Source organism: Mesorhizobium sp. WSM4821, from assembly GCF_055901555.1.
Genome location: NZ_CM148371.1, coordinates 860,975 through 917,977 on the forward strand (window position 1 = coordinate 860,975; position 57,003 = coordinate 917,977).

Annotated in this window: 54 protein-coding genes and 1 riboswitch (1 of these 55 running past the window's edge); of the genes, 36 read left to right on the forward strand and 18 right to left on the reverse strand. The window is 63.9% G+C overall.

The annotated features are described in order from the left end of the window. Positions 1–349, forward strand: partial view of an LLM class flavin-dependent oxidoreductase gene (locus AC0NID_RS03865; protein WP_473450975.1) — the final stretch only. Its footprint begins 917 nt before the window's first position; only the last 349 of its 1,266 coding nucleotides appear in the window; its start codon lies off the left edge, out of view; the stop codon is at positions 347–349. 344 nt (positions 350–693) lie between these two features. Here AC0NID_RS03865 and xdhC read toward each other — a convergent pair whose 3' ends face one another. From xdhC to uraH, 4 genes are all read right to left on the reverse strand, one after another. Continuing rightward, the gene (gene xdhC, locus AC0NID_RS03870; RefSeq protein WP_473451501.1) at positions 694–1,677 is read right to left on the reverse strand and encodes a xanthine dehydrogenase accessory protein XdhC; all 984 of its coding nucleotides are present in this window, start codon (positions 1,675–1,677) and stop codon (positions 694–696) included. A 62-nt stretch (positions 1,678–1,739) separates the two neighbouring features. Then, on the reverse strand, positions 1,740–4,100 hold the full coding sequence (gene xdhB / locus AC0NID_RS03875; RefSeq protein WP_473450977.1) for a xanthine dehydrogenase molybdopterin binding subunit: 2,361 nt from the start codon (positions 4,098–4,100) through the stop codon (positions 1,740–1,742). Next, entirely contained in the window at positions 4,100–5,581 is a 1,482-nt protein-coding gene (gene xdhA / locus AC0NID_RS03880) for a xanthine dehydrogenase small subunit (RefSeq protein ID WP_473450979.1), read from the reverse strand. The genes xdhB and xdhA overlap by 1 nt, the downstream gene beginning before the upstream one ends. A gap of 3 nt (positions 5,582–5,584) precedes the next feature. Then, a complete protein-coding gene (gene uraH, locus AC0NID_RS03885) occupies positions 5,585–5,959 on the reverse strand; it encodes a hydroxyisourate hydrolase (RefSeq protein WP_473450981.1) in 375 nt (124 codons plus the stop codon). 194 nt (positions 5,960–6,153) lie between these two features. Between uraH and puuE the strand changes: the two genes are divergently transcribed. The 16 genes from puuE to AC0NID_RS03965 all read left to right on the forward strand — a co-directional run bounded on the left by puuE (position 6,154) and on the right by AC0NID_RS03965 (position 21,451). Further along, a complete protein-coding gene (puuE, locus tag AC0NID_RS03890) occupies positions 6,154–7,578 on the forward strand; it encodes an allantoinase PuuE (protein ID WP_473450983.1) in 1,425 nt (474 codons plus the stop codon). A 30-nt stretch (positions 7,579–7,608) separates the two neighbouring features. Beyond that, positions 7,609–8,472, forward strand: a complete 864-nt coding sequence (locus AC0NID_RS03895) for a bifunctional allantoicase/(S)-ureidoglycine aminohydrolase (protein ID WP_473450985.1) — start codon at positions 7,609–7,611, stop codon at positions 8,470–8,472. Then, positions 8,469–8,972: an ureidoglycolate lyase gene (locus tag AC0NID_RS03900; protein WP_473450987.1), complete on the forward strand. Its 504-nt coding sequence runs from the start codon at positions 8,469–8,471 to the stop codon at positions 8,970–8,972. The genes AC0NID_RS03895 and AC0NID_RS03900 overlap by 4 nt, the downstream gene beginning before the upstream one ends. Next, positions 8,972–9,565, forward strand: a complete 594-nt coding sequence (locus tag AC0NID_RS03905; RefSeq protein WP_473450989.1) for a nucleoside deaminase — start codon at positions 8,972–8,974, stop codon at positions 9,563–9,565. The genes AC0NID_RS03900 and AC0NID_RS03905 overlap by 1 nt, the downstream gene beginning before the upstream one ends. Positions 9,566–9,719: 154 nt before the next feature. Further along, positions 9,720–9,866 (forward strand): type II toxin-antitoxin system MqsR family toxin, encoded by a 147-nt coding sequence (locus AC0NID_RS03910; RefSeq protein ID WP_473451503.1) that lies wholly within the window; start codon positions 9,720–9,722, stop codon positions 9,864–9,866. 4 nt (positions 9,867–9,870) lie between these two features. After that, positions 9,871–9,948, forward strand: coding sequence for a hypothetical protein (locus AC0NID_RS03915; protein WP_474033462.1), 78 nt, complete (start codon positions 9,871–9,873; stop codon positions 9,946–9,948). Next, complete coding sequence (locus AC0NID_RS03920; protein WP_473450991.1) at positions 9,942–10,358, forward strand: type II toxin-antitoxin system MqsA family antitoxin; 417 nt, start codon at positions 9,942–9,944, stop codon at positions 10,356–10,358. The genes AC0NID_RS03915 and AC0NID_RS03920 overlap by 7 nt, the downstream gene beginning before the upstream one ends. A gap of 89 nt (positions 10,359–10,447) precedes the next feature. Then, positions 10,448–12,433, forward strand: a complete 1,986-nt coding sequence (locus AC0NID_RS03925) for a CocE/NonD family hydrolase (RefSeq protein ID WP_473451507.1) — start codon at positions 10,448–10,450, stop codon at positions 12,431–12,433. Between the two features lie 155 nt (positions 12,434–12,588). Beyond that, positions 12,589–14,178 carry an ABC transporter substrate-binding protein gene (locus AC0NID_RS03930; RefSeq protein ID WP_473450993.1) on the forward strand — a complete coding sequence of 530 codons (1,590 nt, stop codon included), beginning with the start codon at positions 12,589–12,591 and terminating at the stop codon, positions 14,176–14,178. A gap of 16 nt (positions 14,179–14,194) precedes the next feature. Beyond that, the gene (locus AC0NID_RS03935) at positions 14,195–15,154 is read left to right on the forward strand and encodes an ABC transporter permease (RefSeq protein ID WP_473450995.1); all 960 of its coding nucleotides are present in this window, start codon (positions 14,195–14,197) and stop codon (positions 15,152–15,154) included. Between the two features lie 9 nt (positions 15,155–15,163). Next, a complete protein-coding gene (locus tag AC0NID_RS03940; protein WP_473450997.1) occupies positions 15,164–15,988 on the forward strand; it encodes an ABC transporter permease in 825 nt (274 codons plus the stop codon). Continuing rightward, positions 15,988–17,640 (forward strand): ABC transporter ATP-binding protein, encoded by a 1,653-nt coding sequence (locus AC0NID_RS03945; RefSeq protein ID WP_473450999.1) that lies wholly within the window; start codon positions 15,988–15,990, stop codon positions 17,638–17,640. The genes AC0NID_RS03940 and AC0NID_RS03945 overlap by 1 nt, the downstream gene beginning before the upstream one ends. A gap of 8 nt (positions 17,641–17,648) precedes the next feature. After that, complete coding sequence (locus AC0NID_RS03950; RefSeq protein ID WP_473451001.1) at positions 17,649–18,488, forward strand: alkaline phosphatase family protein; 840 nt, start codon at positions 17,649–17,651, stop codon at positions 18,486–18,488. A gap of 164 nt (positions 18,489–18,652) precedes the next feature. Next, entirely contained in the window at positions 18,653–19,219 is a 567-nt protein-coding gene (locus AC0NID_RS03955; protein WP_473451003.1) for a sigma-70 family RNA polymerase sigma factor, read from the forward strand. After that, positions 19,216–19,884, forward strand: a complete 669-nt coding sequence (locus AC0NID_RS03960; protein WP_473451005.1) for an anti-sigma factor — start codon at positions 19,216–19,218, stop codon at positions 19,882–19,884. The genes AC0NID_RS03955 and AC0NID_RS03960 overlap by 4 nt, the downstream gene beginning before the upstream one ends. Positions 19,885–20,023: 139 nt before the next feature. Continuing rightward, positions 20,024–21,451 carry a S8 family serine peptidase gene (locus AC0NID_RS03965; RefSeq protein WP_473451007.1) on the forward strand — a complete coding sequence of 476 codons (1,428 nt, stop codon included), beginning with the start codon at positions 20,024–20,026 and terminating at the stop codon, positions 21,449–21,451. Positions 21,452–21,470: 19 nt separating this feature from the next. Here AC0NID_RS03965 and AC0NID_RS03970 read toward each other — a convergent pair whose 3' ends face one another. Beyond that, positions 21,471–22,493, reverse strand: coding sequence for a substrate-binding domain-containing protein (locus tag AC0NID_RS03970; RefSeq protein ID WP_473451009.1), 1,023 nt, complete (start codon positions 22,491–22,493; stop codon positions 21,471–21,473). 360 nt (positions 22,494–22,853) lie between these two features. Here AC0NID_RS03970 and AC0NID_RS03975 point away from each other — a divergent pair, with 360 nt between their 5' ends. The 5 genes from AC0NID_RS03975 to AC0NID_RS03995 all read left to right on the forward strand — a co-directional run bounded on the left by AC0NID_RS03975 (position 22,854) and on the right by AC0NID_RS03995 (position 29,428). Then, a complete protein-coding gene (locus AC0NID_RS03975) occupies positions 22,854–24,209 on the forward strand; it encodes an ABC transporter substrate-binding protein (protein ID WP_473451011.1) in 1,356 nt (451 codons plus the stop codon). Between the two features lie 243 nt (positions 24,210–24,452). Then, positions 24,453–25,466: a carbohydrate ABC transporter permease gene (locus AC0NID_RS03980; RefSeq protein ID WP_473451013.1), complete on the forward strand. Its 1,014-nt coding sequence runs from the start codon at positions 24,453–24,455 to the stop codon at positions 25,464–25,466. A 1-nt stretch (position 25,467) separates the two neighbouring features. Next, positions 25,468–26,622 carry a carbohydrate ABC transporter permease gene (locus AC0NID_RS03985; protein ID WP_473451015.1) on the forward strand — a complete coding sequence of 385 codons (1,155 nt, stop codon included), beginning with the start codon at positions 25,468–25,470 and terminating at the stop codon, positions 26,620–26,622. A 4-nt stretch (positions 26,623–26,626) separates the two neighbouring features. Continuing rightward, positions 26,627–28,291 carry a beta-galactosidase BglA gene (bglA, locus tag AC0NID_RS03990; RefSeq protein WP_473451017.1) on the forward strand — a complete coding sequence of 555 codons (1,665 nt, stop codon included), beginning with the start codon at positions 26,627–26,629 and terminating at the stop codon, positions 28,289–28,291. A 24-nt stretch (positions 28,292–28,315) separates the two neighbouring features. Then, on the forward strand, positions 28,316–29,428 hold the full coding sequence (locus AC0NID_RS03995; protein WP_473451019.1) for an ABC transporter ATP-binding protein: 1,113 nt from the start codon (positions 28,316–28,318) through the stop codon (positions 29,426–29,428). A gap of 151 nt (positions 29,429–29,579) precedes the next feature. On the opposite strand, the gene AC0NID_RS04000 is transcribed toward AC0NID_RS03995, so the two are convergent. Both AC0NID_RS04000 and AC0NID_RS04005 read right to left on the reverse strand, forming a co-directional pair. Next, positions 29,580–29,816: a DUF680 domain-containing protein gene (locus AC0NID_RS04000; RefSeq protein WP_473451021.1), complete on the reverse strand. Its 237-nt coding sequence runs from the start codon at positions 29,814–29,816 to the stop codon at positions 29,580–29,582. Between the two features lie 126 nt (positions 29,817–29,942). Beyond that, positions 29,943–30,167: a DUF680 domain-containing protein gene (locus tag AC0NID_RS04005; protein ID WP_473451023.1), complete on the reverse strand. Its 225-nt coding sequence runs from the start codon at positions 30,165–30,167 to the stop codon at positions 29,943–29,945. A 519-nt stretch (positions 30,168–30,686) separates the two neighbouring features. Beyond that, positions 30,687–30,888: riboswitch (cobalamin riboswitch) on the forward strand. A 114-nt stretch (positions 30,889–31,002) separates the two neighbouring features. Between AC0NID_RS04005 and AC0NID_RS04010 the strand changes: the two genes are divergently transcribed. After that, positions 31,003–32,250, forward strand: a complete 1,248-nt coding sequence (locus tag AC0NID_RS04010) for an aromatic ring-hydroxylating oxygenase subunit alpha (RefSeq protein WP_473451025.1) — start codon at positions 31,003–31,005, stop codon at positions 32,248–32,250. Positions 32,251–32,269: 19 nt separating this feature from the next. Beyond that, positions 32,270–33,385, forward strand: coding sequence for an FAD-binding oxidoreductase (locus tag AC0NID_RS04015; protein ID WP_473451027.1), 1,116 nt, complete (start codon positions 32,270–32,272; stop codon positions 33,383–33,385). A 12-nt stretch (positions 33,386–33,397) separates the two neighbouring features. Here the strand turns inward: AC0NID_RS04015 and AC0NID_RS04020 are convergent, their stop codons facing one another. The 5 genes from AC0NID_RS04020 to AC0NID_RS04040 form a co-directional block, all read right to left on the reverse strand. Further along, entirely contained in the window at positions 33,398–34,144 is a 747-nt protein-coding gene (locus AC0NID_RS04020) for an FAD-binding oxidoreductase (protein WP_473451029.1), read from the reverse strand. Then, the gene (locus AC0NID_RS04025; RefSeq protein WP_473451031.1) at positions 34,141–34,752 is read right to left on the reverse strand and encodes a molybdopterin-dependent oxidoreductase; all 612 of its coding nucleotides are present in this window, start codon (positions 34,750–34,752) and stop codon (positions 34,141–34,143) included. The genes AC0NID_RS04020 and AC0NID_RS04025 overlap by 4 nt, the downstream gene beginning before the upstream one ends. A gap of 330 nt (positions 34,753–35,082) precedes the next feature. Beyond that, entirely contained in the window at positions 35,083–35,808 is a 726-nt protein-coding gene (locus AC0NID_RS04030) for an MBL fold metallo-hydrolase (protein WP_473451033.1), read from the reverse strand. A gap of 33 nt (positions 35,809–35,841) precedes the next feature. Further along, a complete protein-coding gene (locus tag AC0NID_RS04035; RefSeq protein WP_473451035.1) occupies positions 35,842–37,008 on the reverse strand; it encodes a diphosphate--fructose-6-phosphate 1-phosphotransferase in 1,167 nt (388 codons plus the stop codon). Between the two features lie 99 nt (positions 37,009–37,107). After that, positions 37,108–37,881 (reverse strand): L,D-transpeptidase, encoded by a 774-nt coding sequence (locus AC0NID_RS04040; protein ID WP_473451037.1) that lies wholly within the window; start codon positions 37,879–37,881, stop codon positions 37,108–37,110. A gap of 206 nt (positions 37,882–38,087) precedes the next feature. Between AC0NID_RS04040 and AC0NID_RS04045 the strand changes: the two genes are divergently transcribed. From AC0NID_RS04045 to xylB, 3 genes are all read left to right on the forward strand, one after another. Next, positions 38,088–38,711 carry a LysE family translocator gene (locus AC0NID_RS04045; protein ID WP_473451039.1) on the forward strand — a complete coding sequence of 208 codons (624 nt, stop codon included), beginning with the start codon at positions 38,088–38,090 and terminating at the stop codon, positions 38,709–38,711. A 5-nt stretch (positions 38,712–38,716) separates the two neighbouring features. After that, positions 38,717–40,039 (forward strand): tetratricopeptide repeat protein, encoded by a 1,323-nt coding sequence (locus tag AC0NID_RS04050; protein ID WP_473451041.1) that lies wholly within the window; start codon positions 38,717–38,719, stop codon positions 40,037–40,039. An 81-nt stretch (positions 40,040–40,120) separates the two neighbouring features. Continuing rightward, entirely contained in the window at positions 40,121–41,575 is a 1,455-nt protein-coding gene (gene xylB, locus AC0NID_RS04055) for a xylulokinase (protein WP_473451043.1), read from the forward strand. 38 nt (positions 41,576–41,613) lie between these two features. On the opposite strand, the gene AC0NID_RS04060 is transcribed toward xylB, so the two are convergent. Beyond that, positions 41,614–41,976 (reverse strand): nuclear transport factor 2 family protein, encoded by a 363-nt coding sequence (locus tag AC0NID_RS04060; protein WP_473451045.1) that lies wholly within the window; start codon positions 41,974–41,976, stop codon positions 41,614–41,616. A gap of 111 nt (positions 41,977–42,087) precedes the next feature. On the opposite strand from AC0NID_RS04060, the gene xylA reads away from it, so the two are divergent. After that, positions 42,088–43,413: a xylose isomerase gene (gene xylA / locus AC0NID_RS04065; protein WP_473451047.1), complete on the forward strand. Its 1,326-nt coding sequence runs from the start codon at positions 42,088–42,090 to the stop codon at positions 43,411–43,413. A gap of 291 nt (positions 43,414–43,704) precedes the next feature. Further along, the gene (locus tag AC0NID_RS04070) at positions 43,705–43,914 is read left to right on the forward strand and encodes a hypothetical protein (RefSeq protein WP_473451049.1); all 210 of its coding nucleotides are present in this window, start codon (positions 43,705–43,707) and stop codon (positions 43,912–43,914) included. Between the two features lie 6 nt (positions 43,915–43,920). Here AC0NID_RS04070 and AC0NID_RS04075 read toward each other — a convergent pair whose 3' ends face one another. Continuing rightward, a complete protein-coding gene (locus tag AC0NID_RS04075; RefSeq protein ID WP_473522209.1) occupies positions 43,921–44,901 on the reverse strand; it encodes a GlxA family transcriptional regulator in 981 nt (326 codons plus the stop codon). A 125-nt stretch (positions 44,902–45,026) separates the two neighbouring features. Here AC0NID_RS04075 and bcoG point away from each other — a divergent pair, with 125 nt between their 5' ends. From bcoG to AC0NID_RS04110, 7 genes are read left to right on the forward strand one after another with little or no spacing between them, the layout of a single operon-like run. Then, entirely contained in the window at positions 45,027–45,938 is a 912-nt protein-coding gene (bcoG, locus tag AC0NID_RS04080) for a 3-dehydrocarnitine:acetyl-CoA trimethylamine transferase BcoG (RefSeq protein ID WP_473451055.1), read from the forward strand. 28 nt (positions 45,939–45,966) lie between these two features. Continuing rightward, complete coding sequence (locus AC0NID_RS04085; RefSeq protein WP_473451057.1) at positions 45,967–46,596, forward strand: HD domain-containing protein; 630 nt, start codon at positions 45,967–45,969, stop codon at positions 46,594–46,596. Beyond that, positions 46,593–47,702 (forward strand): carnitine 3-dehydrogenase, encoded by a 1,110-nt coding sequence (locus AC0NID_RS04090; protein WP_473451059.1) that lies wholly within the window; start codon positions 46,593–46,595, stop codon positions 47,700–47,702. The genes AC0NID_RS04085 and AC0NID_RS04090 overlap by 4 nt, the downstream gene beginning before the upstream one ends. Positions 47,703–47,706: 4 nt before the next feature. Beyond that, positions 47,707–48,870 carry an acyl-CoA dehydrogenase family protein gene (locus AC0NID_RS04095; protein ID WP_473451061.1) on the forward strand — a complete coding sequence of 388 codons (1,164 nt, stop codon included), beginning with the start codon at positions 47,707–47,709 and terminating at the stop codon, positions 48,868–48,870. 3 nt (positions 48,871–48,873) lie between these two features. Beyond that, on the forward strand, positions 48,874–50,952 hold the full coding sequence (locus tag AC0NID_RS04100) for an acetate--CoA ligase family protein (RefSeq protein ID WP_473451062.1): 2,079 nt from the start codon (positions 48,874–48,876) through the stop codon (positions 50,950–50,952). Continuing rightward, complete coding sequence (locus AC0NID_RS04105) at positions 50,945–51,727, forward strand: carnitinyl-CoA dehydratase (RefSeq protein WP_473451064.1); 783 nt, start codon at positions 50,945–50,947, stop codon at positions 51,725–51,727. The genes AC0NID_RS04100 and AC0NID_RS04105 overlap by 8 nt, the downstream gene beginning before the upstream one ends. Positions 51,728–51,772: 45 nt before the next feature. Beyond that, the gene (locus AC0NID_RS04110; RefSeq protein ID WP_473451066.1) at positions 51,773–52,714 is read left to right on the forward strand and encodes an alpha/beta hydrolase; all 942 of its coding nucleotides are present in this window, start codon (positions 51,773–51,775) and stop codon (positions 52,712–52,714) included. Between the two features lie 4 nt (positions 52,715–52,718). Here the strand turns inward: AC0NID_RS04110 and AC0NID_RS04115 are convergent, their stop codons facing one another. From AC0NID_RS04115 to AC0NID_RS04130, 4 genes are all read right to left on the reverse strand, one after another. Beyond that, positions 52,719–54,377 carry an FAD-binding dehydrogenase gene (locus AC0NID_RS04115; protein ID WP_473451068.1) on the reverse strand — a complete coding sequence of 553 codons (1,659 nt, stop codon included), beginning with the start codon at positions 54,375–54,377 and terminating at the stop codon, positions 52,719–52,721. A gap of 140 nt (positions 54,378–54,517) precedes the next feature. After that, complete coding sequence (locus AC0NID_RS04120; protein WP_473451070.1) at positions 54,518–55,504, reverse strand: Gfo/Idh/MocA family protein; 987 nt, start codon at positions 55,502–55,504, stop codon at positions 54,518–54,520. Positions 55,505–55,751: 247 nt separating this feature from the next. Continuing rightward, complete coding sequence (locus AC0NID_RS04125; protein ID WP_473451072.1) at positions 55,752–56,327, reverse strand: YceI family protein; 576 nt, start codon at positions 56,325–56,327, stop codon at positions 55,752–55,754. A 73-nt stretch (positions 56,328–56,400) separates the two neighbouring features. Then, on the reverse strand, positions 56,401–56,979 hold the full coding sequence (locus tag AC0NID_RS04130) for a cytochrome b (protein WP_473451074.1): 579 nt from the start codon (positions 56,977–56,979) through the stop codon (positions 56,401–56,403). Positions 56,980–57,003 lie beyond the last annotated feature (24 nt).

A 57,003-nucleotide genomic window follows, 5' to 3' on the forward strand; every position in this document is an offset into this window, starting at 1 on the left:
GCCATTGCCTGACCTGCCGGCCAGCGAAGGCATGCAGAGCCGGCAAGCGCTCGTCATCGAGCAGTCACGCAGGGACAACCTCTCGATCCGGCAGCTTGCGCGCCACTTCGCCGGCGCGCGCGGCCACTGGCGGATCGTCGGTACGCCGGCGCAGATCGCCGACGAACTCCAGGCACGGTTCGAGGGCGGCGCGGCCGACGGCTTCAACGTGATGCCATCCTATTTTCCTGGCGAGCTCGATACCTTCGCCGCGCTTGTCGTGCCGGAACTGCAGCGGCGCGGCCTGTTCCGCACAGAGTACGAAGGCCGCACCTTGCGCGAGCATCTCGGCTTGAAACAGCCGAGATAAAGGCGAGAGCACACGCAATGTGCTATCTCGCCGTCAGTGGGATGGTGCCTTGTCCACCTTCTCCCGTAGTTCCCGCCAGAGCAGACAGTAGAGCAAACCTCCGCCTTGCTTATCCAGCCACGATTTTGGGCTTGCCGCGAGCAGGGGCCAGGCTGGCAGGGAATAGAGAATTATGAAGCTGGTCCAGAGCGTTACAATCATCGGGGTAACGAGAAGAATTGTGACCAGCCGATCCGGATTTGAGATATGCCCCGGCGCATGCCAGACGAGGAGCTGAGTAATCGCGGACAACGCGACGAAACACAGGATCGATCCAGCCCACAATATCAAGGTTGTTCTGCGGGTCATCGCACCTGCCCAGTGGCGAAGTCCGGTCGTGTGACGCGCTGCTGGCTGGACTTCACCAGCGCCGTCATGATCTCGGCGGCGGCAAGCGCCGCGATCACTTGCGGACGCTTGTCCTTGACCGTGTCGCCGCCGATCGGCGAGACGAGGCGGGCAAATTCCGCCTCGCTGCCGCCCGCCGACTTCAGGAACCAGTTCCTGAACGTCGCCTTCTTGGTCTTCGAGCCGATCATGCCGACATAGGCGGCATCCTGGCGTTTCAGTGCCTCGGCGAGGATCAGGAAATCCAGCGCGTGATCGTGGGTAAGAATGACGAAGGCGGTTCCGGCAGGGGCCTGGCGCACCATCGCCTCGGGCATCGGCGTCAGGATGGTTTCGACCGTGCCGGGCATGCTCTCCAACGCCTCGGCCCGCGTCTCGAAGACGACGAGGTGCACCGGCAGCAAGGCCACCGCCGACGCCAGTGCCTGGCCGACATGGCCGCCGCCGAATACGTAGACATGCGGCAGCTGCGCTTCCTCGGCTGCCGCCTTGCGAATGAGCTCAGCCTCGACGGCCGCGTCGACCAGCCGTATCGATACCTCGACCCTGCCGCCGCAGCACTGGCCGATCTCAGGTCCGAGCGGAACGTCGAGCGTGGCGTAGGTATCCCTCCCCCTCGAGGGGAGGGTGGCGGCGAAGCCGTCGGGTGGGGTCGCCGCGGCAGCGCTCGACGCTCTGGCGGCGCCTTCTGAGACAACCCCCTCTGGCCGCTCCGCGGCCATCTCTCCCTCAAGGAGAGAGAAAAGCAGCTGCCGCGCCTTGTCGATCGCCATGTATTCGAGCTGGCCGCCGCCGATCGTGCCAAAAATCGCCGCGCCCGAGACGAGCATGAAGGCGCCCTTCTCGCGCGGGGTCGAACCTTTTGTCCCGGCCACCTCGACCAGGGCGACCTGGCCGGCACCGGCGAGAAAGGCTTTCAGGCTTTGCACTTTCGCGTTCATCATTCGCATTCCCTACCGGGAAATATAGAGTTTTTCGGCGCAATTGCACGCTTTCCGGGATTTCAGACCCCTGGTTTAGATGCCGTCTTGGCCTCTTCCTTCAGCCGTTCGATCGCCATCAGCACCCGCTCCGGCGTCGCAGGAGCGTCGAGGCGCGGGCAGATCCGGTGGTCGGCAACGCTCGCCACCGCATCCGACAGCGCATGCAGCACCGACATGCCAAGGGGAAACGGCGGCTCGCCGACCGCCTTGGAGCGATGCACCGTCGGCTCATGGGCTTCCGGCCAGTCGGCCAGTGTCACGTTGAATATCTTCGGCCGGTCGGACGCCAAGGGGATCTTGTAGGTCGACGGCGCATGGGTGCGCAGCCGGCCCTTGTCGTCCCACCACAATTCCTCGGTCGTCAGCCAGCCCATGCCCTGGATAAAGCCACCCTCGACCTGGCCGAGATCGATGGCGCGGTTCAGCGAGCGGCCGGTCTCGTGCAGGATGTCGGTGCGCTCGACCATGTATTCGCCGGTCAGCGTATCGACCGAGACCTCCGAGCATGAGGCGCCATAGGCGAAATAGTAGAAGGGACGGCCCTCGCCCTTGTCCCTGTTCCAGTGGATTTTCGGCGTCTTATAGAAGCCCGCCGCCGAAAGCTGAACGCGCGCCATATAGGCTTGCCTGACGAGGTCGGCGAAGGCGATCTCCTGGTTGCCGATACGCACCCGGTTCGGCAGGAACAGCACCTGATCGCGCGGCACCTGGTATTTTTCGACGGCGAAATTTGTCAGGCGCTCCTTGATCTGCCGGGCTGCGTTTTGCGCCGCCATGCCGTTGAGGTCGGAGCCGGAAGACGCGGCGGTCGCCGAGGTGTTCGGCACCTTGCCGGTTGTCGTGGCGGTGATCTTCACTTGGTCGAGATCGATCTGGAATTCTTCCGCCACGACCTGCGCCACCTTGACATAGAGGCCCTGCCCCATCTCGGTGCCGCCATGGTTCAGATGCACCGAACCGTCGGTATAGACATGCACCAGCGCGCCGGCCTGATTGTAGTGCGTGGCAGTGAAGGAGATGCCGAACTTGACCGGCGTCAGCGCCAATCCACGCTTGATGAAGCGGCTGTTGGCGTTGAAGGCCTCGATGACGCGGCGGCGTCTCGCATAGTCCGAGCTCGCCTCCAGCTCGGCGACGATGCGGTGGATGATGTTGTCCTCGACCGTCTGGTGATATGGCGTGATGTTGCGGTCCGAGGTGCCGTAAAAGTTCTTCTTGCGAATTTCGAGCGGATCCTTGCCGACGGCAAAGGCGACCTCGTCGATGACGCGTTCGGCGCCGACCATGCCTTGCGGCCCGCCGAAGCCACGGAAGGCGGTGTTTGACACCGTATTGGTGTAGAGCGGCGCCGATTGCGCGTGCACCGCCGGCCAGAAATAGGTGTTGTCGCAGTGGAACAGCGCGCGGTCGGTGACCGGGCCGGACAGGTCCGCCGAGAAGCCGCAGCGCGCCGCGAACATGAAATCGACGCCGAGAATATTGCCGTCGTCGTCGAAGCCGACCTCGTAGTCGACGAGAAAGTCGTGGCGCTTGCCGGTGGCGATCATGTCGTCGTCGCGGTCCGGCCGAATTTTGACGGCGCGATGGTGCTTCTTGGCAGCTATCGCCGCGAGCGCGGCAAACTGATTGCCCTGTGTTTCCTTGCCGCCAAAGCCGCCGCCCATACGGCGGATTTCGACCGTGACGGCATGGCTCGGCACGCCGAGCGCATGGCTGACCATGTGCTGGACTTCGCTCGGATGCTGGGTCGAGGAATAGATCGTGACGTCCTGATCCTCGCCAGGAATGGCCATGGTGATCTGGCCTTCGAGATAGAAATGGTCCTGGCCACCGACCCGCATCTGCCCTTTGAGCCGGCGCGGCGCCTTTTCGATCGCGGCGGCGGCATCGCCGCGCCTCAGGGTCAGCGGCGGCGTGACCAGCTTGTCCTTGCGGGGATCGAGCGCGCCGATGTCGGTGACGAAAGGCAATTCCCTGTATTCGACCTTGGCCAGCCTCGTGGCGCGGCGCGCCTGCTCGCGCGTTTCGGCGATGACGCAGAAGATCGGCTGGCCGAAGAACTGCACCTTGCCGTCGGCCAGCACCGGCTCGTCGTGGCGGCCGGTCGGCGAGATATCGTTTTCGCCCGGCACATCGCTGGCCGTCAGCACGTCGACGATACCGGGTGCAGCGCGCACCGCCGACAGATCCATGCTGGCGATGGTGGCGTGGGTGGCGGTGGAAAGTCCGAGGCAGCCATGCAGCGTGCCTGATGGTTCAGGCATATCGTCGATATAGACGGCCGTTCCGCTGACATGCTTGTGCGCGGAATCATGGCGCTGGTCGGTGGCAACGCCACCGGCTATTTTCTGCGCCTTGAGGTTGGGAGCGTGCGTGGTCATCACGCCGCCTCGTATCTTGAAACCTGGATCGGCGCCTTGGTGCCGCTGGTCTCGGCAAAGAAGCGCAGCAGCAGGTTACGCGCCGCCAGCGCCCGGTATTCAGCGCTAGCCCTCATGTCGGTCAGCGGGGTGAAATCCCTGGCGTATCCGGCCATTGCCGCCTCGACCGTCTCTTCCGCCCAAGGTTTGCCAAGCAACGCCTTTTCCACGCCGAAAGCCCGCTTCGGCGTTGCCGCCATGCCGCCATAAGCGATGCGAACATCCGCCACGGTATCGTCGCTGGCTAGCGTCAGGAAAAACGCTCCGAGGGCCGCAGTGATGTCCTCGTCGCGGCGCTTGGTGATCTTGTAGACGGCGAATTTGATGTCCCTGCCCGGCACCGGGACATGCACGGCCTCGACGAATTCGCCCGGCTGCCGGTCCTGCTTGCCATAGGCGATGAAGAACTCTTCGAGCGGGATCGTCCGCCGCCTGTTGCCTCGGCGCAGCGTCAACCGCGCACCGAGTGCGATCAGCGGCGGCGGCGTGTCGCCGATCGGCGAGCCGTTGGCGATATTGCCGCCGATCGTGCCCATATTGCGCACCTGGTCGCCGCCGATCCGATCGAACAGCGGGCCTAGCGCCGGGATGCGCTTGGCCAGCGTCGAGAACGCTTCGGTATAGGTGACGCCGGCGCCGATCGAGATGATGCCGTTGTCTTCGGAAATCGTACTTAGCCCGTCGAGATTGCCGATGAAAATCGCCGGAGCAATATCGCGCATATGTTTGGTCACCCACAGGCCTACATCGGTCGAACCGGCAACGATGGTGGCACCCGGCTCTTTGTCGAACACGCTGGCGAGATCATCGGCATCGGCCGGCACAACCAGCCGCTGCTTGCCCGAGCCGATCTCGATGCGCGCGCCGTCTTTCATGGCCGCGAGCTTCGTCGCAATCGTCTTACGCTCCGCGGCCAGCGGATCCTTTGCGACCTCGCCGTAGCTGGAAATGGCGCGTGCGGCACGGGCGATCGCCTCGTAGCCGGTGCAGCGGCAGAGATTGCCCTGCAGCGCTTTTTCGACGGCTGCATCTGAAGGTTCAGGTGACCGCATCCACAGGGCATAAAGCGACATGACGAAGCCCGGCGTGCAGAAGCCGCATTGCGAGCCGTGGAAGTCGACCATCGCCTGCTGCACCGGATGCAGTTTTCCTCCTTCGCCGCGCAGATGCTCGACGGTCACGACATGGGTGCCGTCGAGCGAGCCGAGGAAGCGGATGCAGGCGTTGACGCTTTCATAGACCAGCCGGCCGCCTGAGAGCCTTCCGACCAGCACGGTGCAGGCGCCGCAATCGCCCTCGGCGCAACCTTCCTTGGTGCCACGCAGCGAGCGGTCGAGCCTGAGCCAATCGAGCAATGTCGCGTCGGGCGTGACAGTCGTCAGCGCCACATCCTCACCGTTAAGGATGAAACAGATCTCATTGCGGGTGTTGACCTTGGCCATGTCTCAGCTCCCCCGGTAAGTTGAATAGCCGTAGGGCGAAACGAGCAGCGGCACATGATAGTGCACCGGCTCGGCCAGGCCGAAGCGGATCGGCACGCTGTCGAGGAAAGCCGGTTCCGGCAGCCTCAACCCCTGCCTGCGCAGATAGTCGCCGGCTGCGAAGACCAGCTCGTATTCGCCGGTGCGGAATTCCGCGCCGGCCAGCAGCGGCGCGTCACAGCGGCCGTCGGCATTGGTGATCGCCGTCTTCAGATGCGTCCGCATGTCGCCGTTGAGGCGGTAAAGCTCGATCGACAAGCCTGCCGCCGGCCTCCCGGTCGCGGTGTCGAGAACATGGGTCGTCAGACGTCCGCCTTCGGCTTTCGACGTTTCCGCCACTGGCTGCTCCCATTTCCGATACAATCGAACATGTCCGGTACAGTCGAACATGTTTGACGAATTGTGCGCCAATTAAAGGCGATGCATAAGTCCCGGTCGAGCGAAGTGCTGCAAAAACACTTTCAAAAATTTTCGGGGGAATGCGCAAGCGGCCCTTTCGACTATCCTGATCACACCATCCTGCAGGAGCGACGATGCGTTACGAACGAGACATGCGCGGCTACGGCGCCAATCCGCCGGATCCGAAATGGCCCGGCGGGGCGCATGTCGCGGTGCAATTCGTCGTCAATTACGAGGAGGGCGGCGAAAACTGCATCCTGCACGGTGACAAGGCCTCGGAAGCCTTCCTGTCCGAGATCGTCGGCGCCGCGGCCTGGGCCGGCCAGCGCCACTGGAACATGGAATCCATCTATGAGTATGGCGCCCGCGCCGGCTTCTGGCGATTGCTGCGCCTGTTCACCGAGGCTGAGGTGCCGGTCACCTGCTATGGCGTCGCATCAGCGCTTGCGCGTTCGCCCGACCAAGTTACGGCGATGCAGGAGGCCGGCTGGGAAATTGCCTCGCATGGCCTGAAATGGATCGACTATCGCGATCATGCGCCGGAGGACGAGCGCCGCGACATGGAAGAGGCGATCCGGCTGCACCACGAGGTGACTGGGGCACGGCCGACCGGCTGGTACACCGGCCGCACTTCGATCAATACCGTGCGGCTGGCGGCGGAAGAAGGCGGCTTCGATTATGTGTCGGACACCTATGACGACGAACTGCCATACTGGCTCGAGTATGACGGTGACCAGAAGCCGCAGCTCATCATTCCCTACACGCTCGACGCCAACGACATGCGCTTCGCCACGCCGCAAGGTTTCAACTCGGGCGACCAGTTCTTCGCCTATCTCAGGGATAGCTTCGACACGCTTTATGCCGAGGGCAAGGCAGGGCGACCGCGCATGCTGAATGTCGGCCTGCACTGCCGCCTCGTCGGCCGGCCGGGCCGGGCCGCCGCGCTCAAGCGCTTCGTCGACTACGTCAAATCACACGACAAGGTGTGGCTGGCGCGGCGCATCGACATCGCAAAGCATTGGCAAGAGGCCCATCCGTTCCGGCAGCCCTCGCTGCGCCCGTCGAAAATGGAATTCGAGGCCTTCGTCCGGGCTTTCGGCGAGGTGTTCGAGCATTCGCCGTGGATCGCCGAGCGCGCCTACGAGTTGGAGCTAGGCCCGGCGCATGACAGTGCCGGCGGCCTCCACAACGCACTGTGCCGTGTCTTTCGCGCCGCCAGCGAGGCCGAGCGGCTCTCGGTGCTCAACGCCCACCCCGACCTTGCCGGAAAGCTGGCGCAGGCCAAGCGGCTGACGGCGGAATCGGCCAGGGAACAGGCTTCCGCCGGGCTCGACGCGCTGACCGACAAGGAGCGCGAGCTGTTCTCCAAACTCAACGCCGCCTACGTCACCAGTTTCGGCTTTCCCTTCATCATCGCGGTGAAGGGCAGAACCAAGGCGGAGATCCTGGCGGAGTTCGAGGCACGCGTCGGCAACAGCCGCGACGTCGAATTCGAAACCGCCCGCAAACAGGTCGAGCGCATCGCGCTGCTTCGTCTCAAGGACATGCTTCCGCAATAGCTTTGGCTTCCGCAACAGGCTTTGAACTTTATGGATATGATCAAAATGGCCGACCGAACCTATTACGCGCCGCATGGCGGCCATCCCGGCCAGAGCGAGTTGCTGACCGGCCGCGCCGTCTTCACCGAGGCCTATGCCGTCATTCCCCGGGGCGTGATGCAGGACATCGTCACCAGCGCCTTGCCATTCTGGAATGAGACCCGCGTCTGGGTGCTGTCGCGCCCGCTGTCGGGGTTTGCCGAGACGTTTTCGCAATACATCGTCGAAATCGCGCCAGGCGGTGGCAGCGAGCGACCGGAACCGGATGCCGGCGCGGAGGGCGCTCTGTTCGTGGTCGAGGGCGAGTTGGCCGTCTTGATTGCCGGCGAGACGCATGTCCTGCTACCGGGTGGCTTTGCTTTCCTGCCGCCGGCCAGCGGATGGACTGTTCGCAATGAGAGCGGTGCTGCCGTTCGCTTCCACTGGATCCGCAAGGCCTACGACGCCGTCGAGGGCATCGACGTTCCGCAAGCCTTCTTTACCAACGAGGGAGAGATCGCGCCCACGCCCATGCCCGGCACCGACGGACGCTGGGCGACGACGCGCTTCGTCGACCCGGCCGACATGCGCCACGACATGCATGTCACCATCGTCACGCTCGAGCCGGGCGCGGTCATTCCCTTCGCCGAGACCCATGTCATGGAGCATGGCCTCTATGTGCTGGAAGGCAAGGCGGTCTACCGCCTCAATCAGGACTGGGTCGAGGTCGAGGCCGGCGACTATATGTGGCTGCGCGCCTTCTGTCCGCAGGCCTGCTATGCCGGCGGTCCAGGGAAATTCCGCTACCTGCTCTACAAGGACGTCAACCGCCATGCCAAGCTTGGCGGGGCCGGCGTCGCGAGGGGCGCGCCATGACCCGCATCGTCGCGCAACCGCTGACCCGCGAGAGCTTCGCCGAATTCGGCGACATCATCGATATGGGTGGCGACAATCACTACCCGATCAATGGCGGCAAGGCGGAGCGCTACCACGACCTCGCCACCGCCGAGGCACAGGGACCGAATGCACGCGTGCTGATCTCCATGGTTCGCGGCACGCCTTACCCCTTCCCGCTGAAGCTGACGATGGTCGAACGCCATCCCTTCGGCAGTCAGGCCTTCATCCCGCTGTCGCCACGGCCGTTCCTGGTCATCGTTTGCCATGATGGCAACGACGGTCCCGGCGAGCCGCACGCCTTCATCACCGCGCCCGGGCAAGGCGTGAACTATCCGCGCAATCTGTGGCACGGCGTGCTGACGCCGATAGGCGAGGCCCAGGATTTTCTCGTCGTCGACCGCGGCGGCGACGGCGCCAATCTCGAGGAGTGCCATTTCTCGCACGCTTACGAGATCTATCTCCCCGACGGGATGGCATGATGACCGATATTTCGCTGATCGACCGCCTGCTCGACGTGATCGAGCACGACATCGTGCCGAAAACGGCTGAAGGCGTGGCCCATGGCAACAAGCTGTTCGGCGCGGCGATCCTGCGTAAAGACGACCGCTCGCTGGTGCTCGCCGAAACCAACAACGAGACCGAAAACCCGCTCTGGCACGGCGAGGTGCATTGCCTGAAGCGCTTCTACGAAATGCCCAAGGCCGAGCGCGTCGACACCAGGGACGCGATCTTCCTCGCCACGCACGAGCCCTGCTCGCTATGCCTGTCGGCGATCACCTGGACCGGCTTCGACAATTTCTATTATCTGTTCAGCCATGAGGATTCGCGCGATAGCTTCGCCATCCCGCATGATTTGAAAATCCTGAAGGAGGTCTTCACCCTCGACCCCGGCGGCTACAATGCCGAGAATGCTTATTGGAAGAGCTTTTCGATCCGCAGGATGGTACGTGCCCTACCGGAGGCCGAGCGCCAGCGGCTGGAAGCGCGCATGGGGGAAATCTCAGCCCGCTACGACGAACTGTCCGGCGCCTACCAGGCAAGCAAGGCAGAGAACGACATTCCACTGAATTGAGTTTTCCGAAGTTCCCTTGATCAACATTCCTTGAATTGCCACCTTTATGGTGGCATATTAGGCTGGAGAAACGCAGACCCACTTACGATCTTGATGCGATCAAGGCGACATTTTATTTGGGTCTGTCGATACGCTGGCAATCACAACCTCCGCCCTGCGCGACGCCGTTGGCCTCGGCGTCGATCGCGCTGGGATGGTCGAGGTGGTCGGCAGTATGACGCGGAAGATGTTCGTAAAATCGATGACGACATTCGCCGATCATCGGGGTCTGGCAAGACGTCTATCATGTCCCGGCGCGTGACCTGATCCTCTACGTGAAATTCCAGGCAGATGTCGTGACCGAATTCACGATCATGTCGTTCAAGGAAAAATGGCTATGGTGACGAAAGAAACCATCAAAGCAAGCACAATCTCGCCCGAAAACGGAGAGATGCTGACGCGCGGAGTGCGTCCGTTCATCGTGAACTATAAGGGCGAGAGCGTGACCGTCGACCTGCCTGGCTACTATCCGCCATCTGGTGGCGAGGGCGTACATCTGGGAGAAGACATGATTGTCGTTGATGCAGCTCGGCGCCTCCTCAAGGAAAAGATCGACGGCGTCCCTGCCCCGGCCACTATCCGGCGTGTACGCTCAAAGCTCAAACTGTCGCAGCGCGAAGCCGGATCCCTGTTCAAGGTCGGTGAGAACGCCTTCGACAAATACGAACGAGGCTTGATCGAGCCAAGCGGCCCGACGATCCAGTTGATGACGCTGTTGGAAAAACATCCCGAACTGCTGGACGAACTGCGCTGACCATAAGGTGCACGACAGGTCGCATATTCTGCTGCTCCAGTCGCGAATAGCGATTGAAAGTCGCGTCAGCGCGGCGCGTTATGCCCGCCATGAAAACCGTCACCGAATTTCCCCGCAAGGTCGTCGAATTCCCTGATATGGGCATCGTCATGCCGGACGGCTGCCGGCTGTCGGCGCGGGTGTGGATGCCGGAGGACGCCGGCGACGATCCGGTGCCGGTCATCCTCGAACATTTGCCCTACCGCAAGCGCGACGGCACGATCTTTCGCGATCAGCTGACGCATCCGTATTTCGCCGGCCACGGCTATGCCTCGATCCGAGTCGACATGCGCGGCAACGGCGATTCCGAAGGGCTGATGGACGACGAATATTCCGAGCAGGAATTGCAGGACGCCTGCGACGTCATCGCCTGGGCGGCGGCGCAGCCCTGGTGCAACGGCAATGTCGGCATGATGGGCATCTCCTGGGGTGGCTTCAATTGCCTGCAGGTTGCGGCGATGCAGCCGCCGGCGCTGAAGGCGGTGATCAGCCTGTGCTCGACCGTCGACCGCTATGCCGACGACATCCACTACAAGGGCGGCTGCCTGCTGGTCGAGAATTTCGGCTGGGCCTCGACCATGCTTTCCTACTCATCGCGACCGCCGGATCCGCTGCTGGCCGGCGACAACCGCTGGCGCGATTTGTGGCTGAGCCGGCTGGAGAACCAGCCTTTCCTGGCGCCGCTGTGGCTCAAGCACCAGCATCGCGACGCCTACTGGAAGCGCGGCTCGATCTGCGAGGACTATTCCACCATCCAAGCCGCCGTGCTGTCGATCGGCGGCTGGCATGATGGCTATCGCAACACCATTTCCCACCTCGTCAGCAATATCGAGGCCCCGGTCAAGGGCATCGTCGGTCCGTGGATTCACAAATACCCGCATTACGCCGCACCCAAGCCCGCCATCGGTTTCCTGCAGGAAGCCCTGCGCTGGTGGGATCGCTGGCTGAAGGGCATCGACACCGGCGTCGAGGCTGACCCGGCCTACCGCGCATATGTGATGGACAGCGTCCGTCCCGCGCGCTGGTATCCGGAGCGGCCGGGCCGCTGGGTCGCGGAAAACGCCTGGCCGTCGCCCAACATCGAGACGCAAGTGATCGAGCTGATCCCTGAAGGCGGCAAGCCGGCGATCGTCGCTTCGCCGCAAAGCTGCGGCCTTGCCGGCGGCGAATATTTTCCCTTCACTTTCGGCCCGGAGCTGCCGGGCGATCAGCGCCCCGACGATACACTATCGGTGTGTTTCGACCAGCCGGTGCTAACCGAGGCGATCGACATCGTCGGCGCGCCGGAAGTGCTGGTCAGGGTTTCGTCGGACCGGCCTCAAGCGAACATCGCGGTCCGGCTCTGCGATGTGCACCCCGACGGCGCGTCGGAGCTGATCTCCTACGGCGTGCTCAACCTGACGCACCGCAACTCGCACGAATTCCCGCAGGCGCTTGTGCCGGGCGAAACCGTCACCACCCGGGTCGTGCTCGACCAATGCGCTTATCGCGTGCCGGCCGGACACCGCCTGCGCATTGCCGTTTCGAACGCCTACTGGCCGACGATCTGGCCATCGCCGGGACCGGTTCGGCTCGAGCTGTCGGCAGCGACGCTGAAGCTGCCGCTGCGCCCGCTGGCACAAGGCGACGAAGTCACGTTCCCCATGCCCGAGGCAGCCGCGCCTTGGGCAACCGAAACGATCCGCGCCGCCAACTCCGAGCGCCACGTCGATCGCGACGAAAAGACCGGGAAGATCACGCTTTCCATCATCGACGATTTTGGCGAGGTGCGCGATCTGGAGCATGGCCTCGCCAATGGCAGCATCGCCCGCGAGACATGGGCGATCCATCCTGACAGTCCGCTGTCAGCGTCGGGCAAGACGCACTGGACGCAAACGCTGTCGCGAAATGGATGGTCGGTGCGCACCGAAACGTCAGCCGAAATGCGGTCCGACGCGGAAAACTTCATGGTTAGCGCCAGAATCGAGGCGTATGAAGGCGAAAACCTAGTTTTCGAGCGCAATTTCGAGGAGATAATCCCGCGCGCGCTGCTTTGAGCGCTTATGGGAATTGGTCCAATTGCGACGTACGATTTACGCCACGGCATGTCGCATTCGGCCTTGCTTACGGCTTTCCCTTGCGGTCATTATTCTCCTCACAAGAAACGAGAAGAACGGCCACAAGGTCGAACCAACAGAGTGAGGAACTCAACATGTCAAACGAACTGGAATTTCTCAGCCGCCGCGTCGCTTCCGGCAAACTCAGCCGTCGTGATTTTCTCGGCCGGGCGGCAGCGCTCGGCGTCACCGCAACCTTCGCCAACTCGCTGCTTTCAAGTGCGGCGCGCGCCGCTGGTCCGGTCAAGGGCGGTATACTGAAGGCCGGCCTGGTCGGCGGCGAGTCCACCAACAGCCTCGATCCGGCCCTGTTCATGACCCAGGTACCGTTCGCCTTCGGCAAGATGTGGGGCGAACTGATCGTCGAGCTTTCCCCGGAGGGCAATCTCGAGAACCGCATCGCCGAGGAGATCGGCTCGTCTGACGACGCCAAGGTGTGGACGCTGAAGATCCGCGACGGCGTCGAATTCCACAACGGCAAGATGGTGACCGCCGAGGACGTGGCAGCCACGCTCGAACGCCATTCGGACGAGAAGTCGAAGTCCGGCGCGCTCGGCTACATGAAGGGCATAGAGAGCATCAAGGCCAGCGGCAAGGAAGTGGTGCTGACGCTGAAGGAACCCAATGCCGACCTGCCCTATCTGCTCAGCGACTACCATTTGATCGTCCAGCCCAATGGCGGCAAGGACGGGGCCGATGCCGGCATCTCGGCCGGGCCTTACAAGATCACCACCAACGAGCCCGGCGTCCGCCATGGCGGCGAGCGGTTTGCCAATTACTGGCAGGCCGACAAGATGGGCCACGCCGACCAGATCGAGATCATCGTCATCAACGACGCCACGGCGCGCACGTCGGCCCTGCAGGGCGGCCAGGTCAACATGATCAACCGCGTCGAGCCGAAGATCGTCGATCTGATCAAGCGCCTGCCCGGCGTCACCATCCGCAACCATGCCGGCCCCGGCCACTATGTCTTCATCATGCATTGCAACACGGCGCCGTTCGACAACAACGATCTGCGTACGGCGCTGAAGCTGGCGATCAACCGCGAGGAGATGCTCGACAAGATCCTCAGAGGTTACGGCTCGCTCGGCAACGACTTCCCGATCAACTCGGCCTATCCGCTGTTTTCCGATGACATCGAGCAGCGTACCTACGATCCCGACAAGGCCAAGTTCCACTACAAGAAGTCCGGCCATGACGGCGCCATCCTGCTCAGGACATCGGATGTCGCCTTCCCCGGCGCCGTCGATGCCGCGCAGCTCTTCCAGCAGAGCGCTGCCAAGGCCGGCATCACTCTGGAGGTCAAGCGCGAACCGGGCGACGGCTACTGGTCGGAAGTCTGGAACAAGCAGCCCTTCTCCGCTTCCTACTGGGGCGGCCGCTCGACGCAGGACCAGATGTATTCGACCGCCTATCTGTCGACGGCGGACTGGAACGACACGCGTTTCCTGCGTCCGGATTTCGACAAGATGGTGCTGGCGGCGCGCGCCGAGCTCGACAACGACAAGCGCAAGGCGATGTATCGCGACATGGCGATGCTCGTCCGCGACGAGGGCGGCCTGATCCTGCCGATGTTCAACCAGTTCATCGACGCGACGGGTGCCAAGGTCGCCGGCTGGGTCGACGATCCGCATCAGGAGCTGATGAACGGATACGCTCTGGCAAAGTGCTGGCTCGAAGCCTGAGCCCGGCCTTGCGGATATGTCCTCACCCATCTTGAAACTGGTGGCCCAGCGCATTGCGCTGGGCATCCTCCTGCTGTTGGCCGTATCGGTCCTGATTTTCGCCGGCACCCAGATCCTGCCAGGCGACGTCGCGCAAGCCATCCTCGGACAGTCGGCGACGCCGGAGTCGCTTGCCAATCTGCGCGAGCAGCTCGGCCTCAACGACCCGGCCTTTATCCGCTATTTCCGCTGGCTCGGCGGCGTCGTGACCGGCGATCTCGGCACCGCGATGTCGAGCGGACAGGATATTGCGACGTCGATCAAGGGGCGGTTGTGGAACACGCTGTTCCTCGCCTTCTGGGCGGCGGCCGTGGCCGTGCCGCTGGCGATCATCCTCGGCCTGATTGCAGTGCGCTACCGCAATGGCTGGGTCGACAAACTGATCTCCGGACTGGCGCTCGCCTCGACGTCGTTTCCCGAGTTCTTCATCGGCTACGTGCTCGTCTATTTCTTTGCCGTGAAGTACCAGATCTTCCCCGGCATCTCGACGGTCTATGACGGAATGCCTATCGGCGAGCGCATGCAGGCGATCATGCTGCCGGCGGCGGCACTGACACTTGTGGTGCTCGCCCACATGATGCGCATGACGCGCGCCGCGATCCTAAACGTCATGCAGTCGGCCTATGTCGAGACTGCGGAGCTCAAGGGGCTTTCGGCATTCGCCGTCATTCGCAGGCACGCCTTTCCCAATGCGATCGCGCCGATCATCAACGTCGTCATGCTCAACCTCGCCTACCTGATCGTCGGCGTCGTCGTGGTCGAGGTGATCTTCGTCTATCCGGGCATGGGGCAGTATCTCGTCGATCACGTCACCAAGCGCGATGTGCCGGTGGTGCAGGCGGTCGGCCTGATCTTCGCCGCCGTATACATCAGCCTGAACATCATTGCGGACATAGCGGCGATTATCGCCAATCCGCGCCTCAGACACCCGAAATAGGGAGCGGGCATGCTCGACATAAAACGCATCCCCATCCCCGCGCTGATCGGCCTGGTGCTGACGGCATTGTTCGTGCTGGCGGCGATCTTCGCACCGTGGATCGCGCCATTCGGCAATGGCGAGATCGTCGGCGATGTCTGGGGGCCGATGTCGGCGGCGCACTGGCTGGGCACCGACAATCTGGGCCGCGACCTTCTTTCGCGCATGATCTACGGTGCCCGTATCACCCTGTTCATCGCGGTGCTGGCCACCGCGCTATCCTTCTCGCTTGGTGCCATCCTCGGTTTCTCGGCTGCGGTTTTCGGCGGCTGGTTCGACACGCTTATGTCGCGTCTTGTCGATCTCCTGATGTCGATCCCGACGCTGATCATGGGCCTCGTCGTGCTCTCGGTGCTGCCGTCCAATCTGGTGACGCTGATCCTGGTGATGGGTATTCTCGATTCGACGCGCGTCTATCGCCTGTCGCGCGCGGTCGCCGTCGACATCAACGTCATGGATTTCGTCGAGGCGGCCAAGCTGCGCGGCGAGGGCAGCGTGTGGATCATCTTCCGCGAGATCCTGCCAAATGCGTTGTCGCCGCTGGTCTCGGAACTCGGCCTGCGCTTCATCTATGCGGTGCTGTTCCTGTCGACGCTGTCGTTCCTCGGCCTCGGCGTGCAGCCGCCTAGTGCAGACTGGGGCGGCATGGTCAAGGAAAACAAGGACGGCATCGTCTTCGGCATCGCGGCGGCGCTCATCCCTGCTGCGGCGATCGCCATGCTGGCGATTTCCGTCAACCTGGTCGCCGACTGGGTGCTCAACCGTACGACGAGCCTCAAGGGAGGGCGCGGGTAATGGCTGACCAGCGACCAAAGTCCGTGCTGCTCGATATCCGCAATCTGCGCATCGAGGCCACGGTGTTCCCGCCGGGCGAGCCGCCCAAGAACATCGTGCTGGTCCATGACGTTTCGCTGACGCTCGAGAAGGGCAAGGTGCTCGGCCTGATCGGCGAGTCCGGTGCCGGCAAGTCGACCATCGGCCTGTCGGCGATGGGCTATGGCCGCGGCGGCGTCCGCATCACCGGCGGCGAGGTCATCCTCAACGGCCGCGACATCCTCAAGAGCGGCAAGGAGGGTTTTCGCAAATTGCGCGGCCGCGAGGTCTGCTATGTCGCGCAATCGGCGGCAGCGGCTTTCAATCCGGCGCACAGACTGATGGACCAGGTGGTCGAGGCGACGCTGCTGCACGGTACGGCGACACGGGCTGAGGCCGAGAAACGTGCGGTCGCGCTGTTCAAGAAGCTCAGCCTGCCGAACCCCGAAAGCATCGGCGAGCGCTTTCCGCACCAGGTGTCGGGCGGCCAGCTGCAGCGCGTGATGACGGCGATGGCGCTGTGCTCGGAACCCGACCTGATCGTCTTCGACGAGCCGACCACGGCACTCGACGTGACGACGCAGATTGACGTGCTGGCGGCGATCAAGGACGCCATCCGCGACACCCATGTCGCGGCGCTCTACATCACCCACGACCTTGCCGTCGTCGCCCAGGTGTCGGACGAGATCATGGTGCTGCGTCATGGCCGGCTGGTTGAATGGGGCGGCACCCGCCAGATCATCAAGGAACCGCGCCAGGAATACACCAATGCGCTGGTGTCGGTGCATGAGATCGAGCACCAGGAGCAGAAGCCCGGCACCAGTCCGTTCCTGTCGGTCAAGAACATCACCGCCGCCTATGGCCGCAGCCATATCAAGGTGCTGAAGAACGTCTCGGTCGATATCTACCCGGGCCAGACGCTGGCGGTCGTCGGCGAGTCCGGTTCGGGCAAGTCGACGCTGGCGCGCGCCGTCACCGGCCTACTGCCGCCCGAAGAGGGCACCGTCACCTTCGATGGACGGCCGCTCGCCAACCGGCTTGCCGACCGGCCGAAAGAGGATCTGCGCCAGTTGCAGATGATCTACCAGATGGCCGACGTGGCGATGAACCCACGCCAGACCGTCGGTACCATCATAGGCCGGCCGCTCGAATTCTATTTCGGGCTGCGCGGCAGGCAACGCGACGCCCGCGTCGCCGAACTGCTCGACAAGATCGAGATGGGCAAGGGTTTCATCGACCGCTACCCGGCCGAACTTTCCGGCGGCCAGAAGCAGCGCGTCTGCATCGCCCGTTCGCTCGCCGCCAAGCCGAAGCTGATCATCTGCGACGAGGTCACCTCGGCGCTCGACCCGCTGGTGGCCCACGGCATCCTGAAGCTGCTGCTCGAGCTGCAGAAGGAGGAGAACGTCGCCTATCTGTTCATCACCCACGATCTCGCGACGGTGAAGTCGATCGCCGATTCGATCGCGGTGATGTATCGCGGCGAGGTGGTGCGCTATGGCGCGAAGAGCCAGGTGCTGACGCCGCCCTTCGACGCCTACACCGACCTTCTCTTGTCCTCGGTCCCCGAAATGGAGATCGGCTGGCTGGAAAAGGCGATCAAGGGACGGCGCATGGCCAGCGCGGGGAATTAGACACCGCGGTGGCGCTCGATACAAAACTATTGCTCATCATCCTCGACGGCGTGCCTTATCGCAACTGGCGCCGGCTGATGGGCAATCTCGAAGGCTGGGTGTTATCGGGCGAGGCGCGTGTCTGGAAGATGCGGTCCGTGCTGCCGTCGACCTCGGCCTGCTGCTATGCCTCGATCCACACCGGCGTGGCGCCGCAGGTGCACGGCATATTGTCCAACGAAAACCGGTTTCGCGTCGAGCATCCGGACATCTTCTCCGAAGTCAGCAAGGCCGGTGGCAAGACCGGCGCGGTCACCCATTCCTACTGGTCCGAATTCTTCCGCGCCTATCCGTTCGATCTGGTCGAGGACATGGAGTTCGACGAGCCGGGCGGGCCGATCACGCATGGCCGTTTCCACACCATGACCGGCTACAATGCCAGGAACCAGATGACGCCGAGCGACGTAGACCTGTTCGCGACGCTGACCATGCTGACCAAGCGCCACGGCATCGACTACGGCATCCTGCACACCTGCACGCTGGACTCGATGGGCCACCGCTTCGGTCATGACTGCCATGAGATGGACCATGCCGTCTATGCGATGGACGGCATGCTCGCCGCCTTCCTGCCGCGCTGGCGGGAGGCCGGCTACGAGGTGATCGTCACCGCCGATCATGGCCAGACCAATCGCGGCCATCATGGCGGCCATGACGACGAGATGCAGGATTTTGCGCTCTATTATTTTGGGCCTGGCAAAGGGCCGGAAGCCGAGACGCTGCTCGACCAGTTGCAGCTTGCGCCGACCGTGCTGAAACGCCTTGGTGTACCGGTGCCGGCAACGATGAAGGCCAAGCCGTTCCTCAGCTGAGGGAGCGCTTTCCCTTCTCCCACAACAAGGGGAGAAGGGAAGAAGCCCCTCTGGCAACGCTGCCGCTCTTCGGTTAGCTTTCAGAAAATTCCGGGCGGAAAGCGGTGAACCTTTTTGGGCCGATCGGCGACAGAGCAGACAAGAGCCAGGCGGCTCGACCGGCCATGACGGCAGCGACGGAGACCGATCGCGCGCTTGTCAGCCGGGTCGCGAAGGGCGACCGTGCCGCCGTGCGGCTCCTGTTCATGCGCCACCACGCGCGGGTCTACCGCTTCGTGGTCCGCCAGACGGGATCGGAAATGATGGCCGACGATATCGCGAACGAGGTGTTTCTCGAACTCTGGCGCCAGGCGCCCGGCTTCGAGGGGCGCTCGGAAGTCTCGACATGGCTGCTCGGGATCGCCCGCTTCAAGGCGCTGTCGTCGCTGCGCAAGAAAAAGGAAGACTGGATCGACGACGATGACGCGGCGCAGGTCCCGGACAGCGCCGACACGCCGGAAGTCGTCACCATGAAGGAAGACAAGGGCGCCGCCTTGCGGCGCTTCGTCGATGCCTTGCCGCAAGAACACCGAACGGTGATCGACCTTGCCTATTACCACGGACAGTCGGTGACCGAGATCGGCGAGGTGCTCGGCATTCCGGTCGCGACGGTCAAGACCAGGATGTTCTACGCCCGCAAGAAACTCGGCGAGGCCCTCAAGGCCGCCGGTTACGACAGGGGGTGGCCATGAGCGCCGCTGAAAAGATGTCGCGCCGCGACGAAATGGAGACGCTGCTGCCGTTCTATCTGAACGGCTCGCTGGAAGGTGCGGAACTCGAAGCCATCGAGGAATGGCTGGCCTCCGACCCGGCAGCGCTTGCCGCGCTCGGCGAGGCCGAAGCCGAGTTCTCCGGCACCGCTGCCGCCAATGAGGCGATCCGCCCGCCGGCCGATGCGCTCGGCCGCTTCGCCCGGGCGCTAGACGCCGAGGCCGGCCCTGCGCGCGCACCGGCGGCATCGTCCTGGCTGGCGCAGGCGTGGGGTCGCTTCATGGCGGTGCCCGCCGGCGTCGCTTGGGCCGCGGCCGCCGCTCTGCTGGCGCTGGTCGTGGTGCAGTCGTTTGAGCAGCCCGGCGGCATGGGCAGCGATTTCGAGGTTGCCGGCCAGCAGGGCGATCTGGCGAGAATGCCGTTCGCGCTTGTGAAGTTCAAGCCGGATGCGAAGATGGCCGACATTGCCGTCTTTCTCGGCGAAAACCAGTTGAAGATCGCCGGCGGGCCGACCGCTGAAGGCGTCTTCCGCCTTGGCATCCCTGCCACGACCGCCGCCGATTATGAAAAGGTGCTCGGCCTTATTGCCGCCCAGCCATTCGCGGAAGCTGTGGTTGAGGGAAGGAAACCGGTCGATGGCGGCTAAAGCATTTTGCAGCCAAAAATCTTCGTTTGGCGTCCGACAAAATGCGTTAAAACAGAGGCTTGGAGCGCGGTTTTGGTTCCACCATTACGCAAAGCGCTCCAGGGCGATCGTTGGATTTGCGGCGCTCCTTGTGGCGGCGATGACTTTCGGGGCCGCGCCTGCCTTGGCGCAGAGCAATGATTCGAACCGCACCGATTCGGAAATCGACTGCCTCAATCGGGCGACGGCGGCGGCCGACTGTGCCGAAGACGACCCGAAGGATGGCAGCGGCGAAGGGACTGGCGCGGATTCCGCCGCGACAGGGGTCTTTCTTCCCTCGCTGATCGTCGACCTGTTCCCCAATCCGGTCGGCGGCGGCCCGGCTCCGTTGCCGACGCCCGATCCGCGCCGCGATCCGGCCAGCGATGCGCTGCCGCCGCCGGCTTCGCCTGCCGATGCGGCAGCGATACAGGCCGCAGCCCCAGGCGGTCCGATCGTTTCGCCCTCCGATCTCGTCGCGACCGAGCCGCCGCGCGCCGTCGTCGGTGATTTCGTGCCCGACGAGGTGCTGGTGACGGTGGACGGCGACGCCGTCCAGCAGATCGCCGCCTCCTTCGGCCTCGAGGTGCGCTCGCAGCGCCTGTCCCAGTTGCTCGGCACCACGCTGGTGCGCTACGGCATTCCCGATGGCCGCCCGGTCGGCGTCGTGCTGGCGCAGCTTGCCGCCGACGGCCGCACCACGCGGCGCGAGCCCAACCATATCTTCTCGCTGCAGCAGGCGGCCGCTATCGTCAACTATGCCTTCGAACGCATCGCCCTCGATTCGAAAGAGGCCAGCGGCGAGAATGTACGCGTCGCCGTCATCGACACCGCCATCGACGACACCAATCCGGCGCTCTCCGGCGTCATCGCCGATCAGCTCGACGCCATGCCCGACGTGACGATCGAGGCGCGTGACCACGGCACCTCGATCGACGGCCTGATCGCCGGCGTCGGCGCGCTCAAAGGCATGGCGCCGGGCGCCAGGATCTATCACGCCCGCGCCTTCGAGGGCGGCAAGTCGAGCATGGACGTCATCCTTGCGGCGCTCGACTGGGCGGCAAGCCAAGATGTCCGCATCATCAATATGAGCTTCGTCGGCCCGAAGAACGACCTGCTCGGCGTCGCCTGCCGCAATGCTCGCGCCTTGGGCATCGTGCTGGTCGCCGCCGCCGGGAATAACGGGCCGAAGGCGCCCTATGGCTACCCGGCCGCCTTCGACGACGTCATCGCGGTGACAGCCACCGATGCCAAGGACGGGCTGATGCAGCAGGCCAATCGCGGTGCCTACGTCTTCCTCTCCGCCCCCGGCGTCGAGATGGTGGCGCCGAGCGGCGCCGGCTCGGATGTGGTCACCGGCACCTCGTTTGCGGCGGCGATCGTGACAGGCGCCATCGCCAATCTGTTGCATGCGGCGCCTGACCGCTCTGCCGACTGGGTCGAGAAGGCGCTGGCCGCCACGGCCAGGGATCTTGGCCCCGAGGGGCGAGACAATGATTTCGGCTACGGGCTGTTGGACGCCAGGGCGGCCGAGGCGGCGAAGGAATAGCGGGCGGACGTTTTTTCGGTCAGGTCCGAGCTCCCGCCACCGATCCCCTGATCACCAGGTCGACCGGCCAGACTTCGCCGCGAGCCCCCTCCTCCAGCCCGGAAATCCGTGCCGCCAGACGCTCGGCGATGCGCGCGCCGGCCAGGCGGATCGACGAACGCGTCGTCGACAAGGGCACGGAAAAATTCTCCGGCTTCAGCCAGGGGAAGACGTCGTCATGGGCGATCAGCGACAGGTCGCCCGGTATGGTCAGGCCGAGATCGCGCACCGCACGCACGACGCCGAGCGCCATGATCAGGCTGGAGCAGGCGATCGCGGTCGGCGCATCGCTGCGCTCGAGCAACCGTCTGGCGGCGCGGTAGCCGTTCTCCTCGGTCATGGCCAGGGAACAGACATGGCCTTCGCCAAGCACCAGACTGCTCGCCGCCAGCGCCCGGCGCACGCCACGCTCGCGGTGGATGGCGAAGGTCTCGCGGTTGTCGCCGTTGATCAGCGCCAGCCGCCGGTGACCGAGCTGGATGAGCAGCCGGGCCGCTTCGTGGAAGGCGCCCTCATTGTCGATGTCGGTGAAGGGGTAATCGAAATCCAACCCTTCGCTGCGGCCATGTACGATGAAGGGGATGCCGAGCGTGCTGACAAGTGCCACCCGCCGGTCGGCCGGCCGCGGCGAGGAGATGTAGACGGCATCGACCTGCCTGTTGGCGACGATACGCCGGTAGGTCGTCTCCTGGTCGTCGGCATCGGCCGGCGACAGCACCAGGTCGAGCTCGTGCGAACGGGCGTAGTCGCCGAGGCCGGACAGGAATTCGACAAAATGCGGGTCGATGTCGACAGTCGTCCCGGTCGGCAGGACATAGCCGATCATCCCGGTCTTGCCGGTCGCCAGCCGGCGCGCGCTTGGGTTGGGGCGGTAGCCGTGGCGCTTGGCGGCGTCGATCACCCGCCGGCGCGTTTCCTCGTTGACTTCGGGGTAGCCATTCAGCGCGCGGCTTACCGTTGTCTGCGAAAGCGCCAGCATGTGGGAGAGCTGTTTGAGGTTCACAGGAGGCCTCCAAGCCTCAAAGCGCTTTTAACCATGGATTGCCGATCGGCCGGGAAAGCGCTGCCTAGTGTGCAGACCATAAGCACCGTTTCTGACCGTTTGAAGCAAAATTTACTGCTGCACCGCCAAAAAAGCATGCTGCAGCGCACTTATTTGCTCCTGTATGGCGGGAATTAAATCGATTAGCCTCTTCACCCCCTTGACTCCCGATCGATTCAGTGGCGTGATTGGAGAAGCCAAAGCGCTTTGGAAGACTCTTCGAAAGGTTGCGGTTCCTTTCCGACTGAGTCACAGTCCTGCAGCGTCGGCGGACGGAATGGAGGTTTCGTCCGGTGTTTGTGACCACTGGGAGGAATACCGATGAAGAAAATGCTTCTGCTGGGTGCCGCGTTTGTCACGCTCGCCTTGGGCGCGCCGGCGCAAGCCGAACTGAAGTTCAAGCCGGGTGAGGACCCCCGCTTCAACTGGGCGAACTACGAAGAGCTCAAGAAAGTCGACCTCAAGGGCGAAACGCTGTCGATCTTCGGGCCATGGCGCGGCGAGGACGAGGGCCTCATCCGCACCGTTCTCGACTATTTCGCGGAAGCCACCGGCGCCGAGATCAAATACTCCTCTTCGGAAAATTACGAACAGCAGATCGTCATCGACACGCAGGCCGGCAGCCCGCCCAACATCGCCGTGCTGCCGCAGCCGGGCCTGATCCAGGACCTTGCGTCAAAAGGCCTGCTGACGCCGCTCGGCGACGACACCGCCAACTGGGTCAAGGACAATTACGGCGCCGGCCAGTCGTGGGTCGATCTCGGCACCTTCAAAGACAAGGACGGCAAGCCGGGCTTCTTCGCCTTCCCCTACAAGGCCGACGTGAAATCGCTGGTCTGGTACTCGCCCGACAATTTCGAGGAAGCCGACTACGAGGTGCCGAAGACGCAGGAAGAGCTTGCCGAGCTCGAACAGAAGATCATCGCCGACGGCGGCACGCCATGGTGCATCGGGCTCGGTTCGGGCGGCGCCACCGGCTGGCCGGCGACCGACTGGGTCGAGGACATCATGCTGCGCACCCAGACGCCCGAGACCTACGACAAGTGGGTGAAGGACGAGATTCCGTTCAACGATCCTGCGGTGGTCAACGCCATCGACATTTTCGGCAAGATCGCGACTGACGACAAGATGGTCGAGGGCGGCGCCAAGGCGGTTGCGGCGACCGATTTCCGCGATAGCCCGAAAGGCCTCTTCTCGGTGCCGCCGAAATGCTATCTGCATCATCAGGCGTCGTTCATCCCGACCTTCTTCCCGGAAGGCACCGAGATCGGCCAGGACGCCGACTTCTTCTACTACCCGCCCTACGCCTCCAAGGCCGACCTCGGCACCCCGGTGCTCGGCGCCGGCACGCTTGCCATGATCACCAAGGATAGCAAGAGTGCCCGCGCGTTCATCGAATTCCTGAAGATGCCGCTCGCCCATGAGATCTGGATGGCCCAGGGCGGGTTCGTGACGCCGCTGAAGTCGGTCAACAACGACGCTTATGCCAGCGAGGCGCTGAAGAAGCAGGGCGCAATCCTTGCCGAGGCCTCAACCTTCCGCTTCGACGGATCCGACCTGATGCCGGGCAAGATCGGCGCCGGCGCCTTCTGGACCGGCATGATCGATCTCGTCGGCGGCAAGTCAGCCCAGGATGTCGCCACCGACATCCAGAAGAGCTGGGACGCGATCAAGTAAAGTAGGCGGCCACGGCTGAATATTCGGATTACCGATCCCAGATGGATCCGGGCCGCGATGGCCCGGATCCGACCGGCGGCCCGCGCCGCAGCGATTTTTATGAGAATATTCCGGCATGACGCGCGACCGGCAAGAGTGGAGCCCTGCCTTGCATCCGGTCGCGCTCCAAACAACTGAATCGGCACATGATCCCGTCGCCAAAGCCATTCTCGACTGGCGGATCATGGGCAGAGGGAGGGACCCGTGGCGGCTCAGATTTTCTCGGCCATATTCGTCATCATCGCCGGCGTCGGCGGCTGCGTCGCCTATTTCTGGGGCGCCAACAGGCTGGTGGACATCATCTTCCCATCGCGAGGCGTCGCCGGCGCCGCGGCCATCGACAATCTGCGCCGGCAGGGGCTGATCCGGCCGTGGCTGTTTGTCGGCCCGGCCATGATCATCCTCACCATTTACCTGATATACCCTGTCGTGGAGACGCTCAGGCTGTCGTTCCTCGATCGCGGCGGCGCCAATTTCGTCGGCTTCGCCAACTATGAATGGGCGTTCGGCGACCGCGAGTTCCGCAGTTCCATCCTCAACAACATCATCTGGCTGGCGGTCGTACCCGCCGCCTGCACCTTCCTCGGTCTGATCATCGCCGTCCTCACCGACAAGATCTGGTGGGGCACCATCGCCAAGAGCCTCATCTTCCTGCCGCTGGCGATCTCGTTCGTCGGCGCCAGCGTCATCTGGAAATTCATCTACGAGTATCGCGGGGCCGGCCAGACGCAGATCGGCCTGCTCAACGCCATCATCCAGTATTTCGGCGGCCAGCCGCAGGTCTGGATATCGTTGCCGTTCTGGAACAATTTCTTCCTGATGATCATCCTGATCTGGATCCAGACCGGCTTTGCCATGGTCATCCTGTCCTCCGCCTTGCGGGGTATTCCCGAAGAGACATTGGAAGCGGCCGTCATCGACGGCGCCAATCCGTTCCAGATCTTCTGGAAGATCATGGTGCCGCAGATATGGGGCACCATCGCCGTTGTCTGGACCACCATCACCATCCTGGTGCTGAAGGTTTTCGACATCGTGCTGACCATGACCAACGGGCAATGGAACAGCCAGGTCCTGGCCAATCTGATGTTCGACTGGATGTTCCGCGGCGGCGGCGATTTCGGCCGCGGCGCCACCATCGCCATCATCATCATGATCGCCGTCATTCCGATCATGGTCTGGAACATCCGCCAGGCCAACAAAGAGACGGGAGGACATTGAGATGGCCGTGTCGACCGGAAAGTCCTTTGCCAGCCGCTTCGGCGTCCATATCGCGGTGTTCATCTTCGTCGCGATCTGGACCGTGCCGACGCTCGGCATTCTCGTCTCGTCGCTGCGCGACAAAGACCAGATCATCGCCTCGGGCTGGTGGAACTCGTTCGCCAGTTCCACCCAGACGGAAGCCGGCCGGCTGCCACCCGCCTCGGCGCAAGTCGAGAAGGACGGCAAGTTCGTCCTCGAGGGCAACATCTTCGGCGACGATCCGGCCCGCGACATCAGCGCCTTCGGCGTCAAGTCGGCGGCGCCGACGCAATATCCCGCCGGCACGACAGCCGATCTCGGCGACGGCGAGACCTTGCGGCTCAACGCCGATGGCGGTTTCGTCATGACCTCGACGAAGCCCTTCGAGGGCGAGCGCGGCCAACGCGTCTACTACGCCTCGTCGGCGCCGCCGAAATTCACCACCGACAATTACGATACGGTGCTGTTTTCGGAAGGCATCGGCCGCTCCTTCATGAATTCGCTGACCGTCACCATTCCGGCGACCGTCATCCCGATCCTGATCGCGGCGTTCGCGGCCTATGCACTGGCCTGGATGCGCTTTCCCGGTCGGGCGCTGCTCATCGCGGTCATCATCGGCCTCCTGGTCGTGCCGCTGCAGATGTCGCTGATCCCGCTGCTGAAGCTCTACAACGGCGTCGGCTCTTTCTTCGGCGTGCCGTCGAAAACCTATCTCGGCATCTGGCTGGCGCATACCGGCTTCGGCCTGCCCTTCGCCATCTATCTCCTCAGAAGCTACATTGCCGGCCTGCCGCGCGAAATCATGGAATCGGCGCGCATCGACGGCGCCAGCGATTTCGAGATTTTCGTCAAGATCGTGCTGCCGCTGTCGTTCCCGGTGCTGGCCTCCTTCGCCATCTTCCAGTTCCTCTGGGTGTGGAACGACCTTTTGGTCGCGATGGTTTTCCTCGGCACCGAAGGGGACCAGATCGTGCTGACCGCCAAGCTCAACGCGTTGCTCGGCTCGCGCGGCGGCGACTGGGAGATCCTAACGACGTCGGCCTTCATCACCATTGTCGTGCCGCTGATCGTGTTCTTCTCGCTGCAGCGCTATTTCGTACGCGGGCTGCTCGCCGGCTCGGTGAAGGGAGGTTGAGATCATGCAATCCGCCGTGAAAGCGACCGTGAAACCCGACCTCGCCGCCGACAGCGACTGGTGGCGAGGCGCCGTGATCTACCAGATCTATCCGCGCAGCTATCAGGACTCGAACGGCGACGGCGTCGGCGATCTCAAGGGCATCATCGGCAGGCTGCCCTATGTCGCGGCGCTCGGCGTCGACGCCATCTGGATCTCGCCGTTCTTCAAGTCGCCGATGAAGGATTTCGGCTACGACGTGTCGGACTTTTGCGACGTCGATCCGATGTTCGGCACACTGGCCGATTTCGACGCCCTGACCGCCGAGGCGCACAGGCTCGGGCTCAAGGTGATGATCGACGAGGTGCTGTCGCATACCGCCGACAGCCATCCGTGGTTCAAGGAAAGCCGCTCGAACCGCATCAATCCCAAGGCGGACTGGTATGTCTGGGCGGACGCCAAGCCCGACGGCACGCCGCCCAACAACTGGCTGTCGATCTTCGGCGGCTCGGCCTGGCAGTGGGACACCAGCCGCCAGCAATATTACCTGCATAATTTCCTGGCCGAGCAGCCCGATCTCAACTTCCACAGCCGCGCGGTCCAGGACGCGCTGCTCGACGTCACCCGCTTCTGGCTGGAACGCGGCGTCGACGGCTTTCGCCTCGACACCATCAACTTCTATTTCCACAGCCAGGGCCTGGAGGACAATCCGGCGCTGCCGCCCGAAGAGCGCAACGACCAGACCGCGCCCTCCGTCAATCCTTACAACTACCAGGACCACCTCTACGACAAGAGCCGCCCTGAAAACCTCGGCTTCCTCGAACGCTTCCGCGCCCTGCTCGACGAATATCCGGCGACGGCCGCGGTCGGCGAAGTCGGCGATTCACAGCGTGGACTGGAGGTGGTGGCGGCCTATACCGCCGGCAGCAAGCGCGTGCATATGTGCTACTCGTTCGACTTCCTGGCGCCCGAAAAGATCAGCGCGGCGAAGGTGCGTTCGGTGCTGGAGGCGTTCGGCAAGGTCGCCAGCGACGGCTGGTCGTGCTGGGCCTTCTCCAACCATGACGTGATGCGCCCTGCCTCGCGCTGGGCGGCCGGCGAGGCCGACCCGACCGCTTATCTCAAGGTGATCTCGGCGCTGCTGATGTCGCTGCGCGGCTCGGTCTGCATCTATCAGGGCGAGGAACTCGGGCTCGGCGAGGCCTCGCTGCAGTTCGAGGATCTGCAGGATCCCTACGGCATCCGCTTCTGGCCGGAATTCAAGGGCCGCGACGGTTGCCGCACGCCGATGGTCTGGGATGGCGCCGCGATGAATGGCGGCTTCTCCAAGGCAAAGCCATGGCTACCCGTGCCCGCCAAGCATCTGTCGCAAGCGGTCGATGTGCAGCAGGGCGACGATAGTTCGCTGCTCGAACACTACCGGCGCTTTCTCGCCTTCCGGCGTTTGCATCCGGCGCTGGCCAAGGGCGATATCGACTTCATCGAAAGCGAGGGCGATACGGTTGCCTTCACGCGCCGCGAGGGCAACGAGCAGATCGTCTGCGTCTTCAACCTCGGCAGCCGACCGGCCGAAATCGATCTCGGCGGACGCTCGCTGCAGCCCTTGCCGGGGCACGGGTTTTCGGGACAGACTGGCACCGGCTCTATCCGTCTCGGCGGCTACGGCGCCTGGTTCGGGCGTATCGACTGAATTTGCTATTCACTGGAGGGAATCATGGCCGATGTCACGCTAAGGCAAGTGAAGAAATCATACGGCAATCTCAATATTCTCCATGGGATCGACCTCGATATAAAGTCGGGCGAGTTCATCGTCTTCGTCGGCCCTTCGGGCTGCGGCAAGTCGACCTTGCTGCGCTCCATCGCCGGGCTTGAGGAAATCACCTCCGGGGAGCTCAGAATAGCCGGCGAGGTGGTGAACGACGTGCCGCCGTCGAAACGCGGCATAGCCATGGTGTTCCAGTCCTATGCGCTCTATCCGCATATGACCGTCTACGACAACATGGCGTTCTCGATGAAGATCGGCAAGGAGAGCAAGGCCGAGATCGACAAGCGGGTGCGCCAGGCGGCGGAAATACTGCAGCTGACCAAATATCTCGACCGCCTGCCCAAGGCGATGTCGGGCGGCCAGCGCCAGCGCGTCGCCATCGGCCGCGCCATCGTGCGCAACCCGAAGGTCTTCCTGTTCGACGAGCCGCTGTCGAACCTCGACGCGGCACTGCGCGTCGCCACCCGCATCGAGATCGCCAAGCTCAAGGAATCGATGCCTGCCACGACGATGATCTACGTCACCCACGACCAGGTCGAGGCGATGACGCTGGCCGACCGCATCGTCGTGCTCAAGGAGGGCCATATCGAGCAGGTCGGCACGCCGATGGAGCTCTACAAGAAACCCGGCAATCTGTTCGTCGCCCAGTTCATCGGCTCGCCTGCCATGAACATCCTGCCGGCAACGATCGACAAACCGGGCAACCCGACCGTCGTCAGCCATGTCGGCGGCCGCAAGGCGACGGTGCCGATCGCCACGCCGGCCTCGGCGAAGGGTGCTGTGGTGAGTTTCGGCGTGCGGCCGGAGGATCTGATGATCGCCACCGGCGCGGACTATCTGTTCGAGGGAACGGTGGACTATGTGGAGCAGCTCGGCGAGGTCCAGCTCGTCTATGTCGACATCGGCCGCGCCGACCTGCCGCTGGTGACCAAGCTGCCCGGCAATGTCGAAGTCAAGCGGGGTGCTGCGCTGCGGCTGACTGCCGATGCCGGCGACCTTCACATCTTCGATGCGGATGGACATTCCTTCACACTCCACAAGGCGGAAGCAAAGGCAGCTTGAGAGAGCGGCAGCCGAACTGCTGGACATGGGCAGTTTGGCGAGGGCAAAAAAAGAGCGGCGGGCCAAGCCCGCCGCTCTTTTGCATTCAGGTCGCCGTTGAAGCGTACACATCGTGCTTCCCGAAAATCGGAACCGATTTCGAGCCGAAGCGCTAGCGGCCGAACAGGTTCCGGTCGCTGCCGTGCGGGGCGGACTTCTGCACGTCGCCCGACGAGTTGAGCAGCTTATAGACCGGCGAGCCGGTGTTGCGCACCGAAGACGTCTGCGTGTTGTCGACGTTGACGGTCGCCTGCTCGTTGATGTCGGTTCCGCCGACGTTGTCGTTGCGGGCATAGGCGCTGCCGGCGGCAATCAAAAGCGCGGCGGCGGCAAGGGCGATCTTCTTCATTCCAATACTCCTGGATTTTCGTATCCCACAAGCGCGGCGGTCTTGATGAAGACAATGCCGCCGCTGCTTGTTTGACCATGATCTTTTCCGAACCGCAGGTTCGGGATCATGGTCTGGAACCGAGTGTTAATTGTTGCCGAAGAGGTTACGGTCGCTGCCGTGGACGGGCTTCTCGTCAGCCGGAACCGGATTCTGGGCCGGAGCCGAATTCAGAATCGAAGCCGTGTAGGAGCTGTCGGCCGCGACGGCGGGCTGGTTGGCGCCGTCAGACCCATAATGGTCACTGCCTTCAGCAAAGGCGCTGCCGGTAATGGCCAGAACGGCGACGGCCGCAAGAGCGATCTTTTTCATTTTAGTACTCCAGTATCTTATTTTTCCGTCCGTCCAGCGGCATGTCTTGGGAGGAATCCGCGTCGTTCGGACAGCCCCGATGTGGGGAGGCCATCCTGCGGATTCCAATCACGAAGTTGTTCCGCGTGGACCAAGAATCTGCATCTTGAAATTGTGCCAAGCCTTCCTACAACCTAAATTTTCCGCTTGTTTATCAGTTGGTTATCTCAAACGTACCGCCCGGCCATTTGACGAATTGGCGAGTCTGCGTTCACACCGTCCTGTACGCAGTGTCAACAGAAACGAACCGTTCGGTTCGATTTTAGAGACCCCTTAAAAAGCATTTCGAAGCCTGCTAACGAATCGTTTACCAGTTCGGCCCCCGCCGATGGGCCAAATCCGGCCATGCTTTCGGGCCGGCAACGCTCGGCGAAGGGCGATTTCACCCCTTGCTCACTCCGGTCCAACAGGTTTCGCGGCCGTGTCGCGCCGCATGGATACGATGTCGCTTTCATGCCGACAGACGGCCGACGGTCATGATTAGATCACGCCAACTCAGGTGCCGCATGGTGACGACCAAGCGGAGAATTGGGAAGCCGGTCAGAACCCGGCGCTGCCCCCGCAACGGTGGTGGAGTTCAAGTCGCAACGGGAGACCACTGGGTCACAAGCCTGGGAAGGTGTCGCGACCGTCCGCAAGGATACTCCAGAGCCCGGAAACCAGCCCGAGATTCTAGACTCGACTGATCGCGGTGGGCGGTCAAGAGGCGGATAGTGCATGCCCGGCCATATCGCCGACGTGCAGCCGATCCTTCCTCCATCACCACCAGTTCAGTCCTTGGACATGAGGACAGGACATGGATGCGCGCAACGACATGCTGAGGCTCTTGCACGGCCGCAGGCAAGGCTATTCGCTGGAACAGCCCTTCTACACCGATTCCGATTTCTTCAAGCTCGACATGGAGCTGATCTGGTATCGCGACTGGCTGTTCATCGGCCACGATTGCGAGTTGCCGAAGCCGGGCAGCTACATGACCGTCCAGATCGGCGACTATCCGGTCGTGCTGGTCCGCGACCAGCAAGGCAAGATCAACGCCTTCCACAATTCCTGCCGCCATCGCGGCAGCCGCGTCTGCAACGCCGACAAGGGCACGGCGGCAAAGCTCGTCTGCCCCTATCACCAGTGGACCTACGAGCTGGACGGCCGGCTCTTGTTCGCAAGGCAGATGGCGGATGGCTTCGACAAGAGCCAGTTCAGCCTGAAGCCGGTCGCCTGCGAAAGCGTCGGCGGCTACATCTTCATCTGCCTGGCCAAGGAGCCCGCGGATTTCGCGCCGATGCGCGCGATGGTCGAGCCTTACCTCCTGCCGCACCGGCTGCGCGAGGCAAAGGTCGCCTTCGAATCGACCATTGTCGAGAAGGGCAACTGGAAGCTCGTCTGGGAGAACAACCGCGAGTGCTACCATTGCGCCGGCAACCATCCGGAACTGTGCAAGACATTCCCGGAAGCACCGACCGTGACCGGCGTGCAGGGCGCCGACAGCGATCCGGAAATGCTCGCTCACTGGGCCAAATGCGAGGCGGCGGGCTTGCCGAGCAAGTTCCGAATCGATCCGGCCGGGCAGTATCGCGCCACCCGCGCGCCGCTGCTGCGTGACGCCGTCAGCTATACGATGACGGGACGGCGCGCGGTGAAGAAGAACCTTTCCGACAGCGTTTCCACCGACCGCATCGGCTCGCTACTGCTCTACCATTACCCGACGACCTGGAACCATATCCTCGGCGATCATGCCGTCACCTTCCGCGTGCTGCCGATCAGTGCCACGGAAACGGCCGTCACCACCAAATGGCTTGTCCACAAGGATGCGGTCGAAGGCGTCGACTACGATCTCGCCGAACTCACCCATGTCTGGACCGAGACCAACGACCAGGACCGCCGCATCGTCGAGGAAAACGCCTTCGGCATCCTGTCGCCGGCCTATGAGCCCGGCCCCTATTCGGAGTTGCATGAGGGCGGCGTCATCCAGTTCGTCGAATGGTACGCGTCCTTCATCGGGCCGCGGCTTGCCGAGGACGGCCGGCCGGCGTTGCGCAGCGTCGCCTGAGATCTGAGGAATGAATGCGATGACGGACCTCGGGCTCTACCGCCATCTCGACGAGATGGCGCCCTGGAACGACAGGCTCCAGGTGCTGGAAGTGATCGGCGTCAGCGACGAGGCGCCTGACGTGAAGACCTTCACCTTCCGCTCCGACAACCAGACCTGGTTCCGCTACAAACCAGGACAGTTCGTGACGCTGGAATTGCCGACCATTGAGGGCCAGCTGATGCGGACCTATACGCTGTCGTCCTCGCCGTCGCGGCCGTTCTCGATCGCGGTGACGGTGAAGGCGCAGGACGGCAGCATCGGTACGCGCTGGATGTTCGACAATCTGAAGCCCGGCGTTCACGTGAAGGCCTATGGGCCGGCGGGCGACTTTTCGCTGCACAGTCATCCCGCGGCCAAATATCTGTTCATTTCGGCCGGCTCCGGCGTGACGCCGATGATGTCGATGCTGCGCTGGCTGAACGACTGCGCGCCATGGACCGATGTCGGCTTCGTCAACTGCGCGCGAAAGCCCGAGGAGATCATCTTCCGCAAGGAGCTCGAACTGCTGGGCAGCCGCATGCCGGGCCTGTCGCTCGGCTTCATGATCGAGGAGCGCTCCAGCCGCGAGGGCTGGTTCGGCCATATGGGCCGGATCGACGCGATCCGGCTGCCGCTCTTGGCACCGGATTTTCGCGAGCGCGAAATCTTCTGCTGCGGCCCCGATCCATTCATGCGCGCGGTGCGGCAGATGCTGGAGGCCGCCGGCTTCGACATGGCCAACTACCATCAGGAAAGCTTTGCCGCACCGGCGGTGGAGGAAATACCGGCCCCGTTTGCCTTGCCGGCAAGGGGTGGGCCGGCAGAAGGCGGGGTCGAGGTCCCTACTGAGGCCGCAACGCCAATTCGATTCTCGCTTTCGGATGTCGACGCCGACTGCGTTGCCGGCCAGACCGTGCTGCAGACGGCGCGCGCTTCGGGCGTGCGTATCCCGGCGGCCTGCGAGTTCGGCCTGTGCGGAACCTGCAAGGTGAAAAAGCTCTCGGGCCAGGTCGAGATGAGCCACAATGGCGGCATCCTCGATCACGAGATCGACGACGGCTTCATCCTTGCCTGCTGTTCGAAACCGCTGACGGCGATCGAAATCGAGGCCTGACCGGCGGGCCGCCTAAACCCCGTAGCGCTCGGTGCGGATAAAACCTGCCGGAACGCCGGCATCGATCAGCGCCTGGGCAGCGGCCGACACGAAGGCGTTCGAGCCGCAGACAAAGGCGTGCCTTGGCGGCGCGGGCAACCGCGCCATCGATTGCACCATCATCGCGGCATCGACCCGCCGCGAATAGTCGGCCGGGCGCCGGGCGGCCTCGCGCGTCAGCGTCAGCAGCAGATCGAAGCCGTCCCGACGATCGTGGAGGCCGATCAGGTCGTCGCGAAAGATCACCTCCTCCCAGATTCGCGCGGAAAACACCAATGCCGCGGGCACCACCGATTTCAGCGCCGCACGATGGCGGATCATCGCCATCAGCGGCACCACGCCCGACCCGCCGCCGACCAGCAGAAGCGGGCCGCCGTCGCTGTCGGACCAGACGAAGTGGCCGCCGAGCGGTCCGCGCAGTTCGACCTCGTCGCCGACCGCTGCCACCTCATGAAAGAACGGCGAGACCTCGCCGTCGTCGAGTTTTTCAATCGCCAGTTCGATCGTCTCGCCCGATTCCGGCGCCGAGGCGATGGAATAGGAGCGGCGCGCCTGATAGCCGTCCGGCGCCGTCAGCCTGACATCGACATGCTGCCCGGCGCGATAGTCGAAGGGCCGCGACGGCCGGAGGAAAAAGCTGGTGACGCGGGGCGTGCGCTTTTCGATGCCGGTGATGGCGACCGTCTGCCAGGGTGACCGCGCCGTCGCTGCCTCGCTCATGGATCGCCCGTATAGCGCTGCTCGCGCCACGGGTCGCCATAGATGTGATAGCCGCGCAGTTCCCAGAACCCCGGCTCGTCGCGCTCGGTGAACTGCAGCCCGTTCAGCCATTTGGCCGACTTCCAGAAATAGAGATGCGGAACCAGCAGCCGCGCCGGGCCGCCATGGTCGGGCGTGATCGGCTTGCCCTCGTAAAGCAGCGCCACCATCGCCTTGCCGGCGGTGATATCCTTCGTCGGCACGTTGGTTGTGTAGCCGTCGAAGGAGAGCGCCAGCGTGAAGGCGGTGGGCGGCTCGATGCCGGCATCGGCAAGAATGTCGTCGACCAGCACGCCCTGCCACGCCGTGTCGAACTTGGTCCATGCGGTCACGCAATGAATGTCGCGCGTCATCTTGGTCAGAGGCAGCGCGTTGAAATCTGTCCAATTCCACTTCTTGATCGGCCGCGGTCCGTGTTTGAGCGTGAACGACCAGTCCTCGGTCCGCACGCGTGGTGTCGGCCCGGCTGAAAGCACCGGGAAGCCTTGCTCGAGATACTGCCCCGGCGGGATGCGCGCATCCGCATCCGTCGGAGGTTTTCGTCCTGAAAAAAAGCCGCGGGTGACCATCGAGACAATCCGTTTACATGGGGCCGTTTACATGGGGCCGTTTGCCTGGGGCCGTTTGCCTGGGGCCGTTTGCCTGGGGCCGTCCGCCGGCCTTCAACAGTCTTCTCGAAGATGGTTTGGCGGGCAACCGAAATCTTGACAACGACCTCGCGATGCCTTGCTGGCCCCACAGCTCGCCGCCCGGCTGGTTGCCATCTGCTGTTGTCGCCTGCCGCGACGGCACCGAAACCCGAAAAAAAACGCCTGGCCGGCGGGTCGCTGGCGCAAATCAGCACCATGAATAAATTCCTAGCATAACCTCAGGGCAATCGCTTCAGGTCGGCGCTGTCCCTATACGCCGATCCCGTCGGTTCGCCTGAGATAGCCAGTGGCGATCTCGCGCATCCGCCTGGCGTCGAAGCTCGGGCCATGGCCGCCATGGCCGATGCGGATCGGCAGGTCGAGCAGCCGCTGCATCGTCCGGCGATAGGCGGCGCGGTCGGAATCCGGCAGGTCGTCGATCAGCATGGCGTCGTAGATCGCATCGCCGGCGAAGAACAGGCCGTCGGCCTCATCGAACAGCGCGATCGAATCGGGCGAATGGCCAGGCAGATGCAGCACGCGGAATTGCCGGTCGCCGAGATCGACAATGTCGCCCTCGTCAAGCGTCCGCGTCAGCGGCGCCGGCGGAATTTTGTAATCGGCCGCTTTCCAGTCCGGCGCCGGCAGCTTCGAGACGGCGCCGTCGAGCGTGTGGAACATGTGGGCATAGGTGACCGCTTCATCCATGCTGTCGAATTGCGCGGCGCTGTGCCTCGGCCCCGCCCGCAACGGGAATTCGTGCAGCGAGCCGACATGGTCGAGATGGATATGGGTGGCGACGACGAGCAGCGGCTTGCCCGCCGGCGTGTCTATCTCAGGCGCCAGCGGGCGGATGCCCATGCCGGTGTCGACAAGCAGGTCGACATCGCGGCCGCGCAGGTGCCAGATGTTGGCGCGCACGAAATCATGCACGAACGGCTCGGTCAGCATCGTCGTGTCGGCGTCGGCTGCTGTTCTGCTGAACCAGTCAAGCATCAGGCGAGAGCCGGCATCACAAGAAAGCCGGCATCAGACGAACGGCTTTCCGACCTTGTATTTTTCCGGGACCAGCCGCCTCAGATAGGTGATTCCCGCATCGGAGAGCTGGTTCACATCAGGCAGCATGAAATCGTCGGGCATGTGACGGGTTTTGCCGGCGACGTTTTTCAGCGGCACCTTCTTCAGCACGGTTTTGTTGCCGTCATATTGCAGCGCCACCGAACCGCCACCCTGTTCGGCCACCGTCACGGCAAAGACGCCGGCATCGAAGGCTTCCTGCGCATCGACGGCGTTGATGGCGCCGACATAGCCGCGCGGCATATAACCGAGCGCGTCGACGCGCGCCCGCTTGCCCGGCAATCCTTCGGCCAGCGCCCGCTCGAGGGCGGCCGGCAGGTCGCTGCCCGACAGCTTGACGTTGCCATGCGCATCGCGCTCCAGTTTCTCGGGCGGGACAAGACTTTCGACCAGCGCTTTGCCGTCGGCGGTGCTGACGCCTTCGGAGACCGCAACGATGCAGCGCTTGTGACGGTCGAGCGTGGCGCGCACGTCGTCGATGAAGGCCGCGGCCGAGAATGCGCGTTCCGGCACATAGACGAGATGCGGGCCGCTGTCGGGGTCGAGCTGCCATGCAGCGGCCGCGGCGGTGAGGAAACCGGCGTGCCGCCCCATGACGATGCCGACATAGATGCCGGGCAGAGCGCGGAAATCGAGGTCGACGGAGAGAAAGGCGCCGGCCACGAACTCGGCCGCCGAAATGAAGCCCGGCGTGTGGTCGTTCTCCTCGAGATCGTTGTCGATGGTCTTCGGCGCATGGACGAAAGCCATCTTGCCGCCGGCGGCATCGGTCAGGATCTGCTGCGTGCCCGACGTGTCGTTGCCGCCGATGTAGATGAAGGCGTCGGCGCCGGCCTTCTTCAGGCCGTCGAGGATGATCTCGCAATAGGCGTCATCCGGCTTGTCGCGCGTCGAGCCGAGGGCGGCGCTCGGCGTTGCCCCGATCAGCCGCAGCCGATCCTCGGCAATGGCGGAAAGATCGACATAGTTGCCGTCGCGGATGCCGCGCACACCGTGGATGGAGCCCAGAACCTTGGCGCCGGGGTGCCGCTTGCGGATTTCGAGCGCGGCGCCGACCATCGTCTGGTTGATGACGGCGGTTGGGCCGCCGCCTTGCGCGATGACAAAAGTTCCGGACATGCTTCACGTCTCCCGAGCAGTGGCTTTGCAGGCACATTCGCCTGTCTTGCGAGATCACGCAACGGGAGAGTCGGGTGTTGAAAGCCCCGTCGCCGGCGGTCAGACGACGACGATCGGGTTCTTCCTGGAGACGCGGCTGTAGAGATCGATGATATCCTGGTTGATCAGGCGGACGCAGCCCGACGACATCGCCTGGCCGATGCTCCACCATTCGGGCGAGCCGTGGATGCGATAGCCGGTGTCCTGACCGTTCTGGTAGATGTAAAGCGCGCGCGCACCGAGCGGATTCTCGAGGCCGCCGGGCTGTCCGCCCTGCCATTTCACCAGTTCCGGCTTGCGGGCGATCATCTCGGCCGGCGGCGTCCAGGTCGGCCATTCCTTGCCGTATTGGATGTTGGCGCGGCCGGACCAGCGGAAGCCTTCCTTGCCGATGCCGACGCCGTAGCGGATCGCGTCACCGCCGGGCTGCACCAGATAGAGCAGCCGCTCCTGCGAATGGACGACGATGGTGCCGGGCTGCTCGCCGGTCGGATCGACGACGATCTGGCGGCGGAACTCCGGTTTGACCTTGAGGTAGGGCACCTCCGGCAGGGTGAAGCCGCCGTCGGTGACGGAGGCGTACATGACGGCCGGGCTGGTTATGTTCCTGTCGACGCTGATGCTCGGGCGGACGGGCCGGATCGAGCCGGTGGTGCCGCCGTCGAGCTGAAGCGCCGACAGGTCGAGCGTCTGGCTGCAGCCGGCAACGCCGAGCAGCGCCAACGAGCCGGCGCCGGACAGCACCGCGCGGCGGGAAAGCTCGACTTTGGAAATTTCGACGTTGATGGCGTCGCCATGGTGCGGCGACGTAAGACTTTGCGGCAACTCACGCATCTACCCAAACCCTACGCTGTCGGCGGGAAACACGGTCCGGCCGGATAGAGGGCATTTTTGCCAATCATGGTTGAAAAAGCGTGAAGACGTCCCGCGCTGCCTTAACCTCCCGACTGAGGCGGCGTGCCGTACATTTTCGATGCTGCCCCTTTACATCTTCGCGAGGCCAAGGATTTATCCTCTTCTTTGAGCTCAAGGAGACGACGATGTCCTTCGAAAACTGGGCTGCCTTTGCCGCCGCCTCGACGATCCTTCTTGTCATTCCCGGCCCGACCATCCTTCTGGTCGTGTCCTATGCGCTCGGCCAGGGCTGGCGCACCGCGCTGCCGATGGCGGTCGGCGTGGCGCTTGGCGACTTCACGGCGATGACGCTGTCCATGCTGGGCGTCGGCGCGCTGCTGGCGGCGTCGGCCACGGTGTTCACGGTGCTGAAGGTGATCGGCGCCTTCTATCTGATCTACCTCGGCATAAAGCTGTTTCGCGCCGGTGGCGCGCTCAAGGCCGAGCCGCGACTGGACGCGGTGTCGTCGGCCAAGATGATGGCGCATGCCTGGCTGGTCACCGCGCTCAACCCGAAAAGCATCACCTTCTTCGTCGCCTTCCTGCCGCAGTTCCTCGACCGGCACGCGGATTTCTGGACGCAGATGCTGATCTTCGAAACGACCTTCCTGGCGCTCGCCTTCGCCAACGCCTTCGGCTATGCGCTGATCGCAGCACGGGCGCGCAGTGTCGTGCGCAACCCCAAGGCGATCCGCATCTTCAACCGCACCGGCGGCACGCTGCTGGTCGGCGCCGGCATCGCCACGGTGGCGATGCGTTCGGGCAATTGAATGGCATGGCCGTCAGGGACGCATTCGGCCTGACATTTTCGGGCGCGACCGACGCCGGATTCTCATCCTACAGCCAGGCCGTCCGCGAACTGCAGTGCTTCATCGGCGATCCGGTCGGCTCTGTCGACCGCGCGATAGCCGAGGATCCCGGCTTCGTCATGGCGCATGTGTTCAAGGGCTATCTGTTCGGCCTGGCCACCGAGCGCGAGGCGACGGCCGTGGCCAAAACATGCCATGCGGCGGCGCTGCCGCTCGCCGCGACGACGCGCGAGCAGGCGCACGTCGCAGCCCTTGGTCATCTTGCCGGAGGACGCTGGCACGAAGCCGCCCGCCTGCTCGAGGATATCGCCATCGAGTTTCCGCTCGACGCGCTGGCGCTGCAGACCGGGCACCAGATCGATTTCTTCACCGGCAATGCCCGCATGCTGCGCGACCGCATCGGCCGCGCGCTGCCGTCCTGGCAAAGCGGCATGCCGGGCTACCACGCCATACTCGGCATGCAGGCCTTCGGGCTGGAGGAAATGGGCGACTATGCGCGCGCCGAAAAGCTCGGCCGTGCAGCAGTCGACATCGAGCCGCGCGACGGCTGGGCGCAGCACGCCGTCGCCCACGTGATGGAGATGCAGAGCCGGCAAAAGGACGGCGTCGCTTGGATGCGCGCCAACCCCGAAGCGTGGACGAAGGAAAGCTTCCTCAAGGTGCACAATTGGTGGCATCTGGCGCTGTTCCACTACGATCTCGGCGAGACTGACGAGGTGCTTGCGCTTTATGACGTGCCGATCTACGGCGAACAGTCGACATTGGCGCTCAACATGGTCGATGCCTCGGCGATTTTGTGGCGGCTCTATCTCGGCGGGGTCGATGTCGGCGACCGCTGGGCGGCACTCGCCGCCAACTGGGCCGAGGCCGGAGGCGGCAACTATGCCTTCAACGATGCCCACGCCATGATGGCCTTCGTCGGCGCCGGCTTCGAGGCGCCGGTCGGTGCCTTGCTCGAGGCGCAGCGCGAGGCCATGCGCGGCTACGACGACAACGCCGCTTTCACGCGGGATGTCGGCCACCCGCTGACGCTCGCCATCAAGGCGTTCGGCGACGGCAACTACGCCGAGACCGTACGCCTGATCAGGCCCATCAGGACGATTGCCCACCGCTTCGGCGGCAGCCACGCGCAGCGCGATGTCATCGACCTGACGCTGATCGAGGCGACGCTGCGGTCCGACGACCACGCGCTGGCAAAGGCGCTTGCCGCGGAACGCGCGCTGGCGCGACCGGACAGTCCGCTCTCTGCGCTGTTCTCGCGGCGGGCGGCCAATTTGTCGAAGAATTGACCGGAGGCGGATCTTGTCTTAAAAACTGCCAAGTCAGATTTTTTCGCGATCCGAAAAAATTAATGACATTGGGAGGGAACCATGTATCTCGGGCTCGATCTGGGCACGTCGGGCGTGAAGGCGCTTTTGATCGATGCCGGGCAGACCGTCATCGGCTCCGGCCATGCTTCGCTCGACGTGTCGCGGCCGCATCCCGGCTGGTCGGAGCAGAACCCGGCCGACTGGATCCGCGCCTGCGAGGATGCGATTGCCGAGCTGAGGACCACCCATTCGAAAGAACTTGCGGCAGTCAAAGGCATCGGCCTGTCCGGCCACATGCATGGCGCCACCTTGCTCGACGCCGGCGACCAAGTGCTGCGCCCCTGCATCCTGTGGAACGACACGCGCAGCCACGCCGAAGCGGCTGCGCTCGACGCCGATCCGCGTTTTCGCAAGCTGACAGGCAACATCGTCTTTCCCGGATTCACCGCGCCAAAGCTCGCCTGGGTGAAAAACAACGAACCGGATATTTTCGCCAAGGTGGCAAAGGTCCTGCTGCCGAAGGATTTCCTGCGGCTCTGGCTTTCCGGCGAACACATTTCGGAAATGTCGGATTCGGCCGGGACGTCCTGGCTCGATGTCGGCAAGCGCGGCTGGTCGTCCGACCTGCTCACTGCCACGTCGCTCGACGAAAGGCAGATGCCGTCGCTGGTCGAAGGAACTGAGAAAGCTGGCGCCTTGCGCGCCGCATTGGCGTCGAAATGGGGGGTGCAGGCCGGCATCCCGATCGCCGGCGGAGCAGGCGACAATGCGGCGTCGGCCTGCGGCATGGGCACTGTGGCAGCGGGCCAGGCCTTCGTCTCGCTCGGCACGTCAGGCGTGCTGTTTGCCGCCAACGCATCCTATTTGCCGAACCCCGAAAGCGCGGTGCATACGTTCTGCCACGCGTTGCCCGACACCTGGCACCAGATGGGCGTCATCCTGTCGGCAACCGATTCGCTCAACTGGCTGTCGGACATCACGGGAAAAGGCGCCGGCGAGTTGACGGCCGAGCTCGGCGACACGCTGAAGGCGCCGACCGGCGTGTCCTTCCTGCCCTATCTCTCAGGCGAGCGTACTCCCTACAACGACTCGGCCATTCGCGGCTCGTTCACCGGGCTCGCGCATGAATCCAGCCGCGCAGTGCTGACCCAGGCGGTCGTCGAAGGTGTGGCTTTCGCCTTCCGCGACAGCCTGGAGGCCTTGGCCACAGCCGGCACGACCCTGACGCGGGTGACGGCGATCGGCGGCGGCTCGCGCTCGCGCTACTGGTTGAAGGCCATCGCCACCGCGCTCGGCCTGCCCGTCGACATTCCAGCCGACGGGGATTTCGGCGCTGCCTTCGGCGCGGCGAGGCTCGGCCTGATCGCGGCGACGGGTGCCGATCCGCTCAGAGTGTGCACGGCGCCGGCCACCGACGCCACGATCGAACCGGTCGCCGCACTAAGCGATGCCTATGCGGATGCCTATCAGCGCTACCGGGCGCTTTATCCCACGATCAAGGCTGCGACCGCATGAGCGAGGGTTTATCCCCGTCCGGCCTCGCCAGCAAAGCCTCACTGTGCTGGAACCTTGTCGAGGAAGCCGGTGACGCTTTTCAAGCGGCCATTCTCGATGAACCCGATGTCGGTGCCTTCGATTACGGAATCGCCGCCTTCCGGTCCGAGATCCCACGAGAAGCGGATCGTGTCGGCAAATCCGTCCGGCTTGCCCTTCAGCGAAAACCGGAAGCCGGCAAAGCGCTGCTGCACGCCGTCGATGAGTGCGGCGACGCCATCGTGGCCATCGCCCTGCATGATCGGGTCGCGGTAGCTGACGTCCTCGGTGAAGGTCGCCTTGAGCAAGGCTTTCCTGCGCGCGGCGTCGCTCTCGTTCCAGGCGGCGATGTAGCTTTCGGCAATCGTGTTGAGGTCGGTCATCGTCTGTCTCCTTTGTTGGGGGCTTTTGCCGGGACCTTTTTCACCGCAAGAAAGAACGAAACCAATTACGCCTGAGGTAATCAGGGCGAACTATTCGAGAGGAAGAAAATCATGAGCAGCGGATTTTTCGGCGACATCCAGAAGATCAAATACGAGGGCCCGGATTCGACCAATCCGCTGGCCTACCGGTTCTACAATCCCGATGAAGTTGTCGCCGGCAAGCGGCTGGAGGACCATCTGCGCTTTGCGGTCGCCTACTGGCATTCCTTCGCCTGGCCGGGCGGCGATCCGTTCGGCGGCCAGACTTTCGATCGTCCCTGGTTCGCCAAGGCCGGCGGCGTCGACACGATGGAACTGGCCAAGCTCAAGGCCGATGTCGCCTTCGAGATGTTTTCGCTGCTGGGTGCTCCCTATTTCTGCTTCCACGATGCCGATGTCAGGCCGGAGGGCAAGGATTTTTCCGAAAGCGCCGCGCGGCTCGACGAGATCGCCGACTACTTTTCAGGAAAGATGAAGCAGACCGGCGTCAAGCTGCTTTGGGGCACGGCGAACATGTTCTCCAACCGCCGCTTCATGGCTGGTGCCGCCACCAATCCCGACCCCGACGTGTTTGCCTATGCGGCTGCGACGGTAAAAAGCTGCATCGACGTCACCAAGCGGCTGAAGGGCGAGAACTATGTGCTGTGGGGCGGGCGCGAGGGCTATGAGACGCTGCTCAACACCGATCTTGCCCGCGAGCAGGAACAGGCCGGCCGCTTCCTCAACCTGGTCGTCGACTACAAGCACCGCATCGGCTTCCAGGGCACCATCCTGATCGAGCCGAAGCCGCAGGAGCCGACCAAGCACCAGTACGACTATGACGTCGCCACGGTCTACGGTTTCTTGAAACGCTTCGGGCTGGAAAAGGAAGTCAAGCTCAACATCGAGCAGGGCCACGCCATCCTGGCCGGCCATTCCTTCGAGCATGAATTGGCGCTGGCCAATGCGCTCGGCGTCTTCGGTTCGATCGACATGAACCGCAACGACTACCAGTCGGGCTGGGACACGGACCAGTTCCCCAACAATGTGCCGGAGATGGCGCTGGCCTACTACCATGTCCTGCAGGCCGGCGGGTTCAAGACCGGCGGCACCAATTTCGACGCCAAGCTCAGGCGTCAGTCGCTCGATCCGCAGGATCTCCTGATTGCCCATGTCGGCGGCATGGATTGCTGCGCACGCGGCCTCAAGGCCGCCGCCCGGATGATCGAGGACAAGGCGCTGTCGGGACCGCTGGCCGAGCGCTATGCCGGCTGGAACTCTGCCGAGGCCAAGGCGATGCTCGCGGGCAAGCGCACGCTGGAGGAGATCACCGAGCGCGTCGTCAAGAAGAAGATCGAGCCGCAGCCCAGATCCGGCCGCCAGGAGTTGCTCGAGAACATCGTCAACCGGTACGTGTGAGGGCGGAAAGCCGCTTCGTACCGTTCTAGAGAGCTCAAGCGCTGACGCTGAGCAGAACTTTTGATGCCGGCGGGACAGCGCCCCCCTCTGTCCAGCAGGACAAGAGGGGGGGCGCGACGGAACGCCACGGAGCGTTCTATTCCAAGCTTCGCTCCTGCTCCGCCCTGGAACCGACGACAAGGTTTTGCCTTGCGCCGCCCTTCAATCGCCTCGCTCTTGCCTTCAAACAGCCGTCACGAATCTCGTATAGTGTGGTTCGTGGCGGAAACAGAAAGAAGGAGGCGAAACGATATGCAGCACGAACGCGAAATCGACGCCCTGCTCTCAAGTGGCGAGGCCGGATCGATCATTGACCGACTGATGGCGCTGCCGCATCCGAAGCATGGTGCGCGGAGTGCAAACGAATGGGACCGCGCGGTCGCCAGCCGCTTTGAGACCCATCTTGCGAGACAGATGCGCTCGCATATCGACGGCAACAGCGACCGCCAGGCCGCTGCCTGATCCCCACTATCCCAGACGCAGCCTGACCGGCGCTTCGCCGAAAGCTCTTGAAAACGCCCTGGAAAATGCCGCGGCGGACGAGAACCCTGTTCGCCCGGCAATATCGGCCATGGCCACTCGCGTGTCGATCACCAGCCGGCGCGCGGCACCCAGCCGCAGCCTGAGATAATAGGCGCCCGGCGTCTCGCCGATCGACTTGCGAAAGATGCTTTCCAGCGTTCGCGCCGTCACACCGGCGCGCTTTGCCACCGCGGCGATGGTCAGCGGCTGGTCGACATGTGCCTCCATCAGCCGGATGGCTTGCGCCAGCCGCGGATCGTAGCCGTCGAGGCGGCCGAGCGAGACCAGCGGCTGCGCATCGGTCGCCGACCGCGCCTGGTCGTAGATGAAGACGCTTGCCACATCGAGCGCGACGGCCATGCCGAGCCGCGTGCGGATCAGATGCAGCATCAGGTCGAAGGTCGGCGAGGCGCCACCCGAGGTGAAGACCGGCCCGTCGATGACATAGCGGTCGGGGCGCACGTCGACACCGGGAAAGGCCGAGGAGAAATCCTCCATGTCCTCCCAGTGGGTGGTGGCGCTGCGCCCTTCCAGCAGGCCCGCGCGGGCAACCAGCCAGGTGCCGGCCTCGACGCCGCCGCAGGCGCGCGCCGCGCGCGCCGCGCGGCGCAGGCCGGAAAGCAGAGCCGATGTGGCATAGTTCTGCGTGCCGAAACCGGCAACGACGACAAGCATATCGGTGGTTTCAGCCGCATCGAAGCGGCCGCTGACCGCAACTGGCAGGCCGCATGTGGTGATTGGCGCTTCACCGGTCACCGAAACCAGCCTGAAATCGAACAGCGTCTCGCCGGCAATGCGGTTGGCGGCGCGCAGCGGATCGAGCGCCGAGGCCACGCACATGATCGACGATCCGGAAAACACCAGCAGCGTCACCTTGAGCGGCGAGCGCTCGGTGCGAAAGATCGAAGGCTTTTCGCTTTTTGTCATACGAGCTTCGTAAAACGCAAAACAGTTTCCGGCAAGTCAGGCATTCTTGCCGTCTGTTCGATCGGGTCCATGTTTGATTGGGCAATGTTTGATCGGAACCGTCTGTGCTGATTGGGAGAAAGTCCATGCCGCTTGCGATGAACCGTGAGGTTTTCATTACCTGTGCCGTGACCGGGTCCGGCAGCTCGCAGGACCGCAGCCCGCATGTGCCGCGTACGCCCAAGCAGATCGCCGATTCCGCCATCGATGCGGCCAAGGCGGGTGCCGCAATCGTCCATTGCCACGTGCGTGACCCCGAAACCGGCAAGCCTAGGCGCGACGTGAACCTCTATCGCGAGGTAACCGAGCGCATCCGCGCGGCGGATGTCGACGTGGTGCTGAACCTGACCGCCGGCATGGGCGGCGACATGGTGTTCGGTTCGCCGGAAAACCCGCTGCCGCTGAACGAAAAAGGCACCGACATGGGCGGCGCGAGCAACCGCGTGGAGCATGTGCGCCAATGCCTGCCGGAGATCTGCACGCTCGACTGCGGCACCATGAACTTCGCCGAAGCCGATTATGTCATGACCAACACGCCCGGCATGCTGCGCGCCATGGGCGGCATGATGACGGCGCTCGGCGTCAAGCCGGAGATCGAGGCCTTCGACACCGGGCATCTGTGGTTCGCCAAGCAGCTCGTCGAGGAACAGGTGCTGAAGCCGGACGCGCTGGTGCAGCTCTGCATGGGCGTGCCGTGGGGGGCGCCGGACGATCTCAACACCTTCATGGCCATGGTCAACAACGTGCCGTCGAGCTGGACCTGGTCGGCCTTTTCCATCGGCCGCAACCAGATGGCCTATGCCGCCGCCGCGGTGCTGGCCGGCGGCAATGTCCGCGTTGGGCTCGAGGACAATCTATGGCTCGACAAAGGTGTGCTCGCCACCAACGCGCAGCTGGTCGAGCGGGCGGTTAGCATCGTGTCGAACATGGGCGCAAGAGTGATCGGCCCGGACGAGGTGCGCAAGAAGCTCAATTTGACGAAGCGCGCCCCGCTCTGAAGGCGGACTCGGTAGGGAGGAGCCGCCGATGAAGACCGTGAAATTCACCGCCATGAAGGATGGCGACAGCGAGGACTACGCCTTCCTGACCGAACACGAGATCGACTATGCGGCCAGGACCGGCGAGCGGCTGCTCGACGCGCTGGTGCAGCTCGACGAGGGCCTGTCCGGATACAAGATCACGCGGCTCGGCCATTCGCTGCAGGCGGCGACGCGTGCCTGGCGCGATGGCGCCGACACCGACTGGATCGCCTGCGCGCTGCTGCACGACATCGGCGACATCTACGCGCCCTACAATCACGACGAATATGCGGCCGCCATCCTGAAACCCTTCGTGCGCGAGCAATGCACCTGGGTGGTGGAGAAGCACGGCGACTTTCAGCGCCTCTATTACGCCCACCATCTCGGCGGCAATCCGCATGCGCGCGATCGCTTCGCCGGCCATCGCTATTTCGACGATTGCGATGCCTTTTGCGAGCGCTGGGACCAGTCGAGCTTCGACCCGGACTACGAGACGCTGCCGATCGATTTCTTCAGGCCCTTCGTGCTCGAAGTGTTCGCTCGCAGGGCCTACGACCCGACAGTGATCCTCGCCGGCGAGCGCGTGCCTCTCATCGACCCCGAAACAGCCAAGACAAGAACGGGAGCCCCCGCATGAGCATCATCACCAAGGCGGCCGCCATCGGCGGCGGCGTCATCGGCGCAGGTTGGGTCGCGCGGCTGCTCCTCAACGGCATCGACGTGTCGATCTTCGATCCCGATCCCGAAGCTTCGCGCAAGGTCGGCGAAGTGATGAAGGGCGCGCGCCGCGCCTATAAGCAGATGCTGCCCGGCGGCCTACCAAAAGAGGGCAAACTGAGCTTCGCCAAGACCATCGCCGATGCCGTCGCCGACGCCGATTTCATCCAGGAGAGCGTGCCTGAACGGCTCGACCTCAAACATCGCGTGCTGGCCGAGATCGATCTTTATGCGCCGGCCAACGCCATTGTTGGCTCCTCGACCTCCGGCATCAAACCGACCGACATGCAGGTGGCGATGAAAAAGCATCCCGAGCGGCTGGTCGTCGGCCACCCGTTCAATCCGGTCTACCTCCTGCCGCTGGTCGAGATCGTCGGCGGCGACCAGACCTTTCCCGAGGCGATCGAGGTCGCCAAGGAGATGTACGCCTCGATCGGCATGAAGCCGGTGGTGATCCGCAAGGAGATCGAGGCGTTCGTCGGCGACCGTCTGCTGGAGGCGGCATGGCGCGAGGCGCTGTGGCTGATCAAGGACGGCATCTGCACGGTCGAGGAACTCGACGACATCATGCGCTATGGCTTCGGCCTACGCTGGGCGCAGATGGGCATGTTCCAGGTCTATCGCGTCGCCGGCGGCGAGGCCGGCATGCGCCATTTCATGGCGCAGTTCGGGCCGTGCCTGAAATGGCCATGGACCAAGCTGATGGACGTGCCGGAGTTCAACGACGAGCTGGTCGACCTCATCGCCAGCCAGTCGGACGACCAGGCGCATGGGCTGTCGATCCGCGAGCTCGAAAAGATACGCGACGACAATCTGGTCGCTATCATGGATGCGCTGTCGAAGCAGAACAAGGGCAAGGGCTGGGGTGCCGGCGCCCTGCACAAGGACTATACCAAGCAGCTCGCCAAGCTTGCGGCGAAGAAGCCCACCGCCTCCAAGGCGGCCGAAAAGGCCAAGGCGACCAAGCCGGTGAAGGCCCGAAAACCGACAAAGGCTGAAAAGCCGAAGAAAAAGAAGAAAGGCTGAGACCATGGATTTTGGTCTTTCGGAGGAACAGAAACTCATCGTCGAGACGACGCGCGCCTTCGTCGAGAACGAGCTTTACCCACATGAGCGCGAGGTGGAACGCACCGGCGTGCTGCGCCGCGAACTGATCGATGAGCTCCAGGCCAAGGCGATCCAAGCCGGCCTCTACGCCGCCAACATGCCGGCGGAAGTCGGTGGCGCCGGGCTCGATACGGTGACTTGGCTGCTCTATGAGAAGGAGCTTGGCCGCGCCAATTATGCGCTGCACTGGACGTGCGTGGCGCGTCCCTCCAACATCCTTCTGGCCGGCACGCCGGAGCAGCGCGAAAAGTATCTCTATCCCTGCATTCGCGGCGAGAAATGGGACTGCCTTGCGATGACCGAGCCGGGCGCCGGTTCCGACCTGCGCGGCATGAAGGCGACCGCCGTGCAGGATGGCGACGACTGGGTGCTGAACGGCACCAAGCACTTTATCTCCCACGCCGATCTCGCCGACTTCGCCATCGTCTTCATGGCCTCGGGTGAGGAAGAGACCTCGCGTGGAAAACGCAAGAAGATCACCGCCTTCTTCGTCGACAAGGGCACCAAGGGATTTGCGGTGCGCGACGGCTATCGCAACGTCTCGCATCGCGGCTACACCAACGCCATCCTCGAATTCGACGATTGCCGCCTGCCGGCAAGCCAGGTTCTGGGCGAGGTCCACAAGGGCTTCGACGTCGCCAATTCATGGCTTGGCGCGACCCGCCTGCAGGTGGGCGCGACCTGCCTCGGCCGCGCCGAGCGGGCGCTTGGCCACGCGGTCGAATACGCCGCGCAGCGTCAGCAGTTCGGCCAGCAGATCGGCAAGTTCCAGGGCGTGTCCTTCAAGCTCGCCGACATGGCGACCGAACTGAAGGCGGCCGAACTGATGGTGTTGGAAGCCGGCTGGAAGTACGATCAAGGCACCGTCACCGATCAGGACATGGCCATGGCCAAGCTGAAGGCCACCGAAATGCTCGCCTTCGTCGCCGACGAGGCGATCCAAATCCATGGCGGCATGGGGCTGATGGACGATCTGCCGCTGGAGCGCATCTGGCGCGACGCCCGCGTCGAGCGCATCTGGGAAGGCACGTCCGAGATCCAGCGCCACATCATCTCGCGGGCATTGCTGCGAGCGATTGGGGGCTGATCGATGCACAAACTCGAGCGCCTTTTGCGGCCGCGAACGATCGCCGTGTTCGGTGGCGCGCAGGCCGGCGCTGTTGTCGCGCAGTCGATCAAGATGGGCTTTGCCGGCGAGATCTGGCCGGTGCATCCGACCAAGGAGGACGTCGCCGGCCGCAAGGCCTATCGTTCGGTGGCCGACCTGCCCGGCGCCCCCGATGCTGCCTTTGTCGGCGTCAACCGGCATCTGACCATCGAGGTGGTCAAGGCGCTGGCCGAACGCGGCGCCGGCGGCGCCGTCTGCTTTGCCGCCGGCTTCCTCGAAACCGAGGCCTATGACGAGGACGGCGAGCGGTTGCAGGCCGAGCTGGTCGCAGCCGCCGGCCGGATGCCGATCATCGGGCCGAACTGCTACGGCCTGATCAACTACGCGGACGGCGCGCTGCTGTGGCCGGACCAGCATGGCGGCATCAGGCTGGCCGAGGGCGGCCGTGGCGTCGCCATCATCACCCAATCGTCCAACATCGCCATCAACATGACGATGCAGAGGCGCGGCCTGCCGATCGCGTTTCTGATGACCGCCGGCAACCAGGCGCAGACCGGCCTCTCCGAAATGGCTCTTGGCCTGATCGAGGACGACCGCGTCACCGCGCTCGGCCTGCATATCGAAGCGTTCGATTCGGTAGCCGGCTTCGAAAGGCTGGCGGCGCGGGCGCGAGAACTGAAGAAGCCGATCATCGCCATGAAGGTCGGCCGTTCCGAGCAGGCGCGGCAGGCGACCGTGTCGCACACCGCATCGCTGGCCGGCTCCGACGCCGCCTCGGGCGCCTTCCTGAAGCGGCTCGGCATAGCCCGCGTCGATTCGATTCCAGCCTTCATTGAGGCACTCAAGCTGCTGCACGTCACCGGGCCGTTGCCCGGCTACCGGCTGTCGTCGATGAGCTGTTCGGGCGGCGAAGCGTCTGTGATGGCCGACAGCGCGGAGGGCCGCTGGGTGAACTTCCCGGCGCTGACTGACAAGCACCGCGCCCATGTCAAATCGACGCTCGGGCCGCTGGTTGCGGTGGCCAACCCGCTCGACTACCACACCTTCATCTGGAATAACGAGCCGGCGATGACCGCCACCTTCACCGCCATGGTGACGGGCGGCTTCGACCTCAACATGCTGGTGCTCGATTTCCCGCGGCCCGACCGCTGCTCCGACACCGACTGGTGGACGACGCTGCGCGCCTTCGAATCGGCACTGAAGACCAACAGGGCGCGGGGCGCTATCGTGTCGTCTCTGCCGGAGAACCTGCCCGAGGAATACACTGCCGGGCTGATGGGGCGCGGCATGGTGCCGTTGTTCGGCATTTCCGAGGCCATGGACGCAGCCCAGGCGGCGGCCTTCATCGGCTGGGCCTGGCGCGAGCCGCAGGCGCAGCCGATCGACACCTCGGCGTCCGGGGCGCCGGCCGGCGACCACGTCACGCCCGACGAGGCCGAGGCGAAAGCGCGGCTGATCGCGGCCGGACTTCCCGTGCCCAGGGCCGAACGCGCCGGCAATGCGGTCGAGGCGGTGATCTCCTCGATGGCGCTCGGCTTTCCGGTGGCGCTGAAGGCCCTGGGCGTCACCCACAAATCCGAACTCGGCGCGGTGCGCCTCAACCTTAGGGATGCCGAATCCGTCAGCACCGCCGCCCATGATCTCGACCCGCTCGGCACCGGCCTCTATGTCGAGCGCATGGTGCGCGACGGCGTCGCCGAGCTCATCGTCGGCTTCACCCGCGACCCGATGTTCGGCGCGGTGATGACGCTGGGCACCGGCGGCGTGCTGGTAGAGCTGCTGCGCGACAGTGTCACGCTGATGCTGCCGGCGACCCGCGACGACATCGAGGCGGCGTTGCGCGGGCTCAAACTGTTCCCGCTGCTCGAAGGCTATCGCGGCCGGCCGAAGGCCGATGTCGCGGCTGCCATCGATGCGATATCAGGCATTGCGGCATTCGTGCAGAACAATGCCGCCGAGATCGAGGAGCTCGACATCAATCCGCTGATCGTCTGCGCGCAAGGCAAGGGCGCCTGGATCGCCGACGCGCTGCTGGTGCTGGGAGAAAACAGGAATGTCTGACGTTATTTCAACCCGCCGAGAAGGCACGATCCTCGAGGTCACGCTCGACCGGCCCAAGGCCAACGCCATCGACCTGAAGACCTCGCGGTTAATGGGAGAGACGTTCAAGGCGTTCCGCGACGATCCGGGCCTGCGCGTCGCCATCGTCAAGACCGCCGGCGACAAGTTCTTCTGCGCCGGCTGGGACCTGAAGGCCGCGGCCGATGGTGATGCGGTCGACGGCGACTATGGCGTCGGCGGCTTCGGCGGGCTGCAGGAATTGCGCGACCTCAACAAGCCGGTCATTGCCTGCGTCAACGGCATGGCGGTCGGCGGCGGCTTCGAGCTGGCGCTGTCCTGCGACCTCATCTATGCGTCGGACCATTCCTCCTTCGCGCTGCCCGAAATCCGTGCCGGCACCTTGGCCGATGCGGCGACGATCAAACTGCCGAAGCGCATTCCCTATCACGTCGCCATGGACCTCTTGCTCACCGGCCGCTGGATGGATGTGGCGGACGCCCACCGCTGGGGCCTGGTCAACGAAGTGTTGCCCAAGGAGAAGCTCGAGGACCGCGTCTGGGAGATCGCCCGGCTGCTGGCCAGCGGCCCGCCGCTGGTCTTCGCCGCGATCAAGGAAACGGCGAGGGTCGCCGAATCGCTGACCTTCCAGGACGCCATGAACCGGGTGACGCGCCGCCAATTGCCGACGGTTGACGCGCTGTACGGCTCGGAGGACAATCTCGAGGGCTTTCGCGCGTTTGCGGAGAAGCGCAATCCGGTGTGGAAGGGAAAGTGACCCTGCGGAGATGATGGTGGATTCGTTACGGCCCGTTCCGTTCCCATGACCGGCTACAAGAAACTCATCGACGCAGAGACCTGGGCCTTCATCGAGCGGACCAATTCCTACTATCCGCCGGACACGATCGACTACACGATCGATCGGCAGCGCGACATCTACGACCGGCTGTGCCGCGAGTTCTTTGCCGGCTATCCCGAAGACGTCACGGCGGAAACAACCGCCATTGCCACGCCTTCGCACCCGATCCCGATCCGCATCTATCGCACCCCGGCGCCGGAAGCGGCGGCGATGGTGCTTTATCTCCACGGCGGCGGTTTCATCCTCGGCGGGCTCGACAGTCATGACGATCTATGCGCCGAGCTTTGCAGCCGCACCGGCTATGAGGTGGTTTCGGTCGACTACCGGTTGGCGCCGGAACATTTTCATCCGGCTGCCTTCGACGATGCCATCAGCGCCTTCGAATGGGCGGCGACGACTTACAAGCGCCCGATCCTGCTTTGCGGCGACAGCGCCGGCGGCAATCTCGCCGCCGCGGTCAGCCACGCGACGCGCGGCCATGCGCGAAGACCGATCGGCCAGGTGCTGATCTATCCCGCTCTTGGCGGCGACCGCTCGCAAGGATCCTACGTGACCCATGCCGAGGCGCCGATGCTGACGGTGCGCGACCTCGATTTCTACGGCAACATCAGGACCGGCGGCGAGGACCGCACCGGCGACCTCACTCTGGCTCCGCTGGCCGACGCCGACTTTGCCTATCTGCCGCCGACCGTGCTGTTCACCGCCCAATGCGACCCGCTGTCGTCCGACGGCGAGGCCTATCGCGACCGAGTCGTCGCGGCGGGCGGCCACGCCTTCTGGGTCGAAGAGCCGGGGCTGGTGCATGGCTATCTCAGGGCCAGGCATACGGTCGGCCGCGCCCGCTCGAGCTTCACCCGGATCGTCGAGGCGGTGTCGGTTCTGGGGCGGGGCGAATGGATCTGGTGAGGTCCTACCCCACCCCGCGTGACGCAGCGCGGCCGGCGCTGCGGCCGGAAAAAAAGCAGCCGCCGAGAAACGTGCCTTCCAGTGCCGCGTAGCCATGCATGCCGCCGCCGCCGAAACCGGCGGCTTCGCCGACCGCATACAACCCCTCGATCGGCTGGCCCTCGGCGTCCAGCACGCGGCTGTCGAGATCGGTCTGCAAGCCGCCCAGCGTCTTGCGCGTCAATATGTTGAGCCGGACCGCGATCAGCGGACCATTGGCAGGATCGAGTATCTTGTGCGGCTTAGCCATGCGGATCAGCCGGTCACCGAGATAGGCCCGCGCCCCGCGCAAGGCGGTGACCTGCATGTCCTTGGAAAAGGGATTGTCGAGCTGCCGGTCGCGGGCGCGGATTTCGCGCTCTACTTGGGCCAGCTCAAGCAGCGGCTCGCCGCCGGCCAGCGCGTTCATGCGGGCGACCAGCGCCGGCAGCTCCGCCTCGACGATGAAATCCTCGCCCTTCTCCATGAACGCCTTCACCGGACCGGGAACGCCTGACGTGGCGCGGCCGAGCACCTGGCGCCAGCTTTTGCCCGTCAGGTCGGGGTTCTGCTCGGAGCCCGAAAGCGCGAACTCCTTCTGGATGATCTTTTGGGTCAGGATGAACCAGGAATAGTCGAAGCCGGCGCTCATGATATGGCTGAGCGTGCCAAGCGTGTCGAAGCCGGGATAGAGCGGCACCGGCAGGCGCTTGCCACGCGCGTCGAGCCACAGCGACGACGGGCCGGGCAGGATGCGGATGGCATGGTCGGTCCAGAGCGGCGCCCAGTTCCTGATGCCTTCGACATAGTGCCACATGCGGTCGCGATTGATGACGCTGCCTCCGGTCCGTTCGGTGATCGACAGCATGCGGCCGTCGACATGGTCTGGAACGCCGCAGATCATACGCCTGGGGGGCGTGCCCAGGCGCTGCGGCCAGTTCTTGCGGACAAGCTCGGGATTGGCGCCGATGCCGCCGGAGGCAATGATGACCGCCTGCGCCTTCAGCTCGAAATCGCCTGAACTGTCGCGCGAACTCTTGCGGCCGCGCTCGACGTCGCTCGGCACCAAGATGTCGCCGCACACGCCGTCTACGACAGCGCCTGTCCGGGTCAGCTCGTTGACGCGGTGGCGGAATTTGAAGCGGATCAGTCCGTTCTTCTCGGCCTCGCGCACGCGCTGGACGAACGGTTCGAGGACACCGGGCCCGGTGCCCCAGGTGACGTGGAAGCGCGGCACCGAATTGCCGTGGCCGACGGCGTTGCCGCCGCCGCGCTCCGCCCAGCCGACCACGGGAAAGAATTTTAGGCCACGCTGCATGAGCCAGGAGCGCTTCTCGCCGGCGGCGAAGCCGACATAGGCTTCGGCCCAGCGGCGGGGCCAGAGATCCTCGGGGCGGTCGAAGGCGGCGGTGCCCAGCCAGTCCTCGAGCGCCAGATCATGCGAATCGCGGATGCGCATGCGCCGCTGTTCGGGCGAATCGACCAGGAAGATGCCGCCGAGGGACCAGAATGCCTGGCCGCCGAGCGACTGCTCCGGCTCCTGGTCGACGATGATGGTCTTCTTGCCGGCCTCCGCCAGTTCCGCCGCGGCGACGAGGCCGGCAAGGCCGGCGCCGACAATGATCACATCCGCATCGTCAGCCATTTTTCTCCCCCGGCTCTCCTCCCCCGGCTTTGACTAAGCAGGCATTCGTGGGCCGGCCCGCGAATGCCTGCTTGGATTCTTTGGTTTGTCGCAGGTTCTTGTCGCAAAACCGTGGGACACTTTGCGGACCTGCTTGGTTGTCAGACCGTCTCCCAGCCTTCCTTCTCGCCGGCGCGGAAGATGGCGTCGATGACCTTCTGGTTGAGCACCGATTCTTCCAGCGTGAAGACGCGGTCCTTGCCGCCAAGTGCGGCCCGCGCAAAGGCCTCGACCTCCAGCCGGTATTGCTGCATGCCGGGGAAGCGGAACACCTGCGCCTCGCTGTGGTTCTGGTTGTGCAGCTCGATGCGATGATGGTCATAGATCCCGGCATTGAACGGCGAAAGCACCTCGATGAAACCCTTCTCGCCGTGGAACACCATCACCTGCCGCGCCGCCATCTGCGTCGACAGATAGAACGACAGCTCGAAGTCGCCGAAATCGGCGCGGATCGAGGAGTAGATGTCGGTGCCGAATGTCTTGTCGCGCTCGATCGTCGCCTGGACGCGCAGCGGCTCCTTGCCCGTCGAAAAGCGTGTCGACACCGTCGGGTAGACGCCGATATCGGGCAGCGCGCCGCCGCCAAGGTCGAGCTGGTTGCGCATGTTGGCGGGATCGACATTGTAGTAGGAGAACGCACCCTGGACATGGCGCAGCCGGCCGATGGCGCCGTTGGCGATCAGCTCGCGCACCTTGATCCATTGCGGGTGGTAGACGACCATGAAGGCTTCGCAGACCAGCACTTTCTTGGCGTCGCGCAGCTCGATCAGCGGCGGAATGTCCTTGGCGTCCAGCGCGAGAGGCTTTTCGACCAGAACATGCTTGCCAGCTTCGATCGCCTTCGCGGTCCATTCGACATGCTGCGCGGTCGGCAGCGGGATGTAGACGCCGTCGACGTCCCCTGAGGCGAGCAGCTCGCTATAGGACCCGAAGGCATGGGGCGCGCCGAAACGGTCGGCCAGCGCGCGGGCTTTCGACAGGTCGCGGCTGGCGATCGCCGACAGAACGCCGTTTTCCGCCTCGACAATTGCGGGCAAAAGATGCTCGCGGCCGATCTTGGCCGTCGACAAAACACCCCATCGGAACATCAGCCTTCTCCCTTTCAATTGCAGGAATGGAGGTTTGCCTGAATTCAGGAGAAAAGCCAATGCGGGACACCGGTTCCTCGCCCCACGAAGTGGGGAGAGAAGCTATGGGGCGGCGGCGAGGGTTGTGGCACCATCGTTGCTGCAAATTCGAATGGAGTGCCCCATGCAACAGAATGATCTGAGCAAGTCCCTCGTCGCCGCCCCATAGCTTCTCTCCCCCGCTCCCGCGGGGGCGAGGAAGAAGCGCTCAACCCCTTTTACCCCTAAGCGTCATGTCGAAATTGACGACGTTCGAATAGATCGGCGTGCCGACATCCATGCCGTAGCGCGACCGCAGCACCTTGCCGGTGACACGGAATCTGATCGTGCCCCCCTTGAGGCCGCCGAGCTCGGCCGTGAACTTTTCCGGAAAGGTCTTGCCGCGCGCCGTCAGCCGGCCGGTGACGAGGGCCGTGGTCTCGCCGGTGCGTTTGACGCTGGTTGAGCTGAACTGGATTTCCGGGCTGTTGGCGGCGTCGAACACCGCGTCGGAGCGAAGGAAGGCGTCGACGCGGCTTTGGCCGGTGCCGACGCTTTCGGGAAAGATGGTCAGATTGACCCGGGAGCGCCCTATATCGCTGTTGTCGATGCGGATCGAGCCCTTGAAGCGGCCGAAGGCGCCGTCGAGCCCGCCGCCGCCGGCCTTGCCGATGGAGAAACGGATGCTGGAACCGGTCGGGCTGATCGTGTAGCTGCCGGCGGCGTCGCCGAGAGCGACCGCCGCGAAAACAGGCATGGCAAAGCAAGCGGCGATCGCCGCAAATCCGAAGATGCGCGCATACATTGAGGTATTATTCCTTTTTAGAGACAACGCATTTTTTTGCGTGCTCGCCCCATCAACGAATAAGCCGCCCGTTCTATTCCGCGTTCTGATCTGACGAAGGCGTGATCATGCGCGTCAGCACCGCATCCTTCAGCCAGAAATGATGACGCAGCGCAGCTAGCGTATGCAAGGCGGCAAGCCCGATGCCGGCATAGGCGAGATACCAGTGCGCTGCCGCCCAGAAGCTTTCCGCCGCGTCCGATTCAGCCAGCGGCAGGTCCGGCATCACGAACAGGTTAAAGGGCACGCTCGGGATCTCCAACATCGAGACCGAGACCAGCGCCCAGCCGGACAGCGGCAGAGCGAGCTGGAACGCATAAAGCGCAAAATGGACAAGCGGCGCCATGCGGCGCTCCAGAGGTTCGACCGAACGCGGCAGCGCCGGCACTGCATTGCCGAGACGCCAGGCGATGCGCAGGATCACCAGGCCGAGCAGCAGAAAGCCCAGGGACTTGTGCAGTTGGATCAGTTCGAAGGCTGTCCGCTGACTGGACACCCGCATCATGACGAAGCCGAGCACGAACTGGCCGATGAAGAGTCCGGCGATCAGCCAGTGAAGGACGATCGCCGCCCAGCCGTAGCGGGTCGTGCTGTTTTTGATCCATGCCGGCATGGTCGGTGAACGGCTACGAGCCCG

Coding starts and splice junctions, on each gene's coding strand:
- xdhC (WP_473451501.1), bottom strand. CDS start 1,677: ATGAACGCGAAAGTGCAAAGCCTGAAAGCCTTTCTCGCCGGTGCCGGC.
- xdhB (WP_473450977.1), bottom strand. CDS start 4,100: ATGACCACGCACGCTCCCAACCTCAAGGCGCAGAAAATAGCCGGTGGC.
- xdhA (WP_473450979.1), bottom strand. CDS start 5,581: ATGGCCAAGGTCAACACCCGCAATGAGATCTGTTTCATCCTTAACGGT.
- puuE (WP_473450983.1), top strand. CDS start 6,154: ATGCGTTACGAACGAGACATGCGCGGCTACGGCGCCAATCCGCCGGAT.
- AC0NID_RS03895 (WP_473450985.1), top strand. CDS start 7,609: ATGGATATGATCAAAATGGCCGACCGAACCTATTACGCGCCGCATGGC.
- AC0NID_RS03900 (WP_473450987.1), top strand. CDS start 8,469: ATGACCCGCATCGTCGCGCAACCGCTGACCCGCGAGAGCTTCGCCGAA.
- AC0NID_RS03905 (WP_473450989.1), top strand. CDS start 8,972: ATGACCGATATTTCGCTGATCGACCGCCTGCTCGACGTGATCGAGCAC.
- AC0NID_RS03920 (WP_473450991.1), top strand. CDS start 9,942: ATGGTGACGAAAGAAACCATCAAAGCAAGCACAATCTCGCCCGAAAAC.
- AC0NID_RS03925 (WP_473451507.1), top strand. CDS start 10,448: ATGAAAACCGTCACCGAATTTCCCCGCAAGGTCGTCGAATTCCCTGAT.
- AC0NID_RS03930 (WP_473450993.1), top strand. CDS start 12,589: ATGTCAAACGAACTGGAATTTCTCAGCCGCCGCGTCGCTTCCGGCAAA.
- AC0NID_RS03935 (WP_473450995.1), top strand. CDS start 14,195: ATGTCCTCACCCATCTTGAAACTGGTGGCCCAGCGCATTGCGCTGGGC.
- AC0NID_RS03940 (WP_473450997.1), top strand. CDS start 15,164: ATGCTCGACATAAAACGCATCCCCATCCCCGCGCTGATCGGCCTGGTG.
- AC0NID_RS03945 (WP_473450999.1), top strand. CDS start 15,988: ATGGCTGACCAGCGACCAAAGTCCGTGCTGCTCGATATCCGCAATCTG.
- AC0NID_RS03955 (WP_473451003.1), top strand. CDS start 18,653: ATGACGGCAGCGACGGAGACCGATCGCGCGCTTGTCAGCCGGGTCGCG.
- AC0NID_RS03960 (WP_473451005.1), top strand. CDS start 19,216: ATGAGCGCCGCTGAAAAGATGTCGCGCCGCGACGAAATGGAGACGCTG.
- AC0NID_RS03965 (WP_473451007.1), top strand. CDS start 20,024: ATGACTTTCGGGGCCGCGCCTGCCTTGGCGCAGAGCAATGATTCGAAC.
- AC0NID_RS03975 (WP_473451011.1), top strand. CDS start 22,854: ATGAAGAAAATGCTTCTGCTGGGTGCCGCGTTTGTCACGCTCGCCTTG.
- AC0NID_RS03985 (WP_473451015.1), top strand. CDS start 25,468: ATGGCCGTGTCGACCGGAAAGTCCTTTGCCAGCCGCTTCGGCGTCCAT.
- bglA (WP_473451017.1), top strand. CDS start 26,627: ATGCAATCCGCCGTGAAAGCGACCGTGAAACCCGACCTCGCCGCCGAC.
- AC0NID_RS03995 (WP_473451019.1), top strand. CDS start 28,316: ATGGCCGATGTCACGCTAAGGCAAGTGAAGAAATCATACGGCAATCTC.
- AC0NID_RS04000 (WP_473451021.1), bottom strand. CDS start 29,816: ATGAAGAAGATCGCCCTTGCCGCCGCCGCGCTTTTGATTGCCGCCGGC.
- AC0NID_RS04005 (WP_473451023.1), bottom strand. CDS start 30,167: ATGAAAAAGATCGCTCTTGCGGCCGTCGCCGTTCTGGCCATTACCGGC.
- AC0NID_RS04010 (WP_473451025.1), top strand. CDS start 31,003: ATGGATGCGCGCAACGACATGCTGAGGCTCTTGCACGGCCGCAGGCAA.
- AC0NID_RS04015 (WP_473451027.1), top strand. CDS start 32,270: ATGACGGACCTCGGGCTCTACCGCCATCTCGACGAGATGGCGCCCTGG.
- AC0NID_RS04020 (WP_473451029.1), bottom strand. CDS start 34,144: ATGAGCGAGGCAGCGACGGCGCGGTCACCCTGGCAGACGGTCGCCATC.
- AC0NID_RS04025 (WP_473451031.1), bottom strand. CDS start 34,752: ATGGTCACCCGCGGCTTTTTTTCAGGACGAAAACCTCCGACGGATGCG.
- AC0NID_RS04030 (WP_473451033.1), bottom strand. CDS start 35,808: ATGCTTGACTGGTTCAGCAGAACAGCAGCCGACGCCGACACGACGATG.
- AC0NID_RS04035 (WP_473451035.1), bottom strand. CDS start 37,008: ATGTCCGGAACTTTTGTCATCGCGCAAGGCGGCGGCCCAACCGCCGTC.
- AC0NID_RS04040 (WP_473451037.1), bottom strand. CDS start 37,881: ATGCGTGAGTTGCCGCAAAGTCTTACGTCGCCGCACCATGGCGACGCC.
- AC0NID_RS04045 (WP_473451039.1), top strand. CDS start 38,088: ATGTCCTTCGAAAACTGGGCTGCCTTTGCCGCCGCCTCGACGATCCTT.
- AC0NID_RS04050 (WP_473451041.1), top strand. CDS start 38,717: ATGGCCGTCAGGGACGCATTCGGCCTGACATTTTCGGGCGCGACCGAC.
- xylB (WP_473451043.1), top strand. CDS start 40,121: ATGTATCTCGGGCTCGATCTGGGCACGTCGGGCGTGAAGGCGCTTTTG.
- AC0NID_RS04060 (WP_473451045.1), bottom strand. CDS start 41,976: ATGACCGACCTCAACACGATTGCCGAAAGCTACATCGCCGCCTGGAAC.
- xylA (WP_473451047.1), top strand. CDS start 42,088: ATGAGCAGCGGATTTTTCGGCGACATCCAGAAGATCAAATACGAGGGC.
- AC0NID_RS04070 (WP_473451049.1), top strand. CDS start 43,705: ATGCAGCACGAACGCGAAATCGACGCCCTGCTCTCAAGTGGCGAGGCC.
- AC0NID_RS04075 (WP_473522209.1), bottom strand. CDS start 44,901: ATGACAAAAAGCGAAAAGCCTTCGATCTTTCGCACCGAGCGCTCGCCG.
- bcoG (WP_473451055.1), top strand. CDS start 45,027: ATGCCGCTTGCGATGAACCGTGAGGTTTTCATTACCTGTGCCGTGACC.
- AC0NID_RS04085 (WP_473451057.1), top strand. CDS start 45,967: ATGAAGACCGTGAAATTCACCGCCATGAAGGATGGCGACAGCGAGGAC.
- AC0NID_RS04090 (WP_473451059.1), top strand. CDS start 46,593: ATGAGCATCATCACCAAGGCGGCCGCCATCGGCGGCGGCGTCATCGGC.
- AC0NID_RS04095 (WP_473451061.1), top strand. CDS start 47,707: ATGGATTTTGGTCTTTCGGAGGAACAGAAACTCATCGTCGAGACGACG.
- AC0NID_RS04100 (WP_473451062.1), top strand. CDS start 48,874: ATGCACAAACTCGAGCGCCTTTTGCGGCCGCGAACGATCGCCGTGTTC.
- AC0NID_RS04105 (WP_473451064.1), top strand. CDS start 50,945: ATGTCTGACGTTATTTCAACCCGCCGAGAAGGCACGATCCTCGAGGTC.
- AC0NID_RS04110 (WP_473451066.1), top strand. CDS start 51,773: ATGACCGGCTACAAGAAACTCATCGACGCAGAGACCTGGGCCTTCATC.
- AC0NID_RS04115 (WP_473451068.1), bottom strand. CDS start 54,377: ATGGCTGACGATGCGGATGTGATCATTGTCGGCGCCGGCCTTGCCGGC.
- AC0NID_RS04120 (WP_473451070.1), bottom strand. CDS start 55,504: ATGTTCCGATGGGGTGTTTTGTCGACGGCCAAGATCGGCCGCGAGCAT.
- AC0NID_RS04125 (WP_473451072.1), bottom strand. CDS start 56,327: ATGTATGCGCGCATCTTCGGATTTGCGGCGATCGCCGCTTGCTTTGCC.
- AC0NID_RS04130 (WP_473451074.1), bottom strand. CDS start 56,979: ATGCCGGCATGGATCAAAAACAGCACGACCCGCTACGGCTGGGCGGCG.